General features: G+C 66.6%; 52 protein-coding genes and 1 pseudogene (2 of these 53 cut by a window edge). 32 read left to right on the top strand and 21 right to left on the bottom strand.

What is annotated here, in order from left to right:
* The 8 genes from pspA to SJY20_RS08585 all read left to right on the top strand — a co-directional run.
* Positions 1 to 616, top strand: partial view of a phage shock protein PspA gene (gene pspA, locus SJY20_RS08620; protein ID WP_380786321.1) — the 3' portion only. It extends 50 nt beyond the left edge of the window; the window shows 616 of its 666 coding nt (coding positions 51–666); its start codon lies beyond the left edge, outside the window; its stop codon occupies positions 614 to 616.
* A gap of 1 nt (position 617) precedes the next feature.
* Entirely contained in the window at positions 618 to 911 is a 294-nt protein-coding gene (gene pspB / locus SJY20_RS08615; RefSeq protein WP_380786320.1) for an envelope stress response membrane protein PspB, read from the top strand.
* A gap of 1 nt (position 912) precedes the next feature.
* Positions 913 to 1,296 (top strand): envelope stress response membrane protein PspC, encoded by a 384-nt coding sequence (pspC, locus tag SJY20_RS08610; RefSeq protein ID WP_380786319.1) that lies wholly within the window; start codon positions 913 to 915, stop codon positions 1,294 to 1,296.
* A 67-nt stretch (positions 1,297 to 1,363) separates the two neighbouring features.
* The gene (locus SJY20_RS08605; RefSeq protein WP_380786317.1) at positions 1,364 to 1,606 is read left to right on the top strand and encodes a hypothetical protein; all 243 of its coding nucleotides are present in this window, start codon (positions 1,364 to 1,366) and stop codon (positions 1,604 to 1,606) included.
* Between the two features lie 12 nt (positions 1,607 to 1,618).
* The gene (locus tag SJY20_RS08600; RefSeq protein ID WP_380786316.1) at positions 1,619 to 1,912 is read left to right on the top strand and encodes a hypothetical protein; all 294 of its coding nucleotides are present in this window, start codon (positions 1,619 to 1,621) and stop codon (positions 1,910 to 1,912) included.
* 11 nt (positions 1,913 to 1,923) lie between these two features.
* Positions 1,924 to 2,199 carry a hypothetical protein gene (locus SJY20_RS08595; protein ID WP_380786315.1) on the top strand — a complete coding sequence of 92 codons (276 nt, stop codon included), beginning with the start codon at positions 1,924 to 1,926 and terminating at the stop codon, positions 2,197 to 2,199.
* A 22-nt stretch (positions 2,200 to 2,221) separates the two neighbouring features.
* Positions 2,222 to 2,461: a hypothetical protein gene (locus SJY20_RS08590; protein ID WP_380786313.1), complete on the top strand. Its 240-nt coding sequence runs from the start codon at positions 2,222 to 2,224 to the stop codon at positions 2,459 to 2,461.
* An 11-nt stretch (positions 2,462 to 2,472) separates the two neighbouring features.
* A complete protein-coding gene (locus tag SJY20_RS08585) occupies positions 2,473 to 2,709 on the top strand; it encodes a hypothetical protein (protein WP_380786312.1) in 237 nt (78 codons plus the stop codon).
* A gap of 1 nt (position 2,710) precedes the next feature.
* Here the strand turns inward: SJY20_RS08585 and SJY20_RS08580 are convergent, their stop codons facing one another.
* The gene (locus SJY20_RS08580) at positions 2,711 to 3,631 is read right to left on the bottom strand and encodes a right-handed parallel beta-helix repeat-containing protein (protein WP_380786311.1); all 921 of its coding nucleotides are present in this window, start codon (positions 3,629 to 3,631) and stop codon (positions 2,711 to 2,713) included.
* Positions 3,632 to 3,860: 229 nt separating this feature from the next.
* Between SJY20_RS08580 and SJY20_RS08575 the strand changes: the two genes are divergently transcribed.
* Positions 3,861 to 5,069: a cation:proton antiporter gene (locus tag SJY20_RS08575; protein WP_380786310.1), complete on the top strand. Its 1,209-nt coding sequence runs from the start codon at positions 3,861 to 3,863 to the stop codon at positions 5,067 to 5,069.
* A 68-nt stretch (positions 5,070 to 5,137) separates the two neighbouring features.
* Here the strand turns inward: SJY20_RS08575 and metH are convergent, their stop codons facing one another.
* From metH to SJY20_RS08555, 4 genes are all read right to left on the bottom strand, one after another.
* Positions 5,138 to 7,822: a methionine synthase gene (gene metH, locus SJY20_RS08570; RefSeq protein WP_380786309.1), complete on the bottom strand. Its 2,685-nt coding sequence runs from the start codon at positions 7,820 to 7,822 to the stop codon at positions 5,138 to 5,140.
* Positions 7,823 to 7,949: 127 nt separating this feature from the next.
* Positions 7,950 to 9,008, bottom strand: coding sequence for a homocysteine S-methyltransferase family protein (locus SJY20_RS08565; RefSeq protein ID WP_380786307.1), 1,059 nt, complete (start codon positions 9,006 to 9,008; stop codon positions 7,950 to 7,952).
* Between the two features lie 121 nt (positions 9,009 to 9,129).
* Positions 9,130 to 10,071 (bottom strand): methylenetetrahydrofolate reductase [NAD(P)H], encoded by a 942-nt coding sequence (metF, locus tag SJY20_RS08560; RefSeq protein ID WP_380786306.1) that lies wholly within the window; start codon positions 10,069 to 10,071, stop codon positions 9,130 to 9,132.
* Positions 10,068 to 11,021, bottom strand: a complete 954-nt coding sequence (locus tag SJY20_RS08555; protein ID WP_380786305.1) for an ArsR/SmtB family transcription factor — start codon at positions 11,019 to 11,021, stop codon at positions 10,068 to 10,070. Before SJY20_RS08555 ends, metF begins: the two co-directional genes overlap by 4 nt.
* Before the next feature lie 133 nt (positions 11,022 to 11,154).
* Here SJY20_RS08555 and SJY20_RS08550 point away from each other — a divergent pair, with 133 nt between their 5' ends.
* From SJY20_RS08550 to SJY20_RS08540, 3 genes are read left to right on the top strand one after another with little or no spacing between them, the layout of a single operon-like run.
* Entirely contained in the window at positions 11,155 to 11,526 is a 372-nt protein-coding gene (locus tag SJY20_RS08550) for a hypothetical protein (protein WP_380786304.1), read from the top strand.
* A gap of 5 nt (positions 11,527 to 11,531) precedes the next feature.
* On the top strand, positions 11,532 to 11,789 hold the full coding sequence (locus tag SJY20_RS08545) for a hypothetical protein (protein ID WP_380786303.1): 258 nt from the start codon (positions 11,532 to 11,534) through the stop codon (positions 11,787 to 11,789).
* Entirely contained in the window at positions 11,786 to 12,733 is a 948-nt protein-coding gene (locus SJY20_RS08540; RefSeq protein WP_380786302.1) for an aldo/keto reductase, read from the top strand. The genes SJY20_RS08545 and SJY20_RS08540 overlap by 4 nt, the downstream gene beginning before the upstream one ends.
* An 18-nt stretch (positions 12,734 to 12,751) precedes the next feature.
* Here SJY20_RS08540 and SJY20_RS08535 read toward each other — a convergent pair whose 3' ends face one another.
* Complete coding sequence (locus tag SJY20_RS08535; protein ID WP_380786301.1) at positions 12,752 to 14,134, bottom strand: short-chain fatty acyl-CoA regulator family protein; 1,383 nt, start codon at positions 14,132 to 14,134, stop codon at positions 12,752 to 12,754.
* A 165-nt stretch (positions 14,135 to 14,299) separates the two neighbouring features.
* On the opposite strand from SJY20_RS08535, the gene SJY20_RS08530 reads away from it, so the two are divergent.
* On the top strand, positions 14,300 to 14,458 hold the full coding sequence (locus SJY20_RS08530; RefSeq protein ID WP_199743142.1) for a hypothetical protein: 159 nt from the start codon (positions 14,300 to 14,302) through the stop codon (positions 14,456 to 14,458).
* A gap of 75 nt (positions 14,459 to 14,533) precedes the next feature.
* A complete protein-coding gene (locus SJY20_RS08525) occupies positions 14,534 to 15,484 on the top strand; it encodes a cation diffusion facilitator family transporter (protein WP_380786300.1) in 951 nt (316 codons plus the stop codon).
* A gap of 523 nt (positions 15,485 to 16,007) precedes the next feature.
* Here the strand turns inward: SJY20_RS08525 and SJY20_RS08520 are convergent.
* A complete protein-coding gene (locus SJY20_RS08520) occupies positions 16,008 to 16,904 on the bottom strand; it encodes a LysR family transcriptional regulator (RefSeq protein ID WP_380786299.1) in 897 nt (298 codons plus the stop codon).
* A gap of 121 nt (positions 16,905 to 17,025) precedes the next feature.
* Here SJY20_RS08520 and SJY20_RS08515 point away from each other — a divergent pair, with 121 nt between their 5' ends.
* From SJY20_RS08515 to SJY20_RS08500, 4 genes are all read left to right on the top strand, one after another.
* On the top strand, positions 17,026 to 17,577 hold the full coding sequence (locus tag SJY20_RS08515; RefSeq protein WP_380786296.1) for a carboxymuconolactone decarboxylase family protein: 552 nt from the start codon (positions 17,026 to 17,028) through the stop codon (positions 17,575 to 17,577).
* Positions 17,578 to 17,663: 86 nt separating this feature from the next.
* Complete coding sequence (locus SJY20_RS08510) at positions 17,664 to 18,662, top strand: alpha/beta fold hydrolase (RefSeq protein WP_380786295.1); 999 nt, start codon at positions 17,664 to 17,666, stop codon at positions 18,660 to 18,662.
* A gap of 24 nt (positions 18,663 to 18,686) precedes the next feature.
* Positions 18,687 to 19,307, top strand: coding sequence for a pyridoxamine 5'-phosphate oxidase family protein (locus tag SJY20_RS08505; RefSeq protein WP_380786294.1), 621 nt, complete (start codon positions 18,687 to 18,689; stop codon positions 19,305 to 19,307).
* Positions 19,304 to 19,768, top strand: a complete 465-nt coding sequence (locus SJY20_RS08500; RefSeq protein WP_380786293.1) for a DUF1348 family protein — start codon at positions 19,304 to 19,306, stop codon at positions 19,766 to 19,768. Before SJY20_RS08505 ends, SJY20_RS08500 begins: the two co-directional genes overlap by 4 nt.
* Positions 19,769 to 19,955: 187 nt before the next feature.
* Here SJY20_RS08500 and SJY20_RS08495 read toward each other — a convergent pair whose 3' ends face one another.
* On the bottom strand, positions 19,956 to 20,927 hold the full coding sequence (locus SJY20_RS08495) for a DUF6492 family protein (RefSeq protein WP_380786292.1): 972 nt from the start codon (positions 20,925 to 20,927) through the stop codon (positions 19,956 to 19,958).
* Positions 20,924 to 22,969 carry a GumC family protein gene (locus SJY20_RS08490; protein ID WP_380786290.1) on the bottom strand — a complete coding sequence of 682 codons (2,046 nt, stop codon included), beginning with the start codon at positions 22,967 to 22,969 and terminating at the stop codon, positions 20,924 to 20,926. Before SJY20_RS08490 ends, SJY20_RS08495 begins: the two co-directional genes overlap by 4 nt.
* A gap of 133 nt (positions 22,970 to 23,102) precedes the next feature.
* Between SJY20_RS08490 and SJY20_RS08485 the strand changes: the two genes are divergently transcribed.
* Genes SJY20_RS08485 through SJY20_RS08470 form a run of 4 tightly spaced genes read left to right on the top strand, consistent with a single transcriptional unit; the run spans position 23,103 to position 28,156 of the window.
* Positions 23,103 to 23,852 carry a polysaccharide biosynthesis/export family protein gene (locus tag SJY20_RS08485; RefSeq protein ID WP_380786288.1) on the top strand — a complete coding sequence of 250 codons (750 nt, stop codon included), beginning with the start codon at positions 23,103 to 23,105 and terminating at the stop codon, positions 23,850 to 23,852.
* A complete protein-coding gene (locus tag SJY20_RS08480) occupies positions 23,849 to 25,120 on the top strand; it encodes a hypothetical protein (RefSeq protein WP_380786287.1) in 1,272 nt (423 codons plus the stop codon). Before SJY20_RS08485 ends, SJY20_RS08480 begins: the two co-directional genes overlap by 4 nt.
* Positions 25,114 to 26,754, top strand: coding sequence for a glycoside hydrolase family 44 protein (locus SJY20_RS08475; protein WP_380786286.1), 1,641 nt, complete (start codon positions 25,114 to 25,116; stop codon positions 26,752 to 26,754). Before SJY20_RS08480 ends, SJY20_RS08475 begins: the two co-directional genes overlap by 7 nt.
* A complete protein-coding gene (locus tag SJY20_RS08470; RefSeq protein ID WP_380786285.1) occupies positions 26,744 to 28,156 on the top strand; it encodes a lipopolysaccharide biosynthesis protein in 1,413 nt (470 codons plus the stop codon). Before SJY20_RS08475 ends, SJY20_RS08470 begins: the two co-directional genes overlap by 11 nt.
* Positions 28,157 to 28,359: 203 nt before the next feature.
* On the opposite strand, the pseudogene SJY20_RS08465 reads toward SJY20_RS08470, so the two are convergent.
* Positions 28,360 to 28,965, bottom strand: a pseudogene (locus SJY20_RS08465) (NAD-dependent epimerase/dehydratase family protein); the annotation flags it as partial.
* Positions 28,965 to 30,611, bottom strand: coding sequence for an FAD-dependent oxidoreductase (locus SJY20_RS08460; protein WP_380786284.1), 1,647 nt, complete (start codon positions 30,609 to 30,611; stop codon positions 28,965 to 28,967). The pseudogene SJY20_RS08465 and the gene SJY20_RS08460, both read right to left, overlap by 1 nt.
* Positions 30,612 to 30,774: 163 nt before the next feature.
* On the opposite strand from SJY20_RS08460, the gene SJY20_RS08455 reads away from it, so the two are divergent.
* The 8 genes from SJY20_RS08455 (at position 30,775) to SJY20_RS08420 (ending at position 39,875) form a co-directional block, all read left to right on the top strand.
* Positions 30,775 to 31,599, top strand: a complete 825-nt coding sequence (locus tag SJY20_RS08455; RefSeq protein WP_380786283.1) for a WecB/TagA/CpsF family glycosyltransferase — start codon at positions 30,775 to 30,777, stop codon at positions 31,597 to 31,599.
* A 105-nt stretch (positions 31,600 to 31,704) separates the two neighbouring features.
* Positions 31,705 to 31,956 carry an acyl carrier protein gene (locus SJY20_RS08450; RefSeq protein ID WP_380786282.1) on the top strand — a complete coding sequence of 84 codons (252 nt, stop codon included), beginning with the start codon at positions 31,705 to 31,707 and terminating at the stop codon, positions 31,954 to 31,956.
* A gap of 10 nt (positions 31,957 to 31,966) precedes the next feature.
* Positions 31,967 to 33,157, top strand: a complete 1,191-nt coding sequence (locus tag SJY20_RS08445; RefSeq protein ID WP_380786281.1) for an acyl-CoA dehydrogenase family protein — start codon at positions 31,967 to 31,969, stop codon at positions 33,155 to 33,157.
* 5 nt (positions 33,158 to 33,162) lie between these two features.
* Entirely contained in the window at positions 33,163 to 34,068 is a 906-nt protein-coding gene (locus SJY20_RS08440) for an amino acid--[acyl-carrier-protein] ligase (RefSeq protein WP_380786280.1), read from the top strand.
* Positions 34,069 to 34,110: 42 nt separating this feature from the next.
* A complete protein-coding gene (locus SJY20_RS08435; RefSeq protein WP_380786278.1) occupies positions 34,111 to 35,838 on the top strand; it encodes an alpha/beta hydrolase in 1,728 nt (575 codons plus the stop codon).
* A gap of 7 nt (positions 35,839 to 35,845) precedes the next feature.
* Positions 35,846 to 37,243, top strand: a complete 1,398-nt coding sequence (locus SJY20_RS08430) for an exopolysaccharide biosynthesis polyprenyl glycosylphosphotransferase (RefSeq protein WP_380786276.1) — start codon at positions 35,846 to 35,848, stop codon at positions 37,241 to 37,243.
* A gap of 68 nt (positions 37,244 to 37,311) precedes the next feature.
* Positions 37,312 to 37,824 (top strand): GAF domain-containing protein, encoded by a 513-nt coding sequence (locus SJY20_RS08425; RefSeq protein ID WP_380786275.1) that lies wholly within the window; start codon positions 37,312 to 37,314, stop codon positions 37,822 to 37,824.
* Positions 37,821 to 39,875 carry a putative bifunctional diguanylate cyclase/phosphodiesterase gene (locus SJY20_RS08420; RefSeq protein ID WP_380786272.1) on the top strand — a complete coding sequence of 685 codons (2,055 nt, stop codon included), beginning with the start codon at positions 37,821 to 37,823 and terminating at the stop codon, positions 39,873 to 39,875. Before SJY20_RS08425 ends, SJY20_RS08420 begins: the two co-directional genes overlap by 4 nt.
* Before the next feature lie 50 nt (positions 39,876 to 39,925).
* Here SJY20_RS08420 and SJY20_RS08415 read toward each other — a convergent pair whose 3' ends face one another.
* Positions 39,926 to 41,188: an amidohydrolase family protein gene (locus tag SJY20_RS08415; RefSeq protein ID WP_380788612.1), complete on the bottom strand. Its 1,263-nt coding sequence runs from the start codon at positions 41,186 to 41,188 to the stop codon at positions 39,926 to 39,928.
* A gap of 70 nt (positions 41,189 to 41,258) precedes the next feature.
* Here SJY20_RS08415 and SJY20_RS08410 point away from each other — a divergent pair, with 70 nt between their 5' ends.
* Positions 41,259 to 43,442, top strand: a complete 2,184-nt coding sequence (locus SJY20_RS08410; RefSeq protein ID WP_380786271.1) for a penicillin acylase family protein — start codon at positions 41,259 to 41,261, stop codon at positions 43,440 to 43,442.
* A 61-nt stretch (positions 43,443 to 43,503) separates the two neighbouring features.
* On the opposite strand, the gene SJY20_RS08405 is transcribed toward SJY20_RS08410, so the two are convergent.
* The gene (locus SJY20_RS08405; RefSeq protein ID WP_380786269.1) at positions 43,504 to 43,929 is read right to left on the bottom strand and encodes an organic hydroperoxide resistance protein; all 426 of its coding nucleotides are present in this window, start codon (positions 43,927 to 43,929) and stop codon (positions 43,504 to 43,506) included.
* Between the two features lie 106 nt (positions 43,930 to 44,035).
* Between SJY20_RS08405 and SJY20_RS08400 the strand changes: the two genes are divergently transcribed.
* Positions 44,036 to 44,488, top strand: coding sequence for a MarR family winged helix-turn-helix transcriptional regulator (locus SJY20_RS08400; protein ID WP_380786268.1), 453 nt, complete (start codon positions 44,036 to 44,038; stop codon positions 44,486 to 44,488).
* A 42-nt stretch (positions 44,489 to 44,530) separates the two neighbouring features.
* Here the strand turns inward: SJY20_RS08400 and SJY20_RS08395 are convergent, their stop codons facing one another.
* The 8 genes from SJY20_RS08395 to SJY20_RS08360 form a co-directional block, all read right to left on the bottom strand.
* On the bottom strand, positions 44,531 to 45,643 hold the full coding sequence (locus tag SJY20_RS08395) for a pectinesterase family protein (protein ID WP_380786266.1): 1,113 nt from the start codon (positions 45,641 to 45,643) through the stop codon (positions 44,531 to 44,533).
* Between the two features lie 2 nt (positions 45,644 to 45,645).
* Positions 45,646 to 46,590, bottom strand: a complete 945-nt coding sequence (locus SJY20_RS08390) for an alpha/beta hydrolase (RefSeq protein WP_380786265.1) — start codon at positions 46,588 to 46,590, stop codon at positions 45,646 to 45,648.
* 497 nt (positions 46,591 to 47,087) lie between these two features.
* Positions 47,088 to 47,834, bottom strand: coding sequence for a FadR/GntR family transcriptional regulator (locus SJY20_RS08385; RefSeq protein ID WP_380786264.1), 747 nt, complete (start codon positions 47,832 to 47,834; stop codon positions 47,088 to 47,090).
* 91 nt (positions 47,835 to 47,925) lie between these two features.
* Positions 47,926 to 50,814: a TonB-dependent receptor gene (locus SJY20_RS08380; RefSeq protein ID WP_380786263.1), complete on the bottom strand. Its 2,889-nt coding sequence runs from the start codon at positions 50,812 to 50,814 to the stop codon at positions 47,926 to 47,928.
* A gap of 244 nt (positions 50,815 to 51,058) precedes the next feature.
* Positions 51,059 to 51,937, bottom strand: a complete 879-nt coding sequence (locus SJY20_RS08375) for a rhamnogalacturonan acetylesterase (protein ID WP_380786262.1) — start codon at positions 51,935 to 51,937, stop codon at positions 51,059 to 51,061.
* Between the two features lie 24 nt (positions 51,938 to 51,961).
* Positions 51,962 to 52,714 carry an SDR family NAD(P)-dependent oxidoreductase gene (locus SJY20_RS08370; protein WP_380786261.1) on the bottom strand — a complete coding sequence of 251 codons (753 nt, stop codon included), beginning with the start codon at positions 52,712 to 52,714 and terminating at the stop codon, positions 51,962 to 51,964.
* Between the two features lie 3 nt (positions 52,715 to 52,717).
* Positions 52,718 to 54,010 carry an MFS transporter gene (locus SJY20_RS08365; protein ID WP_380786260.1) on the bottom strand — a complete coding sequence of 431 codons (1,293 nt, stop codon included), beginning with the start codon at positions 54,008 to 54,010 and terminating at the stop codon, positions 52,718 to 52,720.
* 11 nt (positions 54,011 to 54,021) lie between these two features.
* On the bottom strand, positions 54,022 to 56,015 hold the 3' portion of the coding sequence (locus SJY20_RS08360; RefSeq protein ID WP_380786259.1) for an alginate lyase family protein. It continues 190 nt past the right edge of the window; 1,994 of the gene's 2,184 nt are visible here — the last part of the coding sequence; its start codon lies beyond the right edge, outside the window; the stop codon is at positions 54,022 to 54,024.

The following is a 56,015-nucleotide window of genomic DNA, read 5'->3' as shown; positions in this document are numbered from 1 at the left end:
TCTCCTCGAAAAGGCCGAAGATCCTGCGAAGATGATCCGCATGATCATCCTCGAGATGGAGGAGACCCTGGTCGAAGTCCGCGCATCCGCCGCGCGCACCATCGCCGACCAGAAGGAGATGCGCCGGCATATCATGAAGCTCGACCAGCTGCAGGACAACTGGACCGAGAAGGCCGAACTGGCGCTGTCGAAGGACCGCGAGGACCTGGCCAAGGCCGCCCTGGTCGAACGCCAGAAGGCGGTCGACATGGCCGACCAGCTGAAGGCCGAGGTCGGCGTGCTCGACGATGCCCTGAGGGCGTCCGAAGAGGATATCGCCAAGCTGCAGACCAAGCTGCGCGAGGCGCGCACCAAGCAGAACGCGGTGCAGACCCGGCTGGAAACCGCGAACAATCGCACCCGGCTGCGCGAGATGTACAACGGTCCCAAGACGCACGAGGCGTTCAGCCGCTTCGACATCCTCGACCGCCGCGTCGACGAGGCCGAAGGCCGCGCGGATGCGATGGGCCTGGGTGTCGTGAAGACGCTGGAGGAGGAAATCTCCGAACTGCGCGCCGGCGACAAGGTCGATGCCGAACTCGCGGCGCTGAAGGCCCGCATGAAGAAGGACGGCTGAGATGGAAGATATCTTCGTACCGGTGATCGCGATCACCTCGATCTTCATCGGCCTGCCCTGGGTCATCCTGCACTACATCACCCGGTGGAAGCAGGCGCCGCGGATCACCGAGGAGGATGAACGCCTGCTCGACGAACTGCAGGCCCTCGCCCGCAGGCTCGAGGACCGGGTCGTCACCGTCGAGCGGATCATTGCCGCCGACAATCCCGACTGGAAGCCGGGGCTGACGAGCCAGCCAACCTATCAGAGCGACCGCATCGTCGATCGCAACGCGCCCTTCGAACGGAGGAACTGAGATGTCCGCCAGCCGCACCAAATTCTACCTCGACAAGCAGAACGCCAAGTACAAGGGCGTCTGCGCCGGGATCGCCGACTATACCGGCGTCGAAGTTCTCTGGGTCCGCGTCGCGATGGTCCTGCTGACCTTCGCCGGCGGCTTCCCGTGGACGCTGGTCGCCTATTGGCTGGTCGCCTGGATGGGCGAAGCCAAGCCGAGCGGCCTCTACGAGACGCCCGACGATGCCAAATTCTGGCAGGGCGTCCGCTCCAACCCGAAGCGCTCGACCGCCGAGGTTCGCAGCAAGTTCCGCGACATCGACCGCCGGCTCGCCGACATCGAGACGCACTACACCAGCCGCAGCAGCAACAGCCTCGCGGCCGAGATCGACAGCCTGCGCTGAGACGCTGCGTCGGTAGAAAAAAGGGGGATTATCAATGCCACCGGAAGTAGGTTTCATACTCGGGCTCATGCTCGGCACCATCGCCACCTTGCTGATCCAGGCGTTCGGTCGCCGCAAGGCGCGGATCGCGGTCAAGGCCGCGAACCTCGATGCGCAACGCAGCATCGCGCTGCTCGACAGCGAGAACGAACGCCGCACCGGGCAGATCGACCGGCTGCAGGAGCGGATCCAGGTGCTCGAGAGGATCACGACCGATCCCGCCGAGCGCACCGCCCGCGAAATCGAGGCGCTTCGCCTCCAACCGAACTGAAGGGACAGCGTGATGGATTGGGCTTTGATGATACCGGTCGTGGCAATCTCGGTTGGGCCGATCGCGTGGGTTGCGAACAACTGGATCCGCGCCAAGCACGGGTTCGAACCCGAAACTCGGGCGCGCAGCAGGCGGCGAAACGGCGGTCTCGACGATGATCGCAAGGTGGCGTTGCTCACCAACGAGAACGAAAAGCTGACCGGACAGGTCTCCCGTCTCGAGGAGCGGATCGCGGTCCTCGAACGCATCGCCACCGATCCCGCCGAGCGCACCGCCCGCGCGATCGAAGCACTCCGCGACACCTGAGGAGACCGACGATGGACGGATTTACGGTCTTCATGCTCGCGATCGTCTGCATCGGCCTGCCGGTCACGCTCGGGATCGGCGGCGAGATGTTCAAGCGCTGGCTGAAGCACAAGGAAACCATGGCGAGCGCGCTCAATGCGCAGACCGCCGAGAAGGCGGCGCAATATGCGGCGCATACCGAACGCCTCGAACAGCGCGTCCGCGTGCTGGAACGGCTCGCCACCGACCGCGGTATCGGCGTTGCCGACGAGATCGAACGGCTCCGCGACGAGCGTCCGTTCAACTAGCCTCGAATTTCAGGAGAGTATGATGAACCCCTTTTCGATGGTCGTCTGCATCGTGCTGATCGTCGCGATCGCCCGGGTGCTGCGCGAACGATACCGCCATCAGGGACCGCAGATCGCCTCGACCGAAAGCGTCGACACGCTGCGCCTGCGCGACGACGTCCGCCAGATGAAGGAGCGCATCCAGGTGCTGGAGCGCGTCATCACCGACAACCACAAGAGCGTCGATCTCGAATCCGAGATCGAGCGGCTCCGCGACCGCTGAGGGAGGCGGACATGACCGATCCGAACGTCTATATCACGCTGGCGCTGGCCGGCCTCGCAGGGCTCGCGATGGTCGTCGCGGGCGGGCTTTCCGGATGGCGCGGCTGGCTTTCGCTGCGGCGGATGGAGCTTGCAACCCACGACGGCGGAACGCCGATGGCCCCGACCGCCGGCGCCCGCATCGAGATCGCCGACCTGAAGGAGCGCATCAAGAAGCTGGAGGCCATCGCCGCCGGGGTCGACCTCTAGCCTAGCGCGTCTCGAACGCCCGCAGCCCCGGCCCGAGCCGGTTCGTCCCCAGCGCCAGCCGATCATGGCTGTAGTCGGCGACGAAGGCGGGGCTGCTCTTGTCCCCCGGCGACAGTCGAGCGTCGTTATCCTCGACCCGCAACCCGGTCGATCGATAGGTCTTCGCTTCCGCCGCGACCACGATCAGCCCGGTGTGGTTCTCCTTCGCGGTCCCCTGGACGAACGCGTTGCGCGCGATCAGCCCGGTCCCGCCGTCGGGCAGGTCGATCATGTAGTTGGTCTTCTTGCCCCCCGTGTCGTCGAAGCTGTTGTCGGTGATCGAGACGTTGGGCACGCGGAGCTTGACGTAATGCCCGCCGGTGCCGCGTTCGAACCGCGAATGGGTGATCGTGACACTGCCCTTGTTGGCCAGGTAGATAGAATGCGAGCAGCCCGGCAATTCGTCGCACTGGCCGAGCCCCGAGAAGGTCGAGCGGTCGATGACGATCTTTTGCCCGGTCGGTTCGCCACCGAGGATCCCCTCCTGGCTGTCGAGGAACATCGCGTTGGTGACGGTCAGGTCGCCCATCTCGGTGCGGATTCCCGCGCCGTTGCCGTCGCGGACCCGCAGCTTGCGGAACACGATGCCGTCGACCACCGATCCCTGCCCGCGCAGCACCAGCACCGCCTTGTCCTCGCACGTCACGCCGTCGAAGATGACGGTGCCGGGCTCGGCCGCCTTGAAGGTGATGTGCCCGCCCGCCTGGACCGCGCATTCGCGGTAGGTGCCGGGCGCGATCAGGATCGTCGCGGTGCCCATGCGGACCGAATCGACCGCGGCCTGCAATGTCGGGAAACCCTGGCCTCCGATCGTGAACGGCGCCGGCCTCGCGGCAAAAGCTGGGGCGGCGAGCAGCGCGAAGGCGAGCATCGATCGTTTCATGGGAAGAATCCTTTCTCCGACCACCTGCGCAAGTCCTGGCGCGGTATGCTAGACCAATTCGGGGTCAGCCGCGGCCGCGATCGTCGGAACCGGTTGCCGCACGGCGTAGATGTCCCGCAATGGCGCAGCTTGTTCCGCGCCGGAAATGTTTGATGCCCTCGCGTGCCGATGGTATCGCTACCGTAATAAAGCCGGCGGAACACCCGACCGGCCGCGACGGGGGACGCAAATGCACGCCATGACGCCGACGGAGGTCTTCCTCCTCGCGATGCTGATTATCTTCACCGTACCGTATCTGGTATGGCGGTTCGGGCGCACCGATTACTGGGCGCCGCTCGTCGTCGTTCAGATCATCGGCGGCATCCTGCTCGGGCCGGGCGTGCTGGGCGCGGCCTATCCCAACTATTACGCGATGATCTTCACGCCCGCGACGCTGGGATCGTTGAACGGCATCGCGTGGTGGGCGGTGATGATGTTCGTCTGGGTCGCCGGCATCGAACTCGACATCGGTGAGGCGTGGCAGCGGCGCGGCGAGACCGGCATCACCGCGGGGCTGGCGCTGGCGGTACCGCTCGTCACCGGCAGCATCGCCGCGGTGCTGATGCTGCGCTATCCCGGCTGGCGCGGCCCCGACGGCGCGACCTGGCAGGTGGTGCTCGGCATCGGCATGGCGTGCGCCGTCACCGCGCTGCCGATCCTCGTGCTGTTCCTGGAAAAGCTCGACATCCTGCGGGCGCCGATCGGCCAGCGCATCCTGCGCTATGCGAGCCTCGACGACGTCGCGATCTGGGGCGTGCTCGCGCTCATCCTGCTCGACTGGGAACGGGTCGGGCGACAGGGCGCGTTCCTGATCGGCTTTGCGGTCGCGACGCTGTTGGTCCGCCGGCTGATGGCGCGCATCCCGGAGGGCGACCGCTGGTATGTCAGCCTGATCTGGCTCGCCGGGTGCGGATTCGCCGCCGACTGGGCCGGGCTGCACTTCATGGTCGGCGCGTTCCTGTCGGGCGCGGTGCTCGACGCGAAATGGTTCACGCTCGCGAAGATGGACCAGTTCCGCCACTTCGTCCTGCTCGCGGTGATGCCGGTGTTCTTCCTGTCGACCGGGCTCAAGACGCAGTGGGCGGTCGGCGGCGTCACGGTGTTCGCCGCCGCCGCGCTGCTGCTGCTCGCCTCGGTCGGCGGCAAGCTCGCCGGGGTTCACGCCGCGGGCCGGATCCTGAAATGGCGGCCCGGCGAGGCGTCGGCGATCGGCTGGCTGCTGCAGACCAAGGCGCTGATCATGATCATCTTCGTCAACATCCTGTTGGACAAGAAGATCATCACCAACGAGACCTTCACCGCGCTGCTGCTGATGGCGCTGGCGAGCACGATGCTGACCGTACCGATGGTCGCGCCGAAGCTGAAGAAGCTGGCGGGGCTAGTGAAGCGGACGCACTGAGAGAAGCGTGTTCACCCGCGAAGGCGGGTGCCCAGACTGGGCACCCGCCTTCGCGGGTGAACAAACTTCTAGTCGAGGTTAGGTCGCAACCAGCGTTCGGCCGTTTTGAGGTCCGCGCCACGCCGCGCGGCGTAATCCTCGAGCTGGTCGCGACCGACCCGGGCGACGCCGAAATACTCGGCCTGCGGGTGGCCGAAATAGAAGCCGGACACCGCCGCGGTCGGGAACATCGCAAAACTCTCGGTCAGTTCGAGGCCCGTCGCAGTCTCGGCGTCGAGCAGGTCGAACAGGATCGGCTTGAGACTGTGGTCCGGGCATGCGGGATAGCCCGGCGCGGGGCGGATACCGCGATATTGTTCCTTGATCATCGCCTCGTTGGTGAGCTGTTCGTCCGGCGCATAGCCCCAGAGATCGGTGCGGACGTGCTTGTGGAGGCGTTCGGCGAAGGCCTCGGCGAAGCGGTCGGCGAGCGCCTTCAGCAGGATGTCGTTGTAGTCGTCATTGTCCGCCTTGAAGCGGGCGATGTGCGGGTCGATCCCGTGGATACCGACCGCGAAGCCGCCGAACCAGTCGTCCTGCGTGTCGACGAAATCGGCCAGACACATGTTGGCGCGACCCTCGCGCTTGGCGATCTGCTGGCGGAGCATGGGTAATCTGACGTCATCCTGACGAAAGTCAGGACCCAGAGCCCCAAGCGCCGCGTCCCGTAACTCTGGGTCCTGACTTTCGTCAGGATGACGGGCGTTCGTGACGATCACATCATCACCCTCGCGCCGCGCCGGCCAAAGCCCCGCGACACCCCGCGGGGTCAGCCACTTCTCCGCGACGATCGTATCGAGCATCGCCTGTGCATCCGCATACAGCGAACTCGCGCTCTCACCGACAACTTCATCAGTCAGGATCGCCGGGAAATTGCCCGCGAGCTCCCACGCGCGGAAGAACGGCGTCCAGTCGATATAGTCGCGCAGGTCCGACAGGTCCCAGTCCGCGAACACATGCACGCCCGGCTTCACCGGCGCGGGCGGCTTCATTGCGAAGTCCGCCACGAACCCGCGCTCCCGCGCCGTCGCGAGCGGCAGCAACTCGCTCTGCCCCTTGTTCGCCCGCGCGATCCGCACCGCCTCATATTCGTCCGCGGTCTTCGTCACGAACTCGTCGCGGATCGTGTCCGACACCAGGGTCGACGCGACACCCACCGCACGGCTCGCATCGAGCACATGCACCACCGGGCCATCATAGGCCGGCGCGATCCGCAGCGCGGTGTGCACCTTCGACGTCGTCGCGCCGCCGATCAGCAGCGGCATCGTCATCCCCGCGCGTTTCATCTCCTCGGCGACCGTCACCATCTCGTCGAGCGACGGCGTGATCAGACCCGACAGTCCGATCATGTCCGCGTCGTTCTCGTTCGCCGCCGCCAGGATCTTCGACCACGGCACCATCACGCCCAGATCGACCACGTCGAAGCCGTTGCACTGGAGCACCACGCCGACGATGTTCTTGCCGATGTCGTGCACGTCGCCCTTGACGGTCGCCATGATGATCTTGCCCTTGCCGCGTGCGCCGGGCTCCTTCATCGCCTCGATATACGGCAGCAGGTGCGCAACCGCCTTCTTCATCACGCGCGCCGACTTGACGACCTGCGGCAGGAACATTTTCCCCGATCCGAACAGGTCGCCGACGACGTTCATGCCGTCCATCAGCGGGCCCTCGATGACCTCGATCGGCCGGCCGTTGTTGCCGTCGATGATCAGCCGCGCTTCCTCGGTATCCTCGACGACGTGGAGGTCGATGCCCTTCACCAGCGCATATTCGAGCCGCTTGTTGACGCTCAGCGACCGCCATTCCGCCGCCGCCTTCTCTGCGACGACGTCGGTGCCGCGATAGCGTTCGGCGAGCGCGACGAGCCGGTCGCCGGCCTCGGGATCCTTGTTGAGCACGACGTCCTCGACCGCCTGGCGCAGTTCGGGATCGATGTCGTCGTAGATGTCGAGCTGGCCGGCGTTGACGATCGCCATGTCCATGCCCGCGGGGATCGCATAATACAGGAACACGCTGTGCATCGCGCGGCGCACCGGCTCGTTGCCGCGGAACGAGAAGCTGAAGTTCGACAGCCCGCCCGAGATATGGACGTGTGGGCAGCGCGCCTTGATCTCCTTGCACGCCTCGATGAAGTCGACGCCGTAATTGTCGTGCTCCTCGATTCCCGTCGCGACCGCGAACACGTTGGGATCGAAGATGATGTCCTCGGGCGGGAAGCCGATCCCGACGAGCAGCTTGTACGCGCGCTCGCAGATCTCGACTTTCCGCGCCTGCGTGTCCGCCTGCCCGACCTCGTCGAACGCCATCACGACCACTGCGGCGCCGTACGCCATGCACTTGCGCGCCTGCGCGAGGAACTGCTCCTCACCCTCCTTCATGCTGATCGAATTGACGATCGGCTTGCCGCTGACGCACTTCAGGCCGGCCTCGATCACGCTCCATTTCGAGCTGTCGACCATGAACGGGATGCGCGCGATGTCGGGCTCGGCGGCGATCAGTTTCAGGAACGTCGTCATCGCGTGATGCGCGTCGAGCAGCCCCTCGTCCATGTTGACGTCGAGCACCTGCGCGCCGCTCTCGACCTGCTGGCGCGCGACCTCGACCGCGGCGGGATAGTCGCCCGCCATGATCAGCTTCTTGAAGCGCGCCGAGCCGGTGACGTTGGTGCGCTCGCCGATGTTGACGAAAGAGGTGGAGGAAGTGGTCGTGGTCATCGGTTCGTTTCTTCTAGCCCCCTCTCCCCTCCGGGGAGAGGGTTGGGGTGAGGGGTAGTTCCGGGCGGTAGCGCTTGTGGCGCCCCTCACCCCGGCCCTCTCCCCGACGGGGAGAGGGAGCGGTGGCCTAAGCCGCCATCGTGAACGGTTCGAGGCCGGCGAGCTTCGTCCGCACTTCCGGCCGAGCGACCGCGCGCGGCTCGAGCCCGCGCACGCCATCCGCCATCGCCTTGATATGCGCCGGCGTCGACCCGCAGCAGCCGCCGAGCACGTTGACCTGCTTGGCCACCGCCCACTCGCCGACCAGCCCCGCCGTCGTCGCCGGCTGCTCGTCATACTCGCCGAGTTCGTTGGGGAGGCCCGCGTTCGGATACACCATGATCAGCGTGTCCGCGATCGCCGACAACGTCTTCACATGCGGCCGCAGCTGCTCCGCGCCGAACGAGCAATTCAGCCCGATCGTGATCGGCTTGGCGTGCCGCACCGCATGCCAGAACGCCTCGACCGTATGCCCCGACAGGTTGCGCCCGCTGAGATCGGTCAGCGTCATCGACATCATGATCGGTACGTCGCGTCCGAGATCGTCGCCTGCCTCGATCGCGGCCATGATCCCGGCCTTGGCGTTGAGCGTATCGAACACCGTCTCGATCAGGATAAAGTCGACGCCGACCCCCTCGCCGCCTTCGAGCAGCGCGTCGATCTGCTCGCGGTACACGCCCTTGAGGTAATCGAAGTCGATCTCGCGAAAGCCGGGATCGTTGACGTCGGGCGACAGCGACAGCGTCTTGTTGGTCGGCCCGATCGCGCCGGCAACGAAGCGCGGGCGGCCGTCCTTCGCCTGATATTCATTGGCGAGCCGGCGAGCGATCCGCGCGGACTCGACGTTGATCTCGCGGACCAGATGCTCGGCGCCATAGTCCGCCTGCGAGATCACGTTCGCGCTGAACGTGTTCGTGGAAACAATGTCCGAGCCGGCTTCGAGATACTCTCTCGTAATCGTCTCGGGGACTTCCGGCTTGGTGATCGCCAGGATGTCGTTGTTGCCCTTCTGGTCGTGGCTCAGCCCCAGCGACCCCGCATAGGCAGCCTCATCGAGCTTCCAGTTCTGGATCTCGGTCCCGAACGCGCCGTCGGTGATCAGGATGCGCTTGGCGGCTTCGGCGTTGAAACGGTCACGTGGTGTCATCGTCAATCTCCTCCCCTCCCGCTTGCGGGAGGGGTTGGGGGAGGGCCTGTCAGACCCGCCAGCGGAGCGCCGGAGGAAGGTGCAGCCCCTCCCCTAGCCCCTCCCGCAAGCGGGAGGGGAACTACGCCGCCGCGACCTTCGCGACCGGCTTCGCACGCACGCCGAGCATGTGGCAGATCGCGTAGGCCAGCTCCGCGCGGTTGAGCGTGTAGAAGTGGAAATCCTTCACGCCGCCCGCATACAAGCGCCGGCACATCTCCGCCGCGATCGTCGCCGCGACCAGCTGCCGCGCGGAGGGATGATCGTCGAGCCCCTCGAACAACCGGTCCATCCACGCCGGGATCTCCGCACCGCAGAGCCCCGCGAATTTCCGCGTCTGCGCGACGTTCGACACGGGCAGGATTCCCGGCAGGATCTGCGCGGTGATCCCCGCCGCCGCGACCCGGTCGCGGAACCGGAAATACGCCTCGGGCGAGAAAAAGAACTGCGTGATCGCACGGGTCGCACCGGCATCCAGTTTGCGCTTCAGGTTATCGAGATCGGCATCGTGGCCGCCGGACTCCGGATGGCATTCGGGATACGCCGCAACCGAAATCTCGAACGGATGCAGCTTCGCCAGCCCGACCACCAAAGCCGCCGCATTCTCATACCCGCCCGGATGCGGCTGATACGGCTGGCCCAGCGTCGGCATGTCGCCGCGCAGCGCGACGATGTGGCGAACACCCGCCGCCCAATATTCCTCGGCGACCTGATCGATCTCGGCCTTGGTCGCCTCGACGCAGGTCAGATGCGCCGCGGCGTTCATCGACGTCTCGCGCTGAATCCGCGCGACCGTGGCATGCGTCCGCTCGCGCGTGGAGCCACCCGCGCCGTAGGTGACCGACACGAAATCGGGCGCCAGCGGCTCCAGCGTCCGCACGGCTTCCCACAATTGCGCATCCATCTTGTCGCTCTTGGGCGGGAAGAATTCGAAGCTCAGCCCGACATCGCCCGCCAGATCCGCGAACAGCGGTTCCTCGAGCGCCCGGCGCGCCTCGCCCAACTGGGTTATCGAAATACTCATGCCGCCTTCACCTCCCGCAAGCTCGCACCGGGCCTGCGCCCGAGCCATAATTTCACCGTCAGTTCGCCGCCTTCGAGCGTCGTCACGCCGGGTTCGCCCAATCCCGCAGCCGCGAACCACGTCGCCATCTGCGCATCCGCAAAGCCAAGCCGCGCATGCGCATCGCCGAGCCGGAGGTCCTCGCGGTCGTGCGAATCGAAATCGGCGATCAGCAGCCGTCCGCCCGGCCCCAGCACGCGCGCCGCCTCGGCGATCGCGGCGCCGGGCTGCTGCGCGAAGTGCAGCACGTGATGCAGGATCGCGACATCCGCGGCGTCATCCGCCAGCGGCAACGCGTAAAAGTCCGCCTGGCGAAGCTCGGTGTTCGCCCGCCCCTGCAGCTTCGCGCGCGCCAGGCGCAGCATTTCCGAACTGCGATCGATCCCCATTGCGGCATCCGCGCGGCCCGCGAACAGCTCGAGCATCCGCCCGGTCCCGGTACCGATGTCGATCAGCATCCCCATCGGACCATCGCCCAGCACCGACGCCATCGCCGCCTCGACCTCGCTCTCCGCGACGTGGAGCGACCGGATCGCGTCCCATTCGCCGGCATGCCCCTCGAACCATGCCGCGGCACTCGCCGCACGATCGGCACGCACCGCCGCCAGCCGCGCCGCGTCGGCGGTCGCCCAGTGATCGGGATCGACCTGTGCCCAGCTGTCGATCGCGGCAGCGGCCGGCGCGACACGGTCGGACCGACCGAGCGCGACGAACACCCAGCTGCCTTCCTTGCGGCGCTCCGCCAGCCCGGCATCGCACAGGATCTTGACGTGACGGCTGACCCGCGGCTGGCTTTGCCCCAGCACCTGCGCCAGTTCGCCGACCGACAGCTCCATCCGTCGCAGCAGCGCCAGGATGCGCAGCCGGGTCGCGTCGGCAAGGGCACGGAAGATGTCGAGGGCGAGCGTCATGCCGTGTCATATAAAGAATTCTTTATATGCGGTCAACGAAGTCGCGGGACCGAAACTTGGGGCTCCGCGTTTGAATGCGCTATGGACCGCCGTCGCGCCCGTCCAATCCGGATTGGCCCATAGGAGATCATCGATGAAGAAGACCGTTACCCTCGCGCTCGTCCTGTCGGCTGCGCTCGCTGCGTGCAGCAACAACGCCCAGAACCAGACCAGCGAAGCCGCCGATGCGATCGCCGCCGATGCCAACGCGACCACGCGGAACGCGATCAGCGACGTCGACGCCGCCAGCGACCGTGCGCTCGGTGCCGCCGAGACGACGATGGACAATGCCGGCGTGAAGGCCGACCGTGCCGGTGACCGCCTGGACGCCAGCGCCGATCGTGCCGGCGACCACATCGCGAACAGCACCGATCGTGCCGGTGCCGCGATCAGCAACGGCGCCGACCGCGCCGCAGACTCCGCCGGCAACGCGCTAGAGCGTGCCGGCAAATCGCTGAAGGACTGACACCGATGACCGTCCCTCTTCCCGTCCCGCCTCGCTCCGTCGCCCCGACGGAGACCGGACTTGTCCGGGGCCGCGGGAAGAGGGGCATTGCGGTCAATACCGCGCTGGCGGCGGGGCTGTTTCTCGCCGCCTGCTCCGCGCAGCCCGACACGCCCGGCGGCGTCACCGCGGACGAAGCCCGCCAGCTCAACGATGCCGCCGCGATGCTCGACGCCAACAGTGTCGACGCCAACGCCGTCACCCAGAACGAAAGCGACCTATGACCCTGCGCCGTCTCGGTTCGACCGATCTCAAGATCGCCCCGCTGGTATTGGGCGGCAACGTCTTCGGCTGGACCGCCGATCGTGCCGCCAGCTTCGCCGTGCTCGATGCGTTCGTCGCCGGCGGCGGCACCATGATCGACACTGCCGATGTCTATTCGGCGTGGGTCGACGGCCATCAGGGCGGTGAGTCCGAGACCATGATCGGCGAATGGCTGAAGGCCAGCGGCAAGCGCGACGACGTGCTGATCGCGACCAAGGTCGGCATGCTGCCCGGCGAAGGCGGCGAGAAGCTAGCGCCCGCCCGCATCGCCGCCGCTGCCGAGGCGTCGCTCAAGCGCCTCGGCACCGATCGCATCGACCTTTACTACGCGCACCAGGACGACGACGCGGTACCGCAGGACGAGGTCCTGACCGCGTTCGGCAAGCTGGTCGACGCCGGCAAGGTCCGCGTGATCGGCGCCTCCAACTTCCATGCCGCACGGCTGAAATCGGCGGTCGACCTCGCCAAGGCGGACGGCCTGCCGCGCTATCACGTGCTGCAGCCCGAATATAACCTCGTCAGCCGCCACAAGTTCGAGGGCGAGCTACAGGATTATTGCGTCGCCGAGAACATCGGCGTGCTGCCCTATTACGGCCTCGCCTCGGGCTTCCTGACCGGCAAGTATCGCAGCCCCGACGACTTCGGCCAGAGCGTCCGCGGCGGTCGCATGGCGGATGTGCTCGCGGGCAACGGCAAGCCGGTGCTCGCCGCGATGGACGCGATCGCCGAACAGACCGGCGCGACGCTCGCGCAGATCGCGCTCGCCTGGCTGATCGCGCAGCCCGGCGTCACCGCGCCGATCGCCAGCGCAACCAGCGTCAAGCAGATCGAGGACCTGATGCCGGCGATGACGCTGGAGCTGACCGACGCGCAGCTGGAATCGCTGACCAACGCCGGCGCGTAACTGCATCGGCCTTCGCGGTCAGTCGCCCGCGAAGGTCAGCGCCGATGTCCGCCGCTCGCGCTCGTTGACCAGCAGCGCGCGGCCGGCGGGCGCGGTCGAGCGCTGCGGACAATCGCTGCGGAAACATGCGCGGCACCCCAGCCCGATCGGCATCGCCACGCCGCGCAGGTCGAGCCCACCTGCCACCGCGAGCACGCCGGCCAGCGACGCCTCGACCCCCAGCCCGACCGCGAACTCGGCGTGGATCGCACCATATTGCCGTCCCTGCGGCGTCACCGTCCGCGCCATCGTCAGCCAGCGCGCGCCGTCCTCCAGTTCGACCAGCTGGACCATCAGGCTGCCCGGCCGGTCGAACGCATGGTGCAGCCGCCACAACGGACAGCGTCCGTCCGCCTCCGCCAGTGCCGCACCGCTGGCGCCGGGATAACGCTTCGACGCCTGCCCCGCGCGGTCGATCCGGATCATGAAGAACGGCAAGCCGCGCGCGCCGACCCGCTGCAGCGTCGTCAGGCGGTGCGCGACCTGTTCGAACCCGGCGCCGAACCGTCGCTGCAACAGTTCGATATCATAACCGGTCGCCTCGCACCCGCGCAGGAACCGCGCATAGGGCATCATAAGCGCGGCCGCGAAATAGCTCAGCAGATGCCGCCGATACAGCCGTTCCGCCGATCGGTCCGCGAACCCCGCCCCCTTGGCCAGCGCATCCACCTCGGCCCGGGCCTCGATCTGGCCGAGCTGGAACGCCACCGCGAAGGTGCGCGACGCCGGATCGAGCACCTCGCTCAGTTGCAATTGCCGCGCGTGCAGGTCGAGCCGCCGCAGCGTGTCGGGCAGCACGTCCGCCGGCAGCACCCGGATCGTCAGGCCGTGCTTGGCGCGCAGTCGTTCGGCGATCGCGCCGTACAGGTCGCCCGCGCCCATCCGCAATTCGTCCGCCAGCGTTTCGGCCGCAGCATCCAGGTCGGCGAAGTGGTTGCGCCAGCGCTCGATCTCGCGCCGCACCAGCGTCACCGGATCGTCGCCAGCCTCGACAGTCGTGCCGCCGCCGAGCCGGTCGAACACCCGTGCGAACGCCTCCGCCCCGCCCGGCGCGCTGGCCAGCCACTCCTCGACCTCGTTGCGGTCGATCTCGAGATCGGCGAACATCGGATCCGCCAGCCGCCGCCGCACCGCATCCGCGCCGCCGCCGGGCTCGCCCGCCGCTAGCGCGCGTGGATCGAAATCGAAACTCTCGGCCAGCTTGACGATCAGCGTCGCCGACACCGGCCGCTGGTTGCGCTCGACCAAGTTCAGATAGCTCGGGCTGATCGCCAGCATTTCGGCCATCGCCGCTTGGGTCAGCCCGGTGCGCCGCCGCAATCGCCGGATCGCATGCCCCGCCAGCAGTTTCCGTTCCGCCATGACGCCCTCCTGTCAACAGGTTTACAACACAACAGCGCGCTTGCAATCGCGAACTACCAGCCGACCCCGAGAGGAGCGCCCAGGCTCTCGCGCGCATGACCTTTGCGGCCTTATGACGTCCGCATCGCCACCAACCGTAAAGCCGGCGACAGCGCAGGAGCCCGTATGACCGAACCGAACCGTACCCGTGCCGTCTTCTCGACCGACGACTTCGCGCTGCTCAAGGAAGCGCTTGGCGAGCTGATCAGCAAGATCTCGATCGACGACACCCGCCTGACCCGGCTCAGCGCGCTCTACCACCGCCTGGGTCGCGTCGGCGGCTGACGCCCCGCCCCGGCTGGCCGGCCGGCCGCCGGGGATCCCGCTTTCCAACCCCGCCGCGTCGTGTAGGACGTGGCCATGGGACTGAACATCAAGGACAACATCGTCCTCTACGGGGCGCTCGCCGCCAATCTCGGGATCGGCGTGGCGAAATTCGTCGCGGCCGGAATCACCGGATCCTCGTCGATGCTGACCGAGGGCGTGCATTCGGTCGTCGACAGCTTCAACCAGGTCCTGCTGCTCTATGGCCAGCGCAGCGCGAAGCGGCCGGCGGACGAGGCGCACCCGTTCGGCTATGGTCGCGAGCTGTATTTCTGGGCGTTCGTGGTCGCGATCCTGATCTTCGCGATCGGCGCCGGCATCTCGGTCTACGAAGGCTGGCGGCACATCCAGCAACCGGAGCCGCTGTCGAGCCCGACGATCAACTATGTCGTCTTAGGCATCTCGTTCCTGCTCGAGGGCAGCAGCTGGACGCTGGCGGTCCGCGAATTCTCCGCCGGCAAGGGCGAGGACGGCTGGTGGCGCGCGATCCGCCGGTCGAAGGATCCGGCCGGGTTCATCGTGCTGTTCGAGGATTCGGCGGCGCTCGCCGGGCTGATCATCGCCGGTATCGGGATCTGGGCGAGCCATGCCTTCAACGACCCGCGCATCGACGGCGTCGCGTCGATCCTGATCGGCCTGATCCTCGGCCTGGTCGCGATTCTGCTGGCGCGCGAATCCAAGGGCCTGCTGATCGGCGAGCGCGCCGACCCGGTGGTGATCGAGACGATCCGCGGCATCGTCGCCGCCCACCCCGCGATCGTCTCGGTCAACCACGTCCGCACCATCCACACTGCCCCCGACAGCATCTTCGCGGCGATCAGCGCCGATTTCGAGGATGCGATTACGATGGGCGAAGGCGAGACGATGATCGAACAGATGGAAACCCAGCTCCGCGCCGCCGTCCCGATGCTCGCCTCGATCTATATCCGCCCCGAAAAACGCGCCGACGCGATTTTGGTGATCGACCATGCGACGGTCGACCCGTGAGCTAGTGATGCATTCGGCAGAGATATTGCGGGCGCGGGAATGCTGCAAACTTTCCCTTGCGAATACCTTGCTAAGCAATTCGAGCCGTCGAATGTAGCCATTCATTCAGCGCGACTGTCCGCTTTTCGATTTCCGAGTGGGAATTCGAGAAGCAGGACCGCGGCAGGATCCTGAGAAATTACGCCTGTAATATCTACCTGCGCGCTGCCGACATACAGCCTGGCAATTAAGACATCGTCATATCGCCTCCAGTGCCATGACGCACAGTTCTTTGACATTGCCCGATTTGAACAGCGATAGGTTCGCCTCCGCGGCACAGGTTGTGCGGGCCAGCTTTCTTGACGGCATCACTGCTTGAGATCACGCCGACGATTCGGATATCGACACTGCGTTAAATTCGGCCATGCGCGGCCACACAGAACAATTCATTTGGATCTTCCAAAGCCCTTGACGATGGTCGCCGCGTCGCCGCCGAACGTGGCGTACCGATGGCGTCGATCCGACCGACCACCGCCGGCCCGGATCAGTCGGGTAGCGCTGCCTTAAGACGCGGCGCGGTAAAATCGAGGAACGCGCGTAACTTCAGCGGGAGCAGCGATTGCGCGGGATAGACGAGATGGACCGGCAACGGCTCTGGTTCGAACGGCTCCAGCAGCGGGCGCAGCGTGCCTTCGGCAAAAGCCTCGGCGACCTGGTAGGACAGCACGCGCGTGATACCCGTTCCGGCGACTGCCGCCGCGATCGCCGCATCGGCGGTATTGACGGCGAAGCGCGGCTTGATCGGCACCGCGGCCGCCCGCTCGCCACATCCGAAGTTCCAGACCGTGCTCGAATACAGCCCTTCGAACATCACGCAGTCATGGTCGGCGAGCATCTCGAGCGTTTCGGGCGTGCCTCGCTTCGCCAGATAGTCGGGGCTGGCGCATGCGACCCGGCGGATCGTGCCGAGCCGCGTGGCGACCATCGCACTGTCCGGCAGTCGACCGATCCGGATCGCGACCTCGATATGATCGTCGACCAGGCTGACGACGTGATCGGCGAGGATCAGCCGCGCCTGGATATCGGGATATGCCTGCAGGAAGGCGAGCACGACCGGCTCGACGTGGAGCCGCCCGAACATGATCGGCGCGGTGATCGTCAGATGGCCCTGCGGCGCGCCGTATTCGCCCGACGCCGCACGCTCCGTTTCGTCGATCTCCTCGAGAATGCGCCTGCTGGCAGCGACATAGGCGCGACCGGGCTCCGTCAGCATCAGCTTGCGGCTGGTCCGGATGACGAGCTTGGTCCGCAGGTGTGCTTCGAGTTCGGAGACTTTCCGGCTGACCGTGGCAAGCGGCATGCCAAGATTGCGCGAGGCCGCCGACAAGCTGCCGCCATCGACCGCCGCGATCAGGGTCGTCATCGCATCGATGCGGTCCATCGAACATTCCAATAAATGATAGGATGATTTCTGATGATGCCGGGTGCTCCATAAAAATGGAAGCGCCTATTTGACGTTCAGCGGGCGATCAAGCTCGCCACCGCTGAACAGGAATACCGCCATGTCCCGTATCGCAACGCCCGCCACGATCGCCGATGCCCCCACCCAGTCGCAGCCACTGCTCGACGCGGTCAAGGCCCAGCTCGGGGTGGTACCGAACATGTTTCGCCTGATCTCCACCAGTCCGCAGGCGCTCGAGGGCTATCTCGGCATGTCCGGTGCGCTCGGCAAGGGAGCGTTGCCCGCCCCGACGCGCGAACGGATCGCGCTGGCGGTCGCCGAAGTGAACGGCTGCAGCTATTGCCTCTCCGCCCACACCTATCTCGGCAAGCATGTCGCAAAGCTCGACGACGCCGAGATGACCGCCAACCGTAGCGGTGCGTCGAACGATCCCGTCGCAGATGCCGCCGTCCACTTCGCCGCCAAACTCACGCAGGAGCGTGGCCGCGTCTCCGAGGCGGACCTCGCAGCGGTACGGCTCGCCGGCTACACCGACGCCCAGCTAATCGAGATCGTCCAGCACGTCGCCCTGAACACCTGGACGAATTATCTCAACGTGGCGTTCGCCACCGATATCGACTTCCCCGTCGTCGAGGTCCGCAAGGCCGCATGAACCTGGCGCCGGGCGCGCAAGATTGCTGCCCGGCCGCCGACCGCCTGTTGTTCGCGTCTGCTTCCCCTCTTCGAAAGGCTACTCCCATGACTCGCAAATCACGTCTTTTATCCGCCGCCTTCGGCGCCCTGGCCGCAACATCCTCGCTGTTCGGCTCGGCGTCCGCCTATGCCCAGTCGGCAACCGTCGTCACGACCCCCGTCGCCGCCACGCAAGTCCGCTACGGCAGCATCAAGGTCGACGGCCTCAATATCGCGTACCGCGAAGCGGGCGACCCGCGCAGCCCGAAGCTCGTGCTGCTCCCCGGCTGGCCCTCGTCGTCGCATCAGTACCGCGATCTGATCCCCAAGCTGGCCAGCCGGTTCCACGTCATCGCCCCCGACTATCAGGGGTTTGGCAACAGTGACCATCCGGATCCCGCGACCTATCACTATTCGTTCGATGCGATCTCGGTGACGGTCGAGAAGTTCCTCGCCGCCAAGGGCTTCGATCATTATGGCCTGTTCATGCAGGATTATGGCGGCCCCGTCGGCTACCGTATCGTCGGTCGCAACCCGAAGGCGCTCGACTGGCTGATCGTCCAGAACAGCAACGCCTATGAGAATGGTTTCACTCCCGCATGGGACGGCTTCCGCAAGGCGCTTTGGGTCGACCGCACGTCGGCGAACGAAGCGGCACTCGCCGCGTTCAATACGCTCGATGCGATCAAGAACACTGTCTATCTCGGCGGTGCCGGCCATCCCGAACTGATCGCGCCGGAGAGCTACGAGAGCGATGCGGCGTCGGTCGCAGGGCCGACGAACCTGCGGATCCAGCTCGACCTGTTCTACGACTACCGGAACAACGTCGCGCTCTATCCGGCGTGGCAGGCGTTCCTGCGCAACCAGCAGCCGAAGACTCTGATCTTCTGGGGCCAGCACGACGTGTTCTTCACGCCCGAAGGCGGTGAATCCTATCTGAAGGATCTGCCCAATGCCGAGATCCACCGGCTCAACGCCGGACATTTCGCGACGGAGGACAATCTTCCCTACATCGCCGACCACATCATCAGCTTTTACGACGCCCGCGTGAAAGCCAGGAAGTAACCCCAAGAGCGCGTGGAGGCGAACATGACCAGACCATCGAGCGACATCGCCTTCACGCCCTCTGTAAAGGCGTTCCAGACCGCGCGCGGTTCGCGCGAAGCCTACGCCAAGCAGGAAGCGCGGGGCGGGTTCAACACCGTGATCGACGAGAATCTCGCCGAGTTCCTCACCGAAATCGATACCGCGTATCTCGCCACCTCCAACGCCGCGGGGCAGCCCTATGCCCAGCACCGCGGCGGCCCGAAGGGCTTCATCCGCGTAATCGACGCGCAGACCATCGGCTTTGCGGACTATGCCGGTAACCGACAATATGTCTCGACCGGCAACCTCGCCGACAACGACCGCGCGTTCCTGTTCCTGATGGACTATGCGAACCGCCGCCGCGTCAAGATCTGGGGTCGGGCGCGGGTCGTCGCGGATGATCCCGCCTTGGCGGCGGCGCTGATGCCCGACGGGTACCGCGCTCGGCCCGAGCAGGTCATCCTGTTCGAGGTCGAGGCATGGGACGTCAACTGTCCCCAGCATATCCCGCAAAAGATCGATGCGGCCGCCGTCGCGGCAGGATTGGCGAAACGGGACGCACGCATCGCCGAACTCGAAGCCGAACTTGCCGCCCTCAAACTACGATCAGGAACCCCATCATGAGCCGTCCACCGCTGCCTCCCTTCACCGATGCGACCGCCGCCGACAAGGCGCGGCTGGCCGAGGACGCCTGGAACAGCCGGGACCCGGCCCGCGTAGCCCTCGCCTACACCACCGACAGCCAGTGGCGGAACCGCGCGGAGTTCGTCACCGGGCGCGACCAGATCAAGGCGTTCCTCACGCGCAAATGGGCCCGTGAGCTGGACTACCGCTTAATCAAGGAAGTCTGGACGCACGCCGCCAACCGCATCGCCGTCCGCTTCGCCTATGAATATCGCGACGACAGCGGTCACTGGTTCCGCGCGTACGGCAATGAAAACTGGCAGTTCGATGCCAACGGCCTGATGGAACGCCGCATCGCCAGCATCAACGAACACCCCATCGCCGACGCCGACCGCAAGTTTCACTGGCCGCTGGGCCGTCGTCCGGACGATCATCCCGGCCTGACCGCATCGGGGCTTTGAGGCCTGGAAGCAACCACCGTAGCGCGCGCCGGATGATCACCAACACCGCCCCCGTGTCATCAACGACGGCAACGATCACCTTTTAGAGAGTCCAGGTCGATGCCACCGATATATTACTGCACCAAGACCGTCACTTACCGGGTGTGGCAAGCACGGCCTACAGTCACAAACCGCGGACGGACAAAACTCAGCGGTGAAGCGTACGCAATATCCGGCGCGTCACGGCGGAGTATAGCTCCATCGCCTTGAGCGGCAGACTGTGGTGGCGATCGAAGGGTTGGAGGTCGATCGTCATGAACGGCGCGAGCTTGGCGGCGACGGCTTGCGGGGATATCCGGGTGTTGCTCTGCACCACCGCGAACAGGCCCTTGCCCTCGTCGCCCATGTGTTTGGCGGCGTCCCAGCGGTCGAGGCCGTGGCCGTCGCGGCCTGCGAACCATACGCTCTCGTCGGCATGCAGTTCGGGCATGCCGGGCGCGGGCGGGGTGTGGAAGCGGTCGAGCAGGCCTTCACGCTCGGCGTTGAGCCAGTAGAGCGTGTATTCGGTCCAATCGACCATGTAGCGCGAGAGCAGGACGCGCATCCACGGCTCGCCGTGCTGCTCTTCGAGACGGTGATGCAGCGACCGGCAGATCGTCGCCGAGAGCAGCGCCGGCGTCCACCAGATCGCATCGCGCTCCAGATGCGGGTCTTGCCCAAGCAGCGTGCCCGATGCCTCCCAATACCGTGCCTCCCGGGCGCGCGGCTGGTAGTGCGTCAGCGCCTTGCCACCCGGGAGCAGCGTCGCCTCGTCGAACGCGCGCAACGCGAACACGTCGGGGTCGAACACCATGAAATATTCGGTATCGATCAACCCGGCGGCGGCCAGCTTGATGATCTGCTGGCGGTGCCACGGGCGGATCTGATGCGGTGCGCTGAACTCGCGGAACATCGCGAAATGCACCGATTCGTCCATCACCTTGACCGGGAAATCGCTCCACGCTTTCGCATAGTGCTGCGCCGCCTCGAGCTCGTCGTTCGGCACGACGATCAGGATCCGGTCGAACAGCGACGGGTCTGTGAAATGACGCAACGACGAGAACAGGATGTCGCAGCGCGCGACGTTCTCGGCGTAATGGCGGCCCTTGGTCTTGAGCGGCAGGATAGCGCTGATCTTCATGAGGCAGACAACCGACGTTCGATGAGCAGGCGATACAGGACTTGCGGGATATGCTGTCGCCTGCCGAGCAACATCACCCCGAGGATCTTCGCGCCGGTATATTCGACCTGCGTGACCAGGTCGCGCGCCACCGGCCGGCGCGTCTGTTCCGCCTCGATCACCAGCAGCACGACATCGACGATCGACGACAGCTCGATCGTCTCGAACGACGCCGTGGTCGGCGGCCCGGTGACGATCACATAGTCGAAGTGCGCCGAAAGGTCCGCAAGCAGCTTCGCATCCTGGCGACGCGCCGAGCACGCCGCGGTCCCGATCACGCAGGTGGCGAGACCCTCGACCGGCTCGATCTCGATCTCGCTGCCATCGGCGGGTACCGTCGCGCCCTCGGCGAAGCGGACCAGTACGACGCGCCGCGGGGTGCGGTGATCGAGCGCCATGCCGAGGCCGAGTGCGGCCGACTGCAGGCTCTTCCGCGAACTCGGCGCGAGCAGCAGCAGCGTCTTGCCGCCCTGCCCGCCCGCGCGCCTGGGTTGCGTGTCGATCCCCGAGATCAGCCGGCCATAGTCGCGGTTGCCGGCCTTGCCGCCGACACGCGCGAGCGGCGCATAGGGCACCGGCAGGCCGAGCGTACGCTCGACGTCGGTCGGCGCCAGGAAGGTATCGCGCAGGCTGGACAGCACCAGCAATGCCGATCCGGAGATCAGGATCGCCGCCAGGATGCTGCCGGCGATCAGCAGCATCGGCGGATTGCTGCGGCTGCTCGGCGGCGTCGGAGCCTCGATGATGCGGACGTTGGGGCTACCCGCGCTGGTGGTCTGGTTGAGCTGGACGCTGGCCTGTTCGACCTGCGTCGACAGCGTACGAAAGGTATCGGCCAGCACGTCGCGGTCGAGCTTCAGCCGGGCGATGGTGTCGGATACGGCGATCAGCTGTTTCAGTCGCGCCGCGGACGCGGCGATCTGGCCGTTGAGCGTGCCGCTGCGCGCGGATTCGCCTGCCACCGATGCGCGCGCCTGGATCAGCCGATCCTGCGAGGTGTCGTAGACCTGGTTGCGGCCAGTGCGGCGCGTCATCACCAGGCCGCCCTTGTGCCGCGCAATCGATCCCTGCAGCCCGGCGATCTGCTTGTCGACCTGCACCACGATCGGCGCACCCGCCATGTAGCGCGACGCGAGGTCGGCGCGCTTGCTCTGCAGTTGCAGCACCTGCGCCTGCATCTCGCCGAGCGTGCGGGCCGATTCGGTGTTGTCCGAATAGAGTTCCACCTGCGCCGGCACGCCTTTTGCGCCCGACTGCAGGCTGGCGACGCTGGTGCGGCCATCGGCAAGCGAGGCTTCGGAATCGAGCTTGTGCTGGCGCAGCAGGTCGTCCTGCTGGACCGCGCCGGCGATCTGCGCGGCGATGTCGACAACGTTGTTCTGCTGCTGGTACGCGACGATCTGCGCGTTGGCCTCATCGAGCTGCGCCTTCACCTTGTCGCGCTGGCCGACCAGGAACTTGACGCGGCCCGAGGTCAGCACGTTGGCGCGATTCTCGAAATACTCGCTCAGCAGGCCGCGCAGGACGCTGGCGGCGGTATCGGGATCGCGTGCGGTGTAGGTGAGTTCGATGACGTTGGCGTCGGTCGCCTTGGTCACGTGCAGCTTCGATTCGAGCTGGTTGAGCCCCCGGTTCACCTCGGCGTCGGTCGCGCGTGCGCCGAGTTGCTTGCGAACCAGCGCGCGGTGGATCTCCAGGCTGCCGAGCAGCTGCATCTCGACGTTCACGACGCCGACCGGGTCGAGCACCTGGGTCGGCGAGGTCGCGCCATTGGCCGACTGCATGTCATAGATGCCGGCGCTCAGGGGGAGCAGCCGCGCCTCGGCACGATAGGTCGGTGGCAGCAGCAGCGCGGCGAGCAGTCCGAGCGCAACGATACCGACGAAGATGATCGCCACCGCACGGCGATGGTAGAAAATGCTGTTCAGGAAATCACGCAGCGCAACCTGGCTGGTGCCGCTCGTTCGGTCCTGCATCTTGATCAAGGCCGGGAATTCCAGCATCTACATATTCGCCCGGTCTCTAGCGCCTCGAACGGGTCGCGGTGAAAGCGCTTATCATGCGCCACGCTTATTTTTCCGTTAAACCTTCACGGGTATCGCGGTTACGTCAACGGCCGCTGTCGAAAGGATCATCGTGCGCGTCCCAATTTCGAACGCCCGGCGATGGGGTTTCGGCCTGTTCGCTGCGCTGCTTTTCGCGGGCGCTGGCGTCACGCCGGGCATCGCGCCAGCCGGGGCGCAGGACATCGCGGCCACGGCGGCGATCGCCCCCTCGCCCGAATATCGAATCAGTCCTGGCGACGAACTGTCGGTCAGCTTCCCCTATAATGCCGAGCTCAACCATGACGGGCCGGTCGGCCCCGACGGCCGCTTCACGATGCCGCAGGTCGGCAACATCCTGCTCGCCAACGCGACGATCGCGCAGGCGACCGCGACGATCGCCGCGGCGCTGCGACGGTCGGGCATCGTCGAGGACGCCCGCCCCTCGCTGACGATCCGCCAGTACGGCGCGAGCGTCTTCGTCGGCGGCGAGGTGCGATCGCCCGGCGCGATCAAGCTGACCGGCGGCATGGATGCGCTGCAGGCGGTGATCGTCGCCGGCGGGCTGCTCGACACCGCGCGGTCGAAGAAGGTGGTGGTGATCCGCCGCGACGCCAACGGCATCCCGGTCCAGCGCTATATCGACCTGCGTCACTATGTCCGCCACGGCGGGCCCGGCGGCGCCGAGCCGCTGCTGTCGCAGGACATCGTGTTCGTCCCGAAATCGTCGATCGCCGAGGCCAATGTCTGGGTCGACCAGTATATCAACCGCCTGCTGCCGTTCAGCCGCAGCCTCAACTACAGCATCGGCAACGGCAACGTGAACACCGTCACCGGAAGATGACGCCGGACGCCGTCTGGCCGGGCCTCGGCGACACGCGCCTGCCGGCCCGCGACGTGTCCGGGGTCGTTCCCGGCATCGAATGGCGGCGCGTGCTGGTGCTCGCCGTCGTCCTGCCGCTGTTCGGGCAGAGCTTTCACTACATGAAGGACGCGGCGCCGCTATGGGCGCTGTCGAAGGTCTTTCCGCTGCTGTCGCTGCCGCTGGCGTTCCTGCTGTTCCGCGGCGCGCGACCCGAGGCATCGCGACAGATCCTGATCAGCTTCGTCTGGCTGACGCTGGTGCCGACCTTCATCGCGATATCGACCTTTCAACAGACCTTTTTCGTCGGGCTCGCGGCACAGGTCAAACTGCTGCCGATCCTGTATTTCTTCTCGTTCCTGGGGCTGCTGCGCTGGATGCAGCCACCGCTCCGCGAGATCGCGATCGCGTTCCTAATCTGGGGCGCGGTGACCTATGTCATCCTGCTGCTGACCTGGGGCGCGGCGCCGCAATCCTGGTACAAGGACAAATACGTCCTCGGAGAATCGCCGCTGCTGAGCCACGACAGCCGCGGCAACCGTATCCGCATGCCGATGTATTTCGGACTGATCGGCATCTTCTACGCCTATCGCCGCTTCTTCGCGACGCGGCGCTGGCTGTGGCTGGTGGTCGCCGCGATCGGGTTCGGGCTGGTGGTCGGCCTGGTCCGGACGCGGTCGACCGTGCTGGGCATCGCCGCGGTCGCCGCGATCACCGCCTTTACCGCCGCCAGCGCGCGCACCCGTCTGCTGCTCGTCGCGTTGTTGCCGCTGGCGTTCATCGCGCTGTTCTCTGTCCCCTATGTCGCGTCGGTGTTCAGCACCGACTCCAATTCGGGGTTCGACGTCCGCTGGATCTCGACCGTCAAGGCGGTCGACTTTCTGGGGCTGAGCCCGTTCCGCTGGCTGTTCGGCGTCGGCACGATCAGCCCGATCGATCCGGCGGGGTTGATGACCTATTTCAACCATTTCTTCTTCCTGGCGGACATCACCTGGGTCGGCGTGGTGTTCGAATTCGGGCTGTTGGGCGCAGCGCTAATCCTCGCGATCCCGGCGCGCGCGTTCGTGCTGGTCCGCCGGGCGCGCGATTTGGCGGACGATCCGTTCCTCGGCGCGTTGCAGGACTATGTCGTCTATGCGGTGCTGATCTCGGAACTCTACCCGCTGACGATGGCGCCGGGCGAGTTCGGCGTGATCCTGGCGATCGCGGTGTATGTGCTGGAACGCCGACGCAGGCCGCAGCGATGCTGATCCGCGCGGCCCTGATGCCGGCGCTGCTGTGCGCGACCGCGTCGTTCGCCCCGCCCCCGTCCCCGCCACCTCCCGACAGCGGCGTTACCCAGATCGCGGTCGACGCCGCCGCCGATCGTCACGCGATCAGCCCGCTGATTTACGGCGTATCCTTCGCCGATGCCGCGACGATCACCGACCTCAACCTGACGCTCAACCGCGCGGGCGGCAACAGCGCGTCGCTCTACGACTGGCGGCACGAGGCGCGGAACGCCGGCCGCGACTGGTATTTCGAGAGCATGGCGATCGATCCCGACGAGCCCGCGCAATATGGCACGCGCTTCGTCGAACGCACGCGAGCCGGTGGCGCCGCGGCGATGGTCACGGTGCCGATGATCGGCTGGGTCGCGAAACTCGCGCCCGATGGCGGCAAGCGACCGAGCTTCTCGGTGGCCAGATACGGTTGGCAAAAGGCGGTCGAGGATCCCGGCTTCCCCGATGCGGGCAACGGGCTGCACACCGACGGCACGCGGATCACCGGCAACGATCCGCACGATGCCGCCACCCCCGACACGCTCGCCAACCAGCGCGCGTGGATCGCCAGCCTGGTCGCGCGCTGGGGCACCGCGGCGAAGGGCGGCGTGCGCTTCTACGCGATGGATAACGAGCCGAGCCGCTGGCACGACATCCACCGCGACGTCCACCCGGTCGGGCTCCACGCGGCCGATCTCGCGCAGCGCATCGTCGCCTATGCGCGGATGGTGAAGGCGGTCGATCCGTCGGCGATGGTCGTAGGGCCCGAGGAATGGGGCTGGAACGGCTATCGCTACAGCGGCTTCGACCAGCAGGTCGGCGATGCGCACGGCTATGCCGATTTGCCCGACCGCCGCGACCAGACCGGCGGGCTCGACCTGATGCCGTGGCTGCTGGGCCGATTGAAGCAGGCTGGACGTACGATCGATGTCATCAGCGTCCATTATTACCCGCAGGGCGGCGAATATCGCGAGAACGGCGACGACGTCTCCGCGGCGATGCAGCGGCTGCGCAACCGGTCGACCCGGTCGCTATGGGATCCCGACTATGTCGACAGCAGCTGGATCGATGACCGCGTCGCGCTGATCCCCCGCATGCGCGGCTGGGCGCGCGATCACTATTACCCCGGCACGCCGCTCGCGATCACCGAATATAACTGGGGAGCCGAGCGCCACATGAACGGCGCGACCGCGCAGGCCGACGTGCTGGGCATCTTCGGCCGCGAGAACCTGTACATGGCGGCGCGCTGGGCGGCACCGGCACGCGGCACGCCGACCTATCTGGCGATGAAGCTGCTGCGCAACTACGACGGCAGGAACAGCGGCTTCGGCGACACCAGCGTCGCCGCGCGCGCGCCCGATCCCGACTCGGTCGCGACCTTTGCCGCGCTGCGCCGCGACGGCACGCTCACCGTGCTGGCGATCAACAAGCAGATCGACCGGCCGGCGTCGATTGCAGTCGGACTGTCCCATTTCGCGGCGAAAGGCACGATCGGCGGGGCGCGGCTGGTCAACGGAGCCCTCGCGCCGCTCGCCGTCACGCGCTATCGCGCCGGCCGGCTCCCCGCCGTCCTCCCGCCGCAAAGTGTTACCCTGTTCGTGCTTACCCCAGATGCTCGCTGACCGACTGACGCGCCTGCGTGCGCAATATGGCAGCGCACTCGTCACCACCGGCACGCGCCTGATCGACCTGCCGTTCCGCTACGGCATGCACCTGCTGATCGCGCTGCAACTCACGCTGGACGAGGTCGGCGCGTTCTACATCGTGTTCGGCACGATCACGTTCGTGTCGGGGCTCGGCCGTCTCGGCATCGACAAGGCGTTGACGCGTGAGATGGCCCGCGCGCTGGCCCATGGCGACACCGCGTCCGCGCGCGCGTCGATGATCCGCGCGTTCCTGCTGGTCGGGCTGTTCTCGACCGGGATCGCCGCAATCATGGCCGCGATCGCCTGGCCGCTCGCGGTCCACGTCCTGCACAAGCCAGCGATGGTGCCGCTATTCCTGATTGGTGCGGCGATCGTCGTGCCCCAGAACATCACGACGGTATGCGCGGGCGCGCTTGCCGGGCTGCACCGGGTGACGCTGAGCCAGGTCGTCTATACCTGGCTGTGGCCCGCCGCGTTCTGCGCGATGGCCGTGGTGTTCGAGATGAGTGATGCACATGCGCTGACCGCGGTCGCGGCGAGCATGGTCGTGTCGACGCTGATCGGCGGCGGCCTGCTGATCGCCAGCCTGCCCGCCAGGCGCGACGACGTCGTGCACGCGTACACCCGCCCCGCCCCGCTGGTCGCGACGGGGCTGTCGCTCTTCAGTCTCGAGATCGTCCAGCTGCTGATCAGCGCGGCGCCGACCTTCGTGCTCGGCATCGTCGCCCCCACCGCCGAGGCCGGGCTGTACTCGATCGCATGGCGCGTCGTGCTGGTGATCTACATGTTCGTCGGCGGGGTCGCATCGATGGTGTCGCCGCGCTTCGCCCGGCTCTACGCGCTCGGCGACAAGGCCGGGCTGGCGCAGGAATCGGCCAAGGCGGTCGGCTATGCGTTGGCGCTGGCGATCCTGCCGATCGCGCTCGTCACGATCGAGTCCGGGCGGATCCTGGGGCTGTTCGGCCCCAGTTTCGTCGGTGCGACCCTCACATTGCGGATCCTGCTGATCGGCCAGCTCGCAGCGACGCTGTCCACCACCACGCCCGAACTGCTCGGGATGACCGGCTATGCACGGTCGCTGGTCCGGGTGAACACGGTTGCGCTGGTGATATTGCTCGCCGGACTCGCGATTCTCGCGCCGCCGTTCGGTGCGCATGGCGCCGCCGCCGCGGTGACGCTGACGATGGTGTTCAGCGCGATCGCGGTGACGATCGTCGCTCGGCGCCGCCTGGGCTTCGTGCCGCTGGGTGCGCTCTACGCGTCGATGCGTGGCCGGCCCGCATACCACGCCGCCGAATCCGCCACACCCTCGGCGAGCGAGGTCCAGGACATCCCCAGTACCGAAGAGGCGCGCGCAGAACTCAGCCGGATGTCCTGACGCCACAGCCGCGCGAGCGATGGCGGTATAGGTGGCGGCAACCGGCGCGACGCGCGCTCGCCGAGCTTCAGCGGGATCGCCGCCAGCTTCTCGACCTTGAGTTGCCAGCCCGGCACGCGCCGCACCGGTACCGCGCCGATCGCCTGGGCGAGCGCGAGGAAATAGCCGTTCCAGTCGGGTGCGCCGGGCATCGCGAGATTGAACGCCCGCCCGGCCGCTTCGGGGGATTGCAGGCTCGCCAGCACCGCCGCGACGACGTCGTCGACGTGCACCAGATTGCTGCACCCGTCGCCCGCGGCGCCAAGATCGCCGATGCGGTTCGCGACCAGCAGGTCAGCGATACGCTGAGTCCATTGTGGGCTGCCAGGTCCGTAGATGCAGCCGGGTCGCAGCATCACCGCGTTCGGCAAAACCGCCAGCCGGCGCTCGGCCTCGGCCTTCGCGACGGCGTAGGCGCCATTGTCGGCATGCATCGGTGTATCCTCGTCGACGACCCCCGTCGCCGCGCCATAGACCGCCATCGAGCTGAGATGGACGAGACGCTTGTCGCCGATCGCGGCGGCGAGCGCTGCGGCGTTGGCGACGATCGCGGGGCCATCGGCGGCGATGCAGTTGACCACCGCGTCGACCTGTCCGACCGCTTGCGCGACCGCGGTGTGGTCAGTCGCGTCGAGCACGATCCGCTCGACGACGCAGTCGGCCCGTGCACGGCGTCCGCCCGCGACCGGCACGGCCCAGTCGGCGGCAGCAAGCGCGGTCACGACCCGCCGTCCGACGAAGCCGTCGGCGCCCAGTACCAATATCCGCATCACAGACCCTTCAGATGGTCGGCGAGCCGCAACGCCAGCGCGACCGCGGTCAGCGTCGGGTTGGCCTGGCTCGAGGTCGGGAACACAGCCGCACCGGCGACGTGGAGATTGGCGACCCCGTGCACCCGGCAATCCGCATCGACGACGCTGGTCCGCGGGTCGCTGCCCATCCGTGCGGTGCCGATATGGTGGCCGGGATAAGCGCCGTAGCGCGTCATCTCGGTCTCGACCGCGTCCGGGTCGTAGTCGAACGTACCGCAGCCCGACCGTGCCAGATCGCGCGCCAGCAGGTCCAGCGAGGCCTGCACCGTGACGACGTCGCCGCGCGTATATTGCCAGTCGACGAGCAGCCGCGGCATGCCCCAAGCGTCGACATCGGACCCGAGCCGGACCCGGCTGTCCGGATTGGGCTCTTGCTCGGCATGGAAATCGAGACTGAACGCCCCGCTGCGCGGCGTCACCACGATCGACGGGAATTTCCGCGCCGCCAGCTTGCGGCCGAGCAGCATGCCCTGAGCGAACCGCGCCACGCCGATCGGATCGCGCGCGACGTTGGCCAGATGGCGCAGCGTGCCGGAAAAGCCGTCGGGATCGGCATCCCCTAGCCGCTTGCGATATTGCTTCGGCACCAGGCTGCGGCCGAGATACAGCGCCGACAGCACCGCGGTATCGTGATGCGAATCGGCGATCCGCGGGTGATGCAGCCGCGCGACGAAATTCCCGACGCGGTGCGTGCGCTGGACCTCGGGCCGCAACGCGAGGCGGCGCCGACAATAGCTGCCATCGTCGGCGACGTCATAGCCATGCCACACCGCGTCGCGCCCGCCGGCAGCACGAAAGACCCCCATCGTCCCCGCCAGGTGACACATGTAATAGCGTCCGAGCACGCCGTGGCGATTGCCGATGCCGTCCGCCTGCACCCGCCGGCTCGCCAGCAGCAGCCGTGTAGTTTCGAGGCCACCCATCGCCAACACGTACCGATCGGCGTTTACCGCGATCGTGCCGCCGCTTGCGGTCCGGACCGTCAGGCCGGTCACGATCGCCCCGCCCTCGTCGAGATCGATCTCGGTGACCGCGGCGTTAAGCACCACCCGGAGCGTTGGCGCCTGCGCCAGCCGATCGCGGTAGCGTGTCCCGAAATCGGTCGGGCAACTGAACCGCTCCAGCGTGTCGGTGGTGAAGCTTTCGCCGTCGAACCCCGCGATCATCGGTCGCATCGGCCGACCGAACGCGCTTTCGGTGGTGTAGGCGAACGCACCCGCCTCGCAGAGCCTGTTCGCGCCTGGGTAATAGGGCGCGAGCGCGTCGGGGCCGATCGGCCAGCCGCTGTGCGGTATCCAGTCGCGCTGTTCGAAGTCGATCGGATCGAACGGCATGCAGCGCCCGCCCCAGATCGTCGTCGATCCGCCGAGCCGGCGTTCGCGATATTCGTCGAGCGGGCTGTGCATCGCCGGATCGGCCACCGCCCCCTCGTAGAACGCCTGGCTGGCGTCGCTCTGCTCCGCACCACCCGCTTCGAGCAGCAGTACCTCGACCCCGGCTTCAGCAAGCGAGAGCGCCAGCGAGATCCCGACCGGGCCAGCGCCGACGATGCACACCCGGGCGGACAGCGTAGCGTCGGGCAATTCGGAGGCATCGATGATCATGCGCGCTCGGTAGCCGCAAAACGCTGCCCACGGGTTAACCGCCTGTAACGATTCCTTACATTCGCCTGAACCGTAAACATGTCTTAATAACCGGCGCGTAACCGGCAGCCTGTCGAAATCTCGGCGGCGTTGGCAACATCGCATGCCTCGTTCGGGACGGTCTATGGAACAGCTCTCCGGTGGCCCGAAGCCGCCGCCCCCCTATACCGGCGTCGAGCGTCGGGTGCGCAAGCCGCTGCTGAGCATGCGCCTGCGCGATTTCGACGTCGCCCAGGCGGCCAGCTATATGCTCACCACCCCGCGCACCGCGCATGAGGGGGTCGGGCTGTTCGTCACGCCGAACATCCAGCACATCGCCGACATGCGCAGCAACCCGGAGTTCGCCGCGGCGATGCAGGGTGCGCAGATCGTCGTCGCCGACGGCTTCCCGGTGTTCCGCTACGCCCAGCTTCGGGGGCAGGCGCTGCCGGGCCGCATCACCGGTCGCGAAGTCGTCGACGCCATGCTCGCCGAGCCCGATCGCCTCGCCGCGCACCGCATGGTCTTCGTGGTCGACGGCGAGGAGACCGCGGAGGCGATCCGGGCGTGGATCGCGGACCATATCCCCGACGCCGCGTACGACATGCTGATCCCGCCGTTCGGGTTCGAGAACGACCCGGCGTACGGCGTCGGCCTGGCCGAGCGGATCGCCGATTTCGAGACGACGTTGCTGTTCCTGTGCGTCGGCGCACCCCGCAGCGAGATCTTCGTCCATCGCCACCGGCCGCTGCTGCCGCCGTGCTGGGCGCTGTGCGTCGGCCAGTCGTTCAAGATCGCGCTCGGGCTTACCGTGCCGCCGCCGGCGATGATGGTCCGGCTCAATCTCGAATGGCTATGGCGTATTCTGCTCGAACCGCGGCGGATGATGCGACGTTATGGGCCGAGCAGCGTTGGCTTCCTGGCGTCGGTCGTGACCGATTTACGTCGCAATCGTCAGCGTCGCCCCTAAGGGGTGACGCAATCTTAACCGCCGGCGCGTAGCCGCGAAGGCGGGATCCGGCTGATGGCCTCAAGGTCCTATCGCCGGGAAAATCTCCAGTTCGAGGGCGTTACTATGGAAGATCAGCTTCGCGGCATTCTGGAGGACGTCGGCGGACTCGCCGTCCCCGTCGCCACTGTCGGGTCCGATCAGGACCTCTTTGCCGCAGGCCTCACCTCGTTTGCGACAGTGACGGTGATGCTGGGCATCGAGGAGGCCTTCGATGTCGAATTTCCCGACGCGCTGCTGAACCGCGCGACGTTCCGCACCATCGACACGCTCGTGGCGGCCATCGCCAAGCTGCAGGGCGATTCCCTTGCTGCATGACCGCGCGCTCATGAGCCAGGCATCGCAGTCCGCGATCGATCGCGTCGTCGCGGTCGCGGCGGCGCATGCCGATGCGGTCGACCGCGAAGGGCGCTTTCCGACCGAGGCGATCGCCGCACTGCGCGAAGAGGGGCTGCTCGGGGCGATGATCCCGGAGCCACTCGGCGGCGACGGCGCGACGATGGGAACGCTGGTCGGCTATTGCCAGCGACTGGCGGGCGCCTGCGCCTCCACCGCGATGATCTTCGCGATGCACCAGATCCAGGTCGCCTGCATCGTCATGCACGGCCTCGATCAGGACTGGTACGAAGCCCTCGCACGCCGCATCGCCAGCGACCAACTGCTGCTCGCGTCGATCACCTCCGAAGTCGGGATCGGCGGCGACATGCGGTCCAGCCTGTGCGCGGTCGAGATCGACGAAGATCGCTTCACGCTGACCAAGCATGCCACCACCGTCTCCTATGGCGGCTATGCCGATCTGTTCCTGCTGACCGCGCGCGCGGATCGCGAGGCCCCGGCGTCCAGCCAGGTCCTCGTCACCATCTCGCGCGGCGATTGCACGATGACCGCGACGAGCGGCTGGGATTCTCTCGGGATGCGGGGCACCTGCAGCACCGGGTTCGAATGCGTCGCTGCCGGCGTACCCGACCAGGTCTTCGCGACACCGTTCGCCGATATCGCCGCAGAAACCATGCTTCCGGTCTCGCACCTGCTGTGGGGCGGCGTCTGGACGGGGATCGCGGTGGCCGCGGTGACGCGGGCGCGCAAGTTCCTCCGCGCGCAGGCACGCCGCCAGCCGAACGCGCCGACGCTGGGATCGACCCGGCTGATGCAGGCGGTCGGACTGCTCGAATCGATCCAGTCACGGCTTGCGGTCCTGATCGCCAGCTACGACGCCAGCCATGCACTCGGCTCTGATCGCGACGTGATGTCCGAAGCGGACGCCCGCTGGCCTGTCGGCATCGCCCGCGCGACTGTGCTCAACATGCTCAAATACGACGCGTCGGAAATGTGCCATCAGGCGGTGCTGCACGCGATGCTGATCTGCGGTATGGCGGGCTACAAGAACGACACCGAGTTCAGTGTCGGTCGCCATCTGCGCGACATCCTGTCCGCACAGCTGATGATCAACAACGACCGCGTCGCGGCGAACACCGGCGCTTTGCTGTTCGCGCAACGATCCGAGCTGGGGAGGCTCTGACAGTCATGGACACCGGGTTTCGCGAACGGCTGATCGCCGAGGGTATCCTGTTCCAGACCGGCGTCGACGGCGTCTGGGGCCGCAGCGGCGTGTTCGAACGCATTCATGACGGGATCGAACAGGCGATCACGCGCGCCGGGCTGGACCAGCAGGCCGAGGTGATGCGCTTCCCGCCGGCGATGGCGCAGGCGGTGTTCGAGAAGAGCGGCTATATGAAGAACTTCCCGCAACTCGCGGGAACCGTGCATTGTTTCTGCGGCGACGAGCGCGCGCACCGTACCCTGCTCGGCCAGATCGAGCGCGGCGAGGACTGGCTGCAGGACCAGCAGCCCGCCGACCTCGTGCTGACCCCGGCGGCCTGCTACCCGGTCTATCCGATCGTCGCCAAGCGCGGCGTGCTGGCGGACGACGGGCATGTCGTCGACGTCGCCTCCTATTGCTTCCGTCACGAACCCTCGCTCGAACCGACGCGATTCCAGATGTTCCGGATGCGGGAATATGTCCGCATCGGCACCGCCGAACAGGTCATCGCCTTCCGCGAAACCTGGATGGAGCGCGGCCAGGCGTTCGTCGCGGCGCTCGAACTGCCGTTCGAACTGGAGGTCGCCAACGATCCGTTTTTCGGCCGTGGCGGCAAGCTGATGGCGGAGGCGCAACGCGCGCAGGCGCTGAAGTTCGAGCTGCTGATCCCGGTCAACGACGGGCTCGAGGCCACCGCGTGCCTCAGCTTCAACTACCACATGACCTATTTCGCCGACACCTGGGGGATCAAGACCGCCGATGGCGAGCAGGCGCAGACCGCGTGCGTCGGGTTCGGCATGGAGCGGCTCGTGCTCGCGCTGATGCGCCATCACGGGTTCGACATCGCCGCCTGGCCGGCCGGCGTTCGCGACACGCTCGAACTGGGCTGATCCGGGGGTGCCGTCCTTCGTTTCGACCGTGCGACGGCGATCATGACACCGATCTTCTTCGAAGGGCGGTTCGGCTGGCTGCATCTGCCGCCGACCGGCGCCACGACGGCCGCGCCCCCGCTGGGGGTCGTGCTGTGCGCCGCGTTCGCGCAGGAGGAGATGTGCACGCATTACGGGCTAATGATCCTTGCCGATCGGCTTGCCGCGCGGGGCATGCCGACGCTGCGGTTCGACTATGGCGGCACCGGCGATAGCGCCGACGGCGAGGTGACGCTGGCGTCGTTGCGCGCCGATGTAGTGCGCGCGGTCGCCTGTCTGCGCCAGGAGAGCGGCGCCGGCGCGGTCGCACTGTGCGGATTGCGGCTGGGCTCCGCGGTCGCAGCCGCCGCCGCCGCCGAGATCGAGGGTGTCGTCGGCGTGGCGATGCTCGCGCCGATCGTGACCGGGCAGGCGTTCCTGCGCGAAACGCGTGCGGCGGCGAGCGTCTCCAGCCTGGCGAACCTCGATCCGGTGCCAAAGCTCGACTCCGATCGTCCGCTCAATACCAACGGCTTCCTGTGGAGCGCCGCGCTCCAGCGCGATATCGCGACGATCGACCTGACCGCCATTCCCCCGCCCGCGCCGCATATGTTGCTGGCGCCAGGCCGTCCCGACCGGAAACTGCCTCCCTTCGCCGCCTCGCTGCGCGCGCAGGGCACCGCCGTCACCGAAGTCCCCTTCGTCGACTATGACGCCTATATGCAGGACCCGACGACGCACGAGGTGCCCGCGGCTACCTTCGCCGCGGTCGAGACCTGGCTCGCCGCCCTGCCCCATGCGGAGACGGTCGCCGCAGCACCGGTATCGGTCGCGCCGGTGCTGACGCTCGACGGCTGCGAGGAAATCCCGCTGCGCTTCGGTTCCGGCAATGCGGTGTTCGGGATGCTCTGCCGCCCGACCGGCCACGCCGCGCCGGTCGCCGCGCTGCTGCTGCACGAGGGAAGCAGTCACCACATCGGCGACGGCCGCGCCTATGTGGCACTTGCCCGGCGGCTCGCGCAGGCGGGAATCGCATCGCTGCGGATGGACCTCACCGGGATGGGCGACAGCCCCGCCGGCGCGAACATGCGCAGCCCGTATTTCGATCCCGAACGGCTAACGGAGGTGTTCGCCGGCATCGACCTGCTCGAACGCCATGGCTATCCCAAGGTGGTCGCGTTCGGCCTGTGCTCGGGTGCCGATGCCGCCTGGAACGCCGGGCTCGCCGACGAGCGCGTGGTCGGCATCTTCATCATCAACCTGCAGAAATTCCTGTGGAACTACGGCGACGACCTTCGCGTCATCGCGCGCAACAGCAAGCGGACGCTACGCTCCTACGCCCGCTCGATGCGCAACCCGGCCGAATGGCGGCGTGCGCTGAGCGGCAAGGGCGATCTGCTCGGGATCGCACGCGTGCTCGCCAAGCGCGGCCTGTCCCAGGGTTTCCACGCGGTGAAGGGGCTAATGCCGCCCGCACCGGGGTCCGAACCCGCGATCGTGCGCGAGCAGTTGCGGATGCTGGCGGCACGCGACGTCGAGACGCTGTTGATCTTCAGCGATGAAGATCCCGGACTTGGCGAGATGGGCCGGCATTTCGGCCGCAACGCGCGTCGGCTCAAGCCGCCCGCGCGGGTGGTGACGATGACGCGCGCCGACCATCATTTCAACGGCCGCGACGTCCGCCGCCGCTATCAGGCGATGATCGAGACGGCGATGGCCGACCTCGTCGCGCGGCATCGGGCCGACGGGTGAGCCGCGTATGAAGATCGACGTCGTGACCCGCCCGCCCCCCTCGCCGTCCCCGGCGTCTGGGCGCAACGGCAAGCGCCACATCCGGCTGCGCACCTATGGCACGCTGATCCTGGCCGATTGCGCCGCGATCGTGGTTGCCTTCCTGGTCGCCAGCCTCGTCCGGTTCGGCTTCGTCTGGGACGACCTGGTGGCTATCCCCGGCACCCGGATGCTCGTCCTGATCCTGCCGGTCTATCTGGCGATCGCCGCCGATCGTCGGCTGTACTCGAGCCAGTTCTTCCTCAACTGGCGGCGCAACGCGTACGGCGCCGTGAAGACGCTGGGCGCTGCGCTGCTGGCGGTGCTGCTGATCGGTTTCTACCTCCATGCCGCCGCCGACGTGTCGCGCATCGTCATCTCGCTCGGCGGCGTGATCGGTGCACTGCTGCTGATCGGGGTGCGCATCGCGCTTCATCGTCGATCGATGCACCTGATGCGCGGCGAGCCGATCACCACGCTCGTGATTCGCGATGGCGTCGACCTGGTTGTCCTGGACGCCGCGATCGTCGATGCCGCGGAGTGCGACATCCGCCCGACCGTCACCGATCCGCACATGCTCGACCGGTTCGGATCGCTGGCGCGCGGCGCGGAACGCGTGATCGTCTCGTGCCCGGTCGACCGCCGCGCACTGTGGGCGGCGATGCTCCAGGGCGCCAATGTACAGGGCGAACTGGTCACCCCGGAGCTTATCGACCTGGGGATGCTGCGGTCCTCGTCTTACGCCGGCCAGCCGACGCTGATCGTGTCGCTCGGACCGCTCGACACGCGCAACCGGGTGTTGAAACGCAGCTTCGACCTGCTGACCGCCTTGGTCGTGATAACGCTGGCACTGCCGCTTCTCGCGCTGGTCGCGCTCGCGATCCGACTCGACAGTCCCGGGCCGGTGCTGTTCCGCCAGCCGCGGATGGGCCGCGGCAACCGGCTGTTCTCGATGTACAAGTTCCGCAGCATGCGCACCGACGCCTGCGACATCGCCGGTGCGCGGTCCACCGAGCGCGGCGACCCGCGCATCACGCGCGTCGGCCGCATCCTGCGCTCGAGCAGCATCGACGAACTGCCCCAGCTCTTCAACGTGCTGCGCGGCGACATGAGCATCGTCGGCCCGCGGCCGCATGCGCTGGGAAGCCTGGCCGGGACACAGCTGTTCTGGGAGATCAGCGAGCGCTACTGGGACCGCCACGCCGCCAAGCCGGGGATCACCGGGCTGGCGCAGATCAACGGCTTCCGCGGCGCGACCGATCACGTCGCAGACCTCGAAGGCCGGCTCGATGCGGATCTCGCCTATCTGGTCGGCTGGACGATCTGGCGCGACCTTCGGATACTCGTCGCGACGACGCTAGTCGTGTTTCACCGAAATGCCTTTTGATCCGGTTACAATTCGTCAACATTTCGGGTGGATATGCACAGGGTAGCTAGTCTGATGGTGCCCTGCCGATGCTCAAGAATGTCTTCCATGAGCGCCGACGCTCGCTCGCGGTAAAGGGCCTCGGCGTTCTCGACACGCCGGCGGAGCCGAGCTTCGACCGCTTCGTCAACGAAGCCGCAGCCGCCTTCGACGCGCCGATCGCTCTTCTGTCCCTGATTCACAGCGACGAACAATGGGTCAAGGCGAGGCACGGGCTGACACTGTCCTGCATCCCCCGCGACAGCGGCTTTTGCGGACATGCGATCGACCATGAAGGCGCACTCGAATGCTGCGATCCGCAGAGCGATCCGCGCTTCGGAACGCTCGCGGTCGTGACCGGCGATCCCTTCATTCGCTATTATATCGGTGCGCCGCTGCGCCTGCTGAACGGCATCGACGTTGGCGCCCTGTGTGTCGTCGACACCGTGAGACGGCCACCTGCATCCCCCGACCAGCGCGCCTACCTGCTTGGCCTGGCGCGCCAGGCGGCGATGGTATTGGAAGCGCGTGCCGATCTGCACCGCGCGGGTGTCGCGGCATGATGAAGATCGCGTTGTGCATCACGCAGGAACATGACCTGCGGCTGGTCGTCATGGCATTGCTGGTATGCCTGGTCGGATCGGCCGCAACGGTGCAATTGTTCGGCCGCATCAGGTCCGCGATCGGCCGCAGCATGGCTGGCTGGATCATGCTGTGTGCGGTCAGCACCGGGACCATGGTATGGTCGACGCATTTCGTCGCGATGATGGCATTTCGGACCCATGCGCCGGTCGTCCTGGATCCGATCCTCACCATGGCATCGCTGTTGCTAGCCATCGTCGTCGCGGCACCCGGACTCGCCTTGGCGGCGATGGCGCGGCGTTGGGCCGGCGCTGCGGGCGGCGCGATTATCGGCGTGGCGATTTCCGCGATGCATTATCTCGGCATGTCGGCGTACCGCATCGACGGCATCGTGACGTGGGACTGGCACTACATCGTCGCCTCCATCATCCTGTCCTCCGTCTTGGCGGCGGCCGCCTTCCATACGCTGACGGGCGCAGGGCGCTGGCGACGCGCACGCGCGGGCGCGTTGCTCGGCCTCGCAGTGGCGGCGCTGCATTTCACCGGGATGGCGTCGATGCACATCGCCGTGCTGCAACTGGGCAATGGCCTGTCGGACGGCACGCTGTCCGCGCTCGCCATCACGACCGCGGTCGCGGCAATGCTCGTGGTGGGCTGTGCGGCGCTCAGTGCCCTGATCGACGGCCATAGTCAGGGCGAATCCTATCGTCGCCTGCGGCGAATGGCCTTGCACGACGGCCTGACCGATCTGCCGAACCGGATGAGTTTCAACGATGAGCTGGGACGCCGTCTGGCAATGAAGTCGGGCTATGCCTGCATGGCCGTCGTCATGCTCGACCTGTCACGGTTCAAGGCGGTCAACGACACCTATGGCCACCAGGCCGGCGACCAGTTGTTGATCGCACTCTCCGCCCGGTTCTCGGCAGCGTTGAGGGCTGGAGAATATATCGCCCGGCTGGGTGGCGACGAGTTCGCCGGGCTGATCTCCTATACGACCCCGGCGGACCTGTCGGCGTTTCTCGATCGCCTCCGCGATACGTTCGCCGCACCGTTCGAATTCGATCGGTTCACCGCCTCGGTCGGTGCGAACATCGGCGTGGCGTTCGCCGTCCATGACGCACGCAATGCCGATACGCTGCTCGCGCGCGCCGATCTGGCGATGTACCGCGCAAAGTCGCTGCATTCCGATGAGCCCTGTTTCTATCAGGCGGACATGGACGACGCCGTCCGCGATCGGCGCGAGCTGGCCAGCGATCTGCGCGCTGCCGTTGCCGCCGGCGACTTCGAGCTTCACTATCAGGTCCAGGCATCGGTCACGACCGGCGAGATCTCCGGGTATGAAGCGCTGATCCGATGGCAGCATCCAACGCGCGGTGCGATCTCTCCCGTCACCTTCATCCCGGTCGCGGAGGAATGCGGGCTGATCGTGCCGCTTAGCATCTGGGTGCTGCGACAGGCGTGTTTCGAGGCGGCACTGTGGCCTCATCGCCAAGTCGTGGCGGTCAATCTCTCGCCGCTTCACCTGTCCGATCCACGACTGGTCGATACGGTACGATCGGCCCTGACCGACAGCGGCCTGCCGGCCGAGCGACTCTCGCTCGAACTGACGGAGAGTGCGATCATTCACGACCGCGATTTCGCCCTGGATCAACTCGGTCAGCTCAAGGCGATGGGTATCGCGATTGCGCTCGACGACTTCGGTGTCGGCTATTCCTCGCTCGACGTCCTTCGCGCCTTTCCGTTCGACCGGATCAAGCTGGATAAATCCTTCGTCGCCGAGATCGAGCACAGCGAGCAGGCGGTTTCGATCCTGCGCTCCGTCACGGCGCTCGGCACCAGCCTGAACATGCCGGTACTGGCGGAAGGCATCGAGCAGCCGGCCCAGCTGTCGATCGTGGCCAGGGAGGGGTGCGCTGCGATCCAGGGGTATCTGATCGGCAAACCGTCCCGCACGCTCACCACGCCGGAACAGGTCCACCGCGCGATGCTGCTGGCCCCCCGCGCGGTCGAGGCAGATGCTGCGTTCGGCTGACGGGTGACAAGCCTACCGCATGTGCGACCAGGCTGGGCCGACGCGTCCGATCACCTCGAACGTTCCGACACGACGGCCCCGCCCTTCATGACCAGCTGAACACGGCGGACGGCGCCGATGTCCGCGGTGGGATCGCCCGCCACTGCGACCAGGTCGGCGAGCAGCCCCGGTTTCACCATGCCGAGCTTGTCGGCCAGGTGCAGCCACCGCGCATTGCCCGAGGTCGCCGCGATCAGGACCTGCGCCGGGCGCATGCCCGCGGCGACCAGCAGGTCCATCTCGCGGGCGTTCTGGCCGTGCGCGAACACCCCGACGTCGCCGCCCATGCAGATCGGCACCCCGGCCTTGATCGCCAGCTTCAGGCTCGTCCGGCTGAGTTCGACCGCGCGCGGCGCCGGGTCGCTGCCCGTCCAGCCGCGATAGCGCGCGGTCGCGTCCGACGCCGCGAGCGTCGGGCACAGCGCGATCCGCTTTGCCGCCATCGCCGCGAAGATATCGGGGGTCCCGCCATAGCCATGCTCGATCGTGTCGACGCCGGCCGCGATCGCGCGGCGCATGCCCTCGGCGGTCGCGGCGTGGACGGCGACAGGCCGCCCTGCATCATGCGCGGCCTCGACCGCCGCCACCATTTCGGCGAGGCTCAGCGTCGCGCGACTATCCTCGCCCGGCCGCCAGCGATAGTCGGCATACAGCTTCACCCAGTCGGCGCCCGCGGCGATCTGGCGGCGCACGCCCGCCACGATCTGGTCGACGCCCGATACTTCCTCGGCACCCTGCGGCACCGGAACGCCGGGCTCGAAGCCTTTCGGGCCATAGGCACCCAGCGCCACGATCGCGCGCGTCGCGACCGACAGCCGCGGTCCGGGCACGATGCCCTGGTCGATCGCCGCCTTCAGCCCGACATCGGCATAGCCCGCCCCCTCGGTGCCGAGATCGCGCTCGCTCGTGAAGCCGGCCAGCAACGTCGCCTTGGCGTTCGCGACCGCACGCGCGGTACGCAGCGCCAGCGGCTCGTGCAGGACCTGATCGTCCCAGCTCGTCTCATTATAGGGGTGCAGGAACAGATGCCCGTGTCCCTCGATCATGCCGGGCATCAGCGTATCGCCGGCCAGATCGACGATCCGCGTATCGGCGGGTACCGGCAGGTTCGGACCGACCGCGACGATCCGCTCGCCGGTGACCAGCACCTGCCAGCCGACATGCACCGTCCCGTCGACGCCGTCGAAGACGCCGGCGGGCTTCAGCAGGATCGACGCCGGAACCGCTGCTGGCCCCGCCGCAGACGTGGCGCTCGCCGGTGCCAGCAGGATCATCGCCGCCAACAGCATTTTGGTCGTTCGCCGACGCATGGTCTTTCCCCTTTTCCCGCCTTACGCTGCCGCCATGGATAAGGTCCTTCGGCGCGCGCGCAATCCGGTGATCCTGTTGGCGATGCTGACGACCGCCCCCAGCCCTCCGCCGACCGAGGCGGCGCGGTGGCAGGCGCAGGCCGCCCGCGTCACCATTACGCGCGACGACTGGGGTATCCCGCACATCCGCGGGAAGTCGGATGCCGACGCCGTGTTCGGCCTCATCTACGCCCAGGCCGAGGACGATTTTCCCCGCATCGAGGCTAATTACCTGACCGCGCTGGGCCGTACCGCGGAAGCACAGGGCGAAGACGCGCTCTGGGCCGACCTGCGCCAGCGGTTGTTCGCGGATCCCGCCGAGCTCCAATCGCAATATGCCGCCAGCCCGGCCTGGCTGCGTACGCTGATGCAGGCCTGGGCGGACGGCCTGAACTATTATCTCGCGACGCACCCGCAAACCAAGCCCAAGATCCTCACCCGCTTCGAACCCTGGATGGCGCTCAGCTTTACCGAGGGCAGCATCGGCGGCGATATCGAGCGGATATCCCTCAGCGACCTGAAGACCTTCTACGGCACGCCGACACCGCCGACCCCCGAGGAACTCGGCATGGTACCGCGCGAGCCGTCGGGGTCGAACGGCATCGCGATAGCGCCGCGCCTGACCGCGAACGGCAGAGCGCTGTTGCTCATCAACCCGCACACCAGCTTCTATTTCCGCTCCGAAGCGCAGATGACCAGCGCCGAGGGCCTGAACGCCTATGGCGCGAGCACCTGGGGCCAGTTCTTCATCTATCAGGGCTTCAATCCCAAGGCGGGCTGGATGCACACCTCCTCGACTGTCGACAATATCGACGAATTCGCCGAACGGATCGTGCGGCGCGGCCAGGGCTATGCCTATCGCTACGGCGCCGAACGGCGACCGGTCGTGACGCGGCCCATCACGCTGCGCTATCGCAAGCCCGACGGCACGATGGGCGAGCGGCGCTTCACCACTTATCGCACGCATCACGGTCCGATCGTCGCGATCAAGGCAGGGCGCTGGATCGCCACCGCGCTGATGTGGAAGCCCGTTCCCGCGCTCGAACAAAGCTATCTACGTACCAAGGCTACCGATCTCGCGAGCTACATGGCCGTCGCCGAGCGCAAGGCCAACTCGTCGAACGACACGCTGTTCGCCGACAGCAAGGGCGAGATCGCGTTCCTGATGCCGCAGTTCATGCCGGTCCGCAGCGACCGGTTCGACTATACCCGCCCCGTCGACGGCAGCGATCCGGCGACCGACTGGCACGGCCTTCACAGCATTGCCAGCCTGCCCAACGTCGCTGTGCCGCGCACCGGCTGGGTCCACAACACCAACGACTGGCCGTGGAGCGCGGCAGGTCCCGACAGCCCGAAGGCCGCGGAGTATCCCCGCTACATGGACCAGGTTGGCGGCAACGCGCGCGGCGTGCATGCCGACCTGCTGCTGACGGGCAAGACCGGCTGGACCTCCGACACCCTGCGGGCGGCGGCGTTCGATCCCTATTTGCCCGCCTTTGCGCGGTTGCTGCCCGGGCTCGTCGCGGCATGGGAGGCCATGCCCGCCAGCGACCCGCGACGGCGGACGCTCGCGGCCCCGATCGCCGTGCTGAAGGGCTGGGACCACCGCTGGGGCTACGACTCCACCGCGACGAGCCTCGCGGTATTCTGGGGCGACCAGCTGTGGCGCGAGGTCGGCAGCTTCGCGCAGGCGGAGCGACTGAACGTTCCCGACTATATCGCCACCCGTGTCGGGGCGGACGCCAAGCTGGCCGCGCTTTCGGCTGCGGTCGATCGATTGAAGCAGGACTTCGGCGACTGGCGCGTGCCGTGGCGCGAGATCAACCGATTCCAGCGGCTCGACGATGCGATCGCGCCGCATTTCGACGATGCCAAGCCGTCCATTCCCGTACCCTTCACCTCCGCGCAATGGGGCAGCCTGGCCTCGTTCGGGGCAAAGCCGTGGCCGGGCACGAAGCGCTATTACGGCACCAGCGGCAACAGCTTCGTCGCGATCGTCGAATTCGGTCCGCGTGTGAAAGCGATGGCGGTGATGGCTGGTGGCCAAAGCGGCGACCCTGCGTCGCATCACTTCGCTGACCAGACCGCGCGCTATGCGGAGGGCAAGCTGCGCCCGGTCTATTTCTATCCCGACGACCTCAAGGGCCATGTCGAACGCAGCTATCGGCCCGGGCGGTAACCTGCCGGTCGAGGGTTCAAGCGTTCGACGGAGGGCGGCGATGTCGCCGCCCTCCGGCCGATCAGGCCAGCGCCAACCCGACGTCGACATTGCCCCGCGTCGCGTTCGAATACGGGCAGATCTGATGCGCCGTATCCATCAGGCGCTGGGCCTGTTCGCGGTCCAGCCCCGGCAGGTCGACGACAAGATCGGTGGTGATCCCGAAGCCGCCGGCGTCGCGTGGGCCGATCCCGACCGTCGCGGTGACCTTGGTGTCGTCGGGCACCTTCACCTTCAGCTGCTGGCCCGCCACCTTCAAAGCGCCGATGAAGCATGCGGAATAGCCTGCCGCGAACAGCTGCTCCGGGTTCGTACCGTCGCCGCCGGCACCGCCCATCTCCTTGGGCGTCGACAGCTTCGCTTCGAAGCGCCCGTCATCGCTTTTGGCTGAACCTTCGCGGCCACCGACTGCAGAGGCGATGGCGGTATATTTGACGTCGATCGACATGGTGAACTCCTTGCGCGGTAATCTTTATCGCGATACACAATTAGGCGCGTGATGGCCTCCCGTCCAGAGCCCTGACCGCTGCCACTTACAAATAGGTCCGCTCACTGTGATCGACGCTGCACCCACTCCTCCTCGAACGCTCGACGGACAGCTGTGCTTTTCACTCTACGGCGCCTCGTTGGCGATGAGCCGGGTGTACAAGCCGATGCTGGATCGGCTCGGCCTCACCTATCCGCAATATCTCCTGCTCCACGTCCTGTGGGAGCAGGACGACCGCACGATCGGCGCGATCGCCGAGAGGCTGTCGCTCGAGTCGAGCACGATCACGCCGCTGGTCAAACGCCTCGCCGCGGCCGGGATCGTGACGCGCGAACGCGATCCCGGGGACGAACGGCAGGTGCGCGTCCGCCTCACCGACAAGGGCCGCGCGCTCGAGCGGGAAAGCGAATGCGTCGCGCAAAGCGTCTTCGCGCGAACCGGACTGTCCGCAGCACAGCTCGAACTGCTGACCGACCAGATCCAGACGTTGCGGCGGACCCTTGTCGAAAGCGCCGAATGACCGCGCCGGCCAGCAGCATAGTCTAACGCCTGAGGCGAACCTCTAACGCGCTTCCGGCCAATCTTCGAAGACGGTCTTTTTTATCGAGCGAATGTCGCCAAGCCCAGTCGCCGGCATCCCGATATCGCGATGCTTCGCGCCCGGCCCGGTCGAACCGCGTTCGAAAAATCGCGCATCCTGCGGGCGGAAGACGTCGGACATCGTGCCGCTCCGTGCCGTGCCGTTCATCGTCGCCCAGTGGTCCGGGGCGATGTGCGCGTCCATGATGCAGTCGATGAACGAGACCTGCCCGACCGCGCGCGGATTGGCGTAGCGCCCGTCGGGGAAGCGCTTGGTCGGATGCCACGGCCTGGCGAGCGCGACGCTCCGGTCCGGAACGCCCGCCTCGCGGGTCAGCCGCGAGCGATAGAACACGATGCCGACCGGTTGATCGAGCAGCGTCGACGGCGCGGCGATGAACGACTGGAACGGTTCGCCGCGCGTATCCGCGGCGCGGACCCGCGATCGGATCTCAGATCGCTCGATCAGCACCATGCCGTTGCCGAAGATGAAGTCGATGTTGCCGGCGACGAGGCTGTCGCTGACGACGAGGCGCTTGCCGTTGGCGAACAGCGTATCCTGGTATCCCAGCAGCGCGCTCTTGCGGATACTGACCCGGTCGCTGTGGATATCGGCGAGCAGCGCGACGGCTTGCGGGTTGCCGATCCTGGCCTTGTCGCCGGCAGGTAGGCGATCGTTCGCGAGGTAATCATAGTCGTTCTCGATCGTCATGCCCGAGACGACGACATCGCTGCCGTCGATCGTCAGCGTCGCCGATCCCGCGGTGCCCCAGCCATCGCGGTGATAGTGTCCGGCGGTCTGCGCGACGGCGTCGAAGTGGAGTTTCGTGCGCGATACGCCGCTGCCGATCACGCGGACCTTGCTCCGCGCGATCGTCACCTTCTCGCGGTAGGAGCCCGGCCCGACGCGGATCGTGACCCACCCGGTGTCGCTGTCGCGGTTCGCCTGCTCCAACGCCGCCCCTAGCGATGAGAAGCAGTTGCGCGCAGCGGAGCAGGTCTGGCTGACGGTCAAGCCCTGTCCCGCCATTGCCGCGCCGGGGGTGGCGGCGGAGACGGCAAACACTAGGGCGCCGACGAACGGAAAGCGGGTCATCATCATCTCCTGGTCTTGCGCGCCTGATCGGCATCGACGGCCTGCAGAAACGTCGTAATCTGGTTGACCGCCTGATCGAGGAACGGCTGGAACAGCCAGAAATCATGCGGCGCCACGGCGTAGACATAGGTCGTCGTTCGGATGCCGTTCCGCTTGAGCACAGACGTTACCTGCTCGCGCCCGGCGGTAAAGCGGGGCGCGCCACTGCTGACGATCAGCGTCGGCGGGGACCTGGCCCCGACATGGCTCGCCGCGCTCGCATCGCGCCAGGTATCGGGCACCTGCTCGAACGATCCGCCAAGCCACTGCGCCAGCGGCGCGGCGGCGTTCTCGTATTGCAACGCCAGCGGGCTGCTCGCATCGAGCACGCCGTCCAGATCGATCAGGGCGTTCGCCGGCCGCCCCGCGCGGCCGCCGCGATAGGCGAGCAGCGACGCCATCTGCCCGCCCGAGGACGCCCCCCCAATCGCGATATCATCGGCACGCAAGCCGTAGCGCGACGCTTGGTCCTGCGCCCAGGCCAGCGCATCGGCGATGTCCTCCATGCCCGCCGGATAGCGCTGCTCCGGCGTCAGGCGATATTCCGGCAGGAAGACGGTGTAGCCACGTTGCGCCAGCAGGTTGGCGAGTGCGTAGAAATGCGTCTTGCTGCCCGACCGCCACGCGCCGCCGTGGACCAGCACCAGCCCCTGTCGAAGGTTGCGCTGCTGTCCCGGCCCGAACACGTCGATGTGCAGATCCCGGCCGCCCACCGTCTTGTAGGCGAGATCGAAGGCCATGGTCTGTCCGGTCCGGGGCGCAATCACCGGCAAGGCAATCCCCAAATATTGCGAACGATACCCGTCCAGGCGACGCGCGACCGTATAGCTGTCGTCGACGACGTGATTGGCGATCGCTTGGCTCGCTATGGCCAGCAACAACACTGCGATCAGTCCGCGTCTCGTCATCCTTGCATCACCGCGCCCCCCTTGATGCCCTGAATAGACCACCGGCGCATGATAGCATCAGTGGCCTTCGCCTTAGATCTGATAACGCAAGGCTCCAACACCATACGGCCGGTCTCGGTGTACTGGAGTACCAATACTTAGTATCTCCACAGGTGTGAAAATAGCGCTTGTGCTGGTTCTCAATGTTCACGACTGAATGCCAAAAGGCCTTCGCTAATGTCGAGAACAGCACGTGGCGGTCCGCTCGATACCTTGACGCGGTTGCAGTTCGCAGGCCCAGCGATGCCTTTCTGGGACCATCCGTATTCTTCCTCAGTCAAACAATGTTGCCACTCCTTTCGGGCAGTTGCCCGATCAGTTTGAACATCGCGCTTTACGTCGTCCTGCGGCGAGGTCGGTGCACGCCACAGCCAGGCTCAGACTTGGGTTCGGAAGGTAACATTTTGCTGGCAACTCACAATGCAATGCAGCCTTTGCTAGGTCCGACCGGCTAGACGTCAGTTCAGCCGCGCACTCATCAGGAACCGCGCTCGGCTGGCCGCCGCGCGATGCTTGGTCTCCTCGATCTCGCGTTCTTCAGTCGCGTCGAGCATCGCTTCGAGCAGCCGGCTGAAATGCTGTCGCATCGCGACGCGCGCCGCCTGCGGATCGCGGCGCGCCAGCGCATCGACGATCGCGGCATGCTCGCGCTGACGCGCGGTTCCATCGCTATGGCAGACCGAGGCATGCGTACGGCGCACCTCGGCGATTTCGGTTCGCAGCCGCCACAGCGTTTCGATGACGTGGATGATCGCCTTGTTGCCCGACGCGGCGGCGATGGTCAGGTGGAACAGCCGGTCGATCGCGGTCACCGCCTCGTCGTCGAGGCCGTCCTGCGCCATCTGCGCGAGCAGGTCGCGCAGCGTCGCCATATCGTCGTCGGAAATGATCGGCGCGGCCAGCGCCGCGGCTTCGGATTCGAACAGCGATCGCGCCTCGGTCAGTTCGAACGCGCTGACCTGCGGCAGCTGCCCCGCCTCCTGCGGCACCATTTCCGAGACGTACACGCCGGATCCGGTCTTGATCCGGATCCGCCCGATCGCCTGCAGCGCGATCTCGGCCTCGCGGATCGTGACGCGGCTGACGTTGAAGCGCTCGGAAAGCTCGCGCTCGCCGGGCAAGCGCGAACCCGGCGGGAACGCACCGTTTTCGATCAGCGCGACGATCTGGTCCGCAACACTCTGGAAAAGACGACGATCCGCCATTGGCCTAACAATTCCTCTGCCTTGCGCTTGGATTGTCATACCATTTGGCCCGGGCCGCACAAGCCGTCCGGGCCGCCCAAGGCCATTATGGCTACAGGCGCACCCTGATCCCGACGAAGTATTTCGGTCCGTAATAATGATATTGGCGGCTGTTGCCGTACACCGGCATGTCGGTGACCTTGGGGTTGTTGAACACGTTGAGCGCTTCGAACCGCAACGACGCGTTGCGGTTGATGTCGTAGGACGCACGCAGGTTGATCAGGTTCGACGGACGGACGTAGCGAAGCTGCGAATTGCCGCCGACGAAGTCCTGATAATAGCGTGAGCGGTAGGTGTAGATCGCCTCCAGCGACAGGCCCTTCAGCTGATAATAGAGCTGCCCCGAACCGGTGTGCTTGGAATAGCCGGACAGGTTCGCGGCCGGGATGATCCCCGGCGTGACCACGCCGGTGGTCGGATCGACCACGTCGCCGAGCCGGATATCGTAGTTCTTGAAGTTGGAATCGGCGTAGTTGTAGCTGACCTTGGCGCCCAGCCCGTCGAACGGCGCCGGCAACCAGGAAAAGCGGTTCGAAAGCGTCAGCTCGAGCCCGTAGACGCGGCTCTTCTCCGCGCTGTTCTGGCGCTGCGTGACCGGCACGACGACGTCCTGCCCGCCGATCGTGAACGTCTCGTCGATCAGCACCGGTGTGAAGCCGCCGCCGAAACTCTTGTAGTAGAGCGTGCCCGCGACGATCGTGTCCTTGTTGGGGTACCATTCGAGCGCGACATCGCCGTTCCACGACATGATCGGCTTGAGCGAGGGCGAGCCGTCGGCGACGACCTGCCCGATCGCGTCGGCGACGTTGGTGAAGGCGGTGCCGTCCTCCAGCGCGATCGTGCGCCCGGCGGCGAGATCGCTCGGCGCCGGCCGCGACATCGCGCGATAGGCGGCGACGCGCGCGACGACGGTGTCCGACACGTCGAAATTGGCGTTGATGCTGGGCAGCGCGCGGAAATAGCTGTTGGTCAGCGTCTGCGTCTCGAAATTGTCGTTCTCGACCAGCCGGACGGAACCGTCCGAATTGGTGATGACGTTCAGGCCCGATCGCAGGCCCAGTGAGACGACGTCGGTCTGGACCACGCGCACGCCGAAATTGCCGCGAACCGGCGTGCTTCCCAGCTGCCCCTCGTACGATCCCATCGCGTAACCCGACCAGACTTTCTCGGTGACGTCGGCATTGTCGACCGCGCGGGTGTCGGCCCCGATCCCGGGGTCCTCGGTGCCGAGATAGCCGCGGAACTGACATAGCGTATCGAAGGTTGCCCAGGACGTGATCGACTGGCCGGGCGCATCCTTCAGATACCCCGCCTGCGGAAAGGCTGTGCGGCAGGCATTGTTGACGCGCTGGTCGACGGTGCGATCGTCCTGCGTGATCTCGACCAGATCGTTGATGTTGAGATAGCGCCGCCGCGAATAGCGCCCACCGACCTCGATCTTCTTCAGAAGCCCCTCGAATTCATAGGCGGCGTCGATCCGCGAGGCGAAGATCGTGTCCTGCTTGTACTCGTCGTCGCGCCGTAGCCGGGCGTCGTCGCTGAAGAGCGACCAGTCGTTGACGTTGAAGCGCGGATCGAGCGTGATGTTGGTCGCGAACCCGCCGCTGGTGTCATAGGTGAAGGGGATGCGCTGGTTGTTGATCGCGGTGCGGACGTTGTTGACGTCGAACGGATCGGTGCGCAGCCGCACCGTACGTTGCAGCGTCCGACGCTTGGTCTGCGAATAGGACACGTCGGTGCTCAGCGTCAGCCGGTCGGTCGCCTTCCAGTTCATCGAACCGCCGCCGCCGAGATATTCCTCGCTGCGCGTCAGATAGTTGCCGACCGTATCGATCGACGAGCTGCCGGTCGCCGAGACCAGCCGATGCTGGTCGTCATACACCACGTTGCGCAACGAATAGGCGGTCTCCGCGATCGTCAGGTCGTGGCGATCCTCGGAATAATTGCGCTTCGAATATTGGACGTCGAGGTTGATATCGACCGTCGGGTCGGGTTTCCATTGCAGCGAGCCGATGATCGCGTCGCGCTTGTCCTGCTCGGTGATCTGCCGGAACGTCGCCGAGTTCGGCGCGAGGTAAAAGGCTGCCCCCGCCGCGCCCTGCTGTCGCGTGACCTGCGCGCAGGTGCCGGTCGACACGACCAGCGGATTGCACGCGTAATAGGTGCTGCCGGCGGCGTAGGTTTCCTCGGGATTGTTGACCTGGTTGCGCTGCACGCCGATCGCGATGCCGATATCGCCCAGGCTGCCGAGGTTGAACTGGTCGACATAGCTCGCGGTGCCGCGCCAGCCCCAGGCACCCTGCCCGCGGATCTTGTCCTGATACGGGTTGTAGTTACCCTTCACCTCGGCCTGCAACGATCGCTTGCCGTAATCGAGCGGGCGCAGCGTCTCGAGCTCGATGGTGCCCGCGACGCCGCCCTCGATGATGTTGGCCTGTTGCGACTTGTAGATCTTGATGCCGCTAACGAGCTCCGACGGGAACTGGTTGAAGTTGACCGCGCGATCGCCGCTGCCATTCGAGGCTTCGCGCCCGTTGAAGGTCGTTGCGCTGAGGAACGAGCCGAGCCCGCGCAGCGAGATTTCGGTCGCGCCACCCTTTTCCTGGTGACTGGTGGCGCCGGTGATGGTCTGGATCGCCTCGCCGATCGACAGCGCGGGCAGGTCGCCGATATCCGACGACGTCAGCACGTCGACGATCGCGTTCTCGTTGCGCTTGGTGGCGATCGAGGTCTCGATGGTGTTGCGGATGCCGGTGACGATGATGTCGGAATCGGTCGGTTCGGCGGGTTCGGCCGGGGTGGCCGCACCGTCGGCGGGGGGTGGCGCGGACGTAACCTGCGCCGCCGCGGGCGCGGCCATCGCCAGGCACCACAGCGCAACGCCGCCTCCCAGCAATCGCGATCGCACCGTGAACCTGGATTGCGGCGTAACGTCCCTCATCATGCTCTCCCAGCCTGTAGTACGCCCGCCGTTGTTCCGGTCGTGACGATCTGACAAGACACTTTGCTATACCAGTTGTGCGGCATGCTCAATACATATTGCTGGTCCAATTTTATCTGACGACAATACCAGTACATCCGAGCGGTGGACGTGAGTCCGCGATGCTCGACGTCGAGCAAGGCGCAACAAGCGAATGGCAAATGTTCTGCCGCGCGGCTTCGGCGGCTTGGACGGCAGGCGGCGGTTACGGGACCAACTGGCCTCGCAACGCCGGCACGACCTTGGCCAGACCATTGGCGACCAGCGTCGAGAACACCCGCGCGCCGGCATCGCCGACATGCGTATAGTCGAATTTCCGTCCGACCTGCCCGCGCGGACCATCCGGCGTGGTCGGCGCATCCGGCACCCGCGCTGCCGCCGCCGTGCGCGGAGGCAAGGTCGTACCGGCCTTCGCCGCCTCGACTTCCGCAGCGATCGGGTCGGCCATCGCCATTTTCATCGCCGCCACCGGCCCCAGCCGCTGCACGACTTGCGCGCTCTCCGCGTTGAGGTCGATCAACGGCGTTTTGGTGGCCGTGGCGACCTTGCGCACCTGATCGGACCACACGTCCAGCGTGTTGAGCAGCCTGCCGTCCTTGAACTCGCGCCGCGACAGCGGCGTCAGCAGCACCGGAATGCCGCCCCCTGCGCGCACCTCCTGGACGTACCGGGTCAGGTTCGCGGGAAACTCGCTGTCGATCGCGGTCCAGCGCTCGGGCGCGGAGGACTGATCGTTGTGCCCGAACTGGATCAGCACATAGGTGCCGGCATAGCCTCTGGTCGCGATCTCGTTCTGCGCGATCGCCCAGGATCCCTCCTGTCGATAGCTGCGCGTCGAACGCCCGCCGCGCCCCAGGTTGAGGCAGGCGACGCTCGACTTCACATGCTCCGCGCAGAACACCGACGCCCAGCCGCTGCCCGGCGCCATCGTCGAATCCCCGACCAGGATCAGCTTGTACGCCTTGATCGGCGCGGTATCGCTGCGCGTCTTGGGCACCTCGCCCGCAACGCGCGGATGTGCCGGCTCGTCCTGGGCCAGCGCCGGTGTTCCCACCAGCGCCAGCGCGAGAATCATGTGTCGCATCGGATGTGTCCCTCCGTGTCCGTGTTACGAGAAGAACAGGCCGCCGTTGATGTCGAGGTTGACGCCGTTCAGGAACGACGCGTCCTCGGACAGCAGGTATGCGACCGACGCCGCGACCTCGTCCGGATGGCCCTCGCGGCGCAGCGGGGTGTTGCTGGCGACCGCGGCGCGGCCTTCGGGCTTGGAGAAAATGTCGTGGAAGCTGGTGCCGATCAGCCCCGGGCACAGCGCGTTGACGCGGATGCCCTGCGGCCCGAACTCCTTGGCCCAGCCGCGCGTGATCGTCATCAGCGCACCCTTGGCGGCGGCATAGATCGAGGCGCCCGGCCCGCCACCATCGCGGCCGGCGAGCGACGCGATGTTCACGATCGCACTACCGCGTACCAGATGCGGCTGTACGGCCTTGGTGACGAGGAAAGAGGAGCGGAAGTTGAGCGCCATCACGTCGTCGAAGAAATCGACGTCCATCTCGGCCAGCGTCTTCCGCGCGATCATGCCGCCCGCGCAATTCACCAGATAGTCGATGCGTTCGCCGAATTTCGCGGTCGTCGCCGCGACCATCGCCGCGACCTGGCCTGGGTCGGTGACGTCGGCTTGGTACAGGAACGCGGTGCCACCGGCCGCGGCGATGGCGTCGGCGGTCGCCTGTGCGGACGCTTCGTCGCTGCGATAGTTGACGACGACGGTGGCGCCCTCGCTCGCGAGGCGCAGCGAGATCGACTTGCCGATGTCGCGCCCGCCGCCGGTAACGATGGCGATCTTGTTGGTGAATCTCATGTCTCAGACCTTTTCGATGGGATGTGTGGAGGGCCGTGCGACCGGCGCGGTGCGCCCGCCGAACAGCCAGATGGCGAGCACGCCGAGCGGCACGATCGCCGCCGACAGAGCAAAGATCGGGCCGTAGCCATGGACGGTCATCACCGGCACCAGCCAGGTGGTGACCAGCGTGCCGGCGACCGCGGCGGTGCCGCCGATCCCCGCCAGCGACCCGACCGTGCCGCCGGCGAAATAATCGCCCGGCAGCGTCTGGACGTTGTTGATCGCGATCTGGAAGCCGAACAGCACGACCGCGATCAGCAGCACCGCATAGAGCGGCGTCGCCGCGGTCGCGGTCAGCAACAGCGCCGGCAGCATGATCGCGCCGCCCGCGGTGATCGCCACCTGCCGCGCGCGCAGCGCCGACCAGCCACGCCGGATCAGCCTGCCCGATGCCCAGCCGCCCAGCAGGCTGCCGAACATCGCGCCGACGAACGGCACCCAGGCGAACAGGCCGATCTGCTTGACGTCGAACCCGAAGGTCTCGGCGAGATAGATCGGCAGCCACGACACGAACAGCCACCACACCGGATCGAGGAAGAAGCGGCTGACCAGGATCGCCCAGGTCTCGCGGTGACGGAGCAGTTGTCCGAGGTTCGGTGCATAACCGGCGGGCTTCCGCACCGCGTCGAGCCCCTCGCCCGCGATATGCGCGCGCTCCGCCTCGCTCAGCCAGGGATGCGCGCCGGGCTCACCGCGATACAGGAACAGCCACGGCACCAGCCACAGGAAGCCGAGCACGCCGATCAGCAGGAAGGTCGCGCGCCAACCCAGCCCCTCATAGAGGATCGCGACCAGCGGCGCCGAGATGATCGCGCCGATCGCGGCGCCGGAGTTGAAGATCCCCTGCGCCAGCGCGCGTTCCTGCGGCGGAAACCAGGCGGCGTTGGCCTTGACCGCGCCCGGCCAGTTGCCCGCCTCGCTCAACCCCAGCGTCACGCGCAACACGCCGAGCAGTCCGAGCGAGCGGACCATCGCATGCCCGGCAATCGACACCGACCAGAAGAAGATCGACGCGACGAACCCCATACGCGTGCCGATCACGTCCAGGATGCGACCGAACAGCGACTGGCCGACCGCGTAGGCGATCATGAATACCGTCACCAACAGCGCGTAGTCGGACTTGTCCGCGCCGATGTCCTTCGACACCGCCGGCCACATCACCGCCAGCGCGTTGCGGTCGATATAGTTGATCACGGTCGCCAGCCCGATCAGCGCGATGACGAACCAGCGCAGGCCCCCAACTTTACCTGGCATCTTGCCCTGCATCATTTCGATCCGGCTTCGATCCGCGCGATATGCCCGGTCCAGCGCACCGTGCGGCCATCGATCGTCGCGGTGTGCGGCTTACCGGCGGTGACGTCGTCGGCGACCGCAATGGTCACCACCGGCCCCTTCAGCGGCTCGATCGCGATCACGTCGCTATCGGCGGCGCGGACGTGGTGCAGGCTCCGGATCTGGCTGACGCTGGCGACCGTGGTCTCCGCCGCCGGGTCATAGGCGCCGTGCGGTTCGAGCAGCGAGACGAAGGTCGCGTCCTTCACGCCCTGCACGCGCTGGATCAGCAGCGGCTCGCGGCGCAGGTTGAACCGCGGATCGTTTGCCCCGCTCTCGCCGAGGATCATCGTCGTGCCGGCGGGCGGCAGCATCCGATAGGTGTAGAAGGTGCCGCCGTTGATCCAGGTCAGCGTCGCGGTGTCCGCGGTCGGCGTACCGGTCGCATCGACCCAGATATGCTGATAGCCATTGGCCTTGCCCAGCACCGGCCGCGCCGCGGCGTTGGACTGCAGCGGGAAGCCGACATCTGTGATCTGCCCGGCATAATGCAGCGGCAGGTCATAGATCGCCGGCGCCGCGCCGGTCGCGCGCAGCAGGTCGAGCACGATCGGCCCGCTTTTGCCCCAGTCGAGCTGGACCAGCGTACGGCGGAAGGTGACGCCCGGCCACGCCCCCGCCATCTCGGCGGTGCTTGCCTTCAGTGCCCCCTCGCCCGAGAAATAGAGCTGCTTCGGCGCAAGGTCCTGCCCGATTTTCCACTTGCCGCCGAAGTTCGACGTCTCGTTCACCACCAGCGTGTTGTGCGCGACGGTCTGCTTGGCCCAGCTCTCGTTCTCCTTGAGGTAGCGGCCGCCGTCCTTGCTCTCGATGTTGAGGAACCGCGCCGCGCCGTAATCGGTGACGATCGCGGTCCCGGCGTTGTAGAAAATCCAGTTTAGCTTGTCGAAATGGCCGTGCCCCATGCCCATCGCGCTGTTCTTCGCGACCAGCACCTGTGCGTCGTCGCCCGTACCCGATCGCATCACCGCGAGACCGCCTTCGTCGCCGTTGGGGCCGTCGCGGAACAGCTGCGAGGTGTAGGCGAACGGCTGTGCCTTGCCCGCCGCCAGATCGCGCGCGACCGCGAGGCCCGCGGGCGTCAGCACGGTGCGCCCCTGCCACTTCGCGATCGACAGGAAGCTCGGATCGCGGGTCGCCGCATAGCCGATCGCGACCGCCTGGTAGAGCTCGTCGGTCTTCAGGCTCTTGTCGGGCATCGCGTCGTTGAGCGGGAAGAAATAGCCGTCATAGGTCAGCTGGATGGTGGTGCGGATCGCCTTGGGCAGCACCCCGCCATGCCGCTCCCAGATCTTCAGTTCGGGCTGGTTCGCCTGGATCGCATCGGCGAACACCACGAACGGCTGGATCGCATAGCGCTGGTAATAGGGCCCTTCGGTATAATAGCCGTCGGGCGAGAACAGCTGGTCGACCTGCGCCAGGAAGCCCGCCTTGCCGCTCTTGTCGGTGCCCTTCAGCGCGCGTGCGACCAGCTCCGGATCGTGCAGCACATACCCGGTCATGCCGACGCCGGCCGCGGCCCAGGTCGCATGGTTGTGGATCAGGTTGAAGGTCTTGGCATTCCCGACCGACAGGAATTCCGCCATCTTGCGGAACATGTTGGTATCGATCGTCTCGCGGTCCGCCGCGCTCAGCGTGTCGCGGATCGCGTCATAGCCCTGGATGCCATAGACCAGCCAGACGCTGTCGTTGAGGCTCTGCCAGAACAGGCGCCCTGCGGCTTCGTTGGCGGCGGCCGGGTGCGGCCCGAGCGTCGGATACAGCTTGGCGTATTCGAGCAGCATCGCGCGCGCGAAGTCGGCATAGGCCTTGTCGCCGGTGATCCGGTACAACAGCCCCGCGCCGTACAGCGCCGTGTAGTTGCGCTTGTGCTGTTCGTGCGTGAAGCCGCCGCCCGGATCCTTGGGGACCGGCACCTGGATTCCGG

The sequence above is a fragment of the Sphingomonas sp. R86521 genome (assembly GCF_042466235.1).
Lineage (GTDB): Bacteria > Pseudomonadota > Alphaproteobacteria > Sphingomonadales > Sphingomonadaceae > Sphingomonas.
The sequence above is the reverse complement of the archived record's forward strand: the minus strand, read 5'-3'. Positions and strand labels throughout refer to the sequence as shown.

Bases quoted from the DNA above. Each gene is read 5' to 3' on its own strand.
- pspB (WP_380786320.1), top strand. From the start codon at position 618: ATGGAAGATATCTTCGTACCGGTGATCGCGATCACCTCGATCTTCATC.
- pspC (WP_380786319.1), top strand. From the start codon at position 913: ATGTCCGCCAGCCGCACCAAATTCTACCTCGACAAGCAGAACGCCAAG.
- SJY20_RS08605 (WP_380786317.1), top strand. From the start codon at position 1,364: ATGCTCGGCACCATCGCCACCTTGCTGATCCAGGCGTTCGGTCGCCGC.
- SJY20_RS08600 (WP_380786316.1), top strand. From the start codon at position 1,619: ATGGATTGGGCTTTGATGATACCGGTCGTGGCAATCTCGGTTGGGCCG.
- SJY20_RS08595 (WP_380786315.1), top strand. From the start codon at position 1,924: ATGGACGGATTTACGGTCTTCATGCTCGCGATCGTCTGCATCGGCCTG.
- SJY20_RS08590 (WP_380786313.1), top strand. From the start codon at position 2,222: ATGAACCCCTTTTCGATGGTCGTCTGCATCGTGCTGATCGTCGCGATC.
- SJY20_RS08585 (WP_380786312.1), top strand. From the start codon at position 2,473: ATGACCGATCCGAACGTCTATATCACGCTGGCGCTGGCCGGCCTCGCA.
- SJY20_RS08580 (WP_380786311.1), bottom strand. From the start codon at position 3,631: ATGAAACGATCGATGCTCGCCTTCGCGCTGCTCGCCGCCCCAGCTTTT.
- SJY20_RS08575 (WP_380786310.1), top strand. From the start codon at position 3,861: ATGCACGCCATGACGCCGACGGAGGTCTTCCTCCTCGCGATGCTGATT.
- metH (WP_380786309.1), bottom strand. From the start codon at position 7,822: ATGACCACGACCACTTCCTCCACCTCTTTCGTCAACATCGGCGAGCGC.
- SJY20_RS08565 (WP_380786307.1), bottom strand. From the start codon at position 9,008: ATGACACCACGTGACCGTTTCAACGCCGAAGCCGCCAAGCGCATCCTG.
- metF (WP_380786306.1), bottom strand. From the start codon at position 10,071: ATGAGTATTTCGATAACCCAGTTGGGCGAGGCGCGCCGGGCGCTCGAG.
- SJY20_RS08555 (WP_380786305.1), bottom strand. From the start codon at position 11,021: ATGACGCTCGCCCTCGACATCTTCCGTGCCCTTGCCGACGCGACCCGG.
- SJY20_RS08550 (WP_380786304.1), top strand. From the start codon at position 11,155: ATGAAGAAGACCGTTACCCTCGCGCTCGTCCTGTCGGCTGCGCTCGCT.
- SJY20_RS08545 (WP_380786303.1), top strand. From the start codon at position 11,532: ATGACCGTCCCTCTTCCCGTCCCGCCTCGCTCCGTCGCCCCGACGGAG.
- SJY20_RS08540 (WP_380786302.1), top strand. From the start codon at position 11,786: ATGACCCTGCGCCGTCTCGGTTCGACCGATCTCAAGATCGCCCCGCTG.
- SJY20_RS08535 (WP_380786301.1), bottom strand. From the start codon at position 14,134: ATGGCGGAACGGAAACTGCTGGCGGGGCATGCGATCCGGCGATTGCGG.
- SJY20_RS08530 (WP_199743142.1), top strand. From the start codon at position 14,300: ATGACCGAACCGAACCGTACCCGTGCCGTCTTCTCGACCGACGACTTC.
- SJY20_RS08525 (WP_380786300.1), top strand. From the start codon at position 14,534: ATGGGACTGAACATCAAGGACAACATCGTCCTCTACGGGGCGCTCGCC.
- SJY20_RS08520 (WP_380786299.1), bottom strand. From the start codon at position 16,904: ATGGACCGCATCGATGCGATGACGACCCTGATCGCGGCGGTCGATGGC.
- SJY20_RS08515 (WP_380786296.1), top strand. From the start codon at position 17,026: ATGTCCCGTATCGCAACGCCCGCCACGATCGCCGATGCCCCCACCCAG.
- SJY20_RS08510 (WP_380786295.1), top strand. From the start codon at position 17,664: ATGACTCGCAAATCACGTCTTTTATCCGCCGCCTTCGGCGCCCTGGCC.
- SJY20_RS08505 (WP_380786294.1), top strand. From the start codon at position 18,687: ATGACCAGACCATCGAGCGACATCGCCTTCACGCCCTCTGTAAAGGCG.
- SJY20_RS08500 (WP_380786293.1), top strand. From the start codon at position 19,304: ATGAGCCGTCCACCGCTGCCTCCCTTCACCGATGCGACCGCCGCCGAC.
- SJY20_RS08495 (WP_380786292.1), bottom strand. From the start codon at position 20,927: ATGAAGATCAGCGCTATCCTGCCGCTCAAGACCAAGGGCCGCCATTAC.
- SJY20_RS08490 (WP_380786290.1), bottom strand. From the start codon at position 22,969: ATGCTGGAATTCCCGGCCTTGATCAAGATGCAGGACCGAACGAGCGGC.
- SJY20_RS08480 (WP_380786287.1), top strand. From the start codon at position 23,849: ATGACGCCGGACGCCGTCTGGCCGGGCCTCGGCGACACGCGCCTGCCG.
- SJY20_RS08475 (WP_380786286.1), top strand. From the start codon at position 25,114: ATGCTGATCCGCGCGGCCCTGATGCCGGCGCTGCTGTGCGCGACCGCG.
- SJY20_RS08470 (WP_380786285.1), top strand. From the start codon at position 26,744: ATGCTCGCTGACCGACTGACGCGCCTGCGTGCGCAATATGGCAGCGCA.
- SJY20_RS08460 (WP_380786284.1), bottom strand. From the start codon at position 30,611: ATGATCATCGATGCCTCCGAATTGCCCGACGCTACGCTGTCCGCCCGG.
- SJY20_RS08455 (WP_380786283.1), top strand. From the start codon at position 30,775: ATGGAACAGCTCTCCGGTGGCCCGAAGCCGCCGCCCCCCTATACCGGC.
- SJY20_RS08450 (WP_380786282.1), top strand. From the start codon at position 31,705: ATGGAAGATCAGCTTCGCGGCATTCTGGAGGACGTCGGCGGACTCGCC.
- SJY20_RS08445 (WP_380786281.1), top strand. From the start codon at position 31,967: ATGAGCCAGGCATCGCAGTCCGCGATCGATCGCGTCGTCGCGGTCGCG.
- SJY20_RS08440 (WP_380786280.1), top strand. From the start codon at position 33,163: ATGGACACCGGGTTTCGCGAACGGCTGATCGCCGAGGGTATCCTGTTC.
- SJY20_RS08435 (WP_380786278.1), top strand. From the start codon at position 34,111: ATGACACCGATCTTCTTCGAAGGGCGGTTCGGCTGGCTGCATCTGCCG.
- SJY20_RS08430 (WP_380786276.1), top strand. From the start codon at position 35,846: ATGAAGATCGACGTCGTGACCCGCCCGCCCCCCTCGCCGTCCCCGGCG.
- SJY20_RS08425 (WP_380786275.1), top strand. From the start codon at position 37,312: ATGCTCAAGAATGTCTTCCATGAGCGCCGACGCTCGCTCGCGGTAAAG.
- SJY20_RS08420 (WP_380786272.1), top strand. From the start codon at position 37,821: ATGATGAAGATCGCGTTGTGCATCACGCAGGAACATGACCTGCGGCTG.
- SJY20_RS08415 (WP_380788612.1), bottom strand. From the start codon at position 41,188: ATGATCCTGCTGGCACCGGCGAGCGCCACGTCTGCGGCGGGGCCAGCA.
- SJY20_RS08410 (WP_380786271.1), top strand. From the start codon at position 41,259: ATGGATAAGGTCCTTCGGCGCGCGCGCAATCCGGTGATCCTGTTGGCG.
- SJY20_RS08405 (WP_380786269.1), bottom strand. From the start codon at position 43,929: ATGTCGATCGACGTCAAATATACCGCCATCGCCTCTGCAGTCGGTGGC.
- SJY20_RS08395 (WP_380786266.1), bottom strand. From the start codon at position 45,643: ATGACCCGCTTTCCGTTCGTCGGCGCCCTAGTGTTTGCCGTCTCCGCC.
- SJY20_RS08390 (WP_380786265.1), bottom strand. From the start codon at position 46,590: ATGACGAGACGCGGACTGATCGCAGTGTTGTTGCTGGCCATAGCGAGC.
- SJY20_RS08385 (WP_380786264.1), bottom strand. From the start codon at position 47,834: ATGGCGGATCGTCGTCTTTTCCAGAGTGTTGCGGACCAGATCGTCGCG.
- SJY20_RS08380 (WP_380786263.1), bottom strand. From the start codon at position 50,814: ATGAGGGACGTTACGCCGCAATCCAGGTTCACGGTGCGATCGCGATTG.
- SJY20_RS08375 (WP_380786262.1), bottom strand. From the start codon at position 51,937: ATGCGACACATGATTCTCGCGCTGGCGCTGGTGGGAACACCGGCGCTG.
- SJY20_RS08370 (WP_380786261.1), bottom strand. From the start codon at position 52,714: ATGAGATTCACCAACAAGATCGCCATCGTTACCGGCGGCGGGCGCGAC.
- SJY20_RS08365 (WP_380786260.1), bottom strand. From the start codon at position 54,010: ATGCCAGGTAAAGTTGGGGGCCTGCGCTGGTTCGTCATCGCGCTGATC.